The 54,385-nt window shown below is 66.2% G+C and carries 57 protein-coding genes and 1 tRNA gene (2 of these 58 only partly in view); 19 read left to right on the forward strand and 39 right to left on the reverse strand.

The window, feature by feature from the left end; genetic code table 11:
* Window positions 1-1,473: the 3' portion of a glycosyl hydrolase family 28-related protein gene (locus F3H87_RS17730; protein ID WP_149789064.1), read on the forward strand. It extends 813 nt beyond the left edge of the window; the window shows 1,473 of its 2,286 coding nt (coding positions 814-2,286); the start codon falls outside the window, past its left edge; the stop codon is at window positions 1,471-1,473.
* A gap of 207 nt (window positions 1,474-1,680) precedes the next feature.
* Here F3H87_RS17730 and F3H87_RS17735 read toward each other — a convergent pair whose 3' ends face one another.
* Together F3H87_RS17735 and F3H87_RS17740 are read right to left on the reverse strand one after the other, a co-directional pair.
* Window positions 1,681-2,316, reverse strand: a complete 636-nt coding sequence (locus tag F3H87_RS17735) for a hypothetical protein (protein ID WP_149789063.1) — start codon at window positions 2,314-2,316, stop codon at window positions 1,681-1,683.
* A 115-nt stretch (window positions 2,317-2,431) separates the two neighbouring features.
* Window positions 2,432-4,402 (reverse strand): glycosyltransferase family 2 protein, encoded by a 1,971-nt coding sequence (locus F3H87_RS17740; RefSeq protein WP_149789062.1) that lies wholly within the window; start codon window positions 4,400-4,402, stop codon window positions 2,432-2,434.
* Window positions 4,403-4,665: 263 nt separating this feature from the next.
* Between F3H87_RS17740 and F3H87_RS17745 the strand changes: the two genes are divergently transcribed.
* The 3 genes from F3H87_RS17745 to F3H87_RS17755 all read left to right on the forward strand — a co-directional run bounded on the left by F3H87_RS17745 (window position 4,666) and on the right by F3H87_RS17755 (window position 6,122).
* Complete coding sequence (locus tag F3H87_RS17745; RefSeq protein ID WP_149789061.1) at window positions 4,666-4,986, forward strand: antibiotic biosynthesis monooxygenase family protein; 321 nt, start codon at window positions 4,666-4,668, stop codon at window positions 4,984-4,986.
* Between the two features lie 65 nt (window positions 4,987-5,051).
* Window positions 5,052-5,459, forward strand: a complete 408-nt coding sequence (locus F3H87_RS17750; protein ID WP_149789060.1) for a universal stress protein — start codon at window positions 5,052-5,054, stop codon at window positions 5,457-5,459.
* 108 nt (window positions 5,460-5,567) lie between these two features.
* The gene (locus F3H87_RS17755; protein WP_149789156.1) at window positions 5,568-6,122 is read left to right on the forward strand and encodes a L,D-transpeptidase; all 555 of its coding nucleotides are present in this window, start codon (window positions 5,568-5,570) and stop codon (window positions 6,120-6,122) included.
* A 9-nt stretch (window positions 6,123-6,131) separates the two neighbouring features.
* Here F3H87_RS17755 and F3H87_RS17760 read toward each other — a convergent pair whose 3' ends face one another.
* From F3H87_RS17760 to F3H87_RS17775, 4 genes are all read right to left on the reverse strand, one after another.
* Window positions 6,132-6,596 (reverse strand): hypothetical protein, encoded by a 465-nt coding sequence (locus F3H87_RS17760; RefSeq protein WP_149789059.1) that lies wholly within the window; start codon window positions 6,594-6,596, stop codon window positions 6,132-6,134.
* Between the two features lie 155 nt (window positions 6,597-6,751).
* Window positions 6,752-6,955, reverse strand: a complete 204-nt coding sequence (locus F3H87_RS17765) for a YgaP family membrane protein (protein ID WP_149789058.1) — start codon at window positions 6,953-6,955, stop codon at window positions 6,752-6,754.
* 44 nt (window positions 6,956-6,999) lie between these two features.
* The gene (gene trxC, locus F3H87_RS17770) at window positions 7,000-7,431 is read right to left on the reverse strand and encodes a thioredoxin TrxC (RefSeq protein WP_149789057.1); all 432 of its coding nucleotides are present in this window, start codon (window positions 7,429-7,431) and stop codon (window positions 7,000-7,002) included.
* A 95-nt stretch (window positions 7,432-7,526) separates the two neighbouring features.
* Window positions 7,527-8,204, reverse strand: a complete 678-nt coding sequence (locus F3H87_RS17775; protein ID WP_149789056.1) for an arylesterase — start codon at window positions 8,202-8,204, stop codon at window positions 7,527-7,529.
* On the opposite strand from F3H87_RS17775, the gene F3H87_RS17780 reads away from it, so the two are divergent.
* Both F3H87_RS17780 and F3H87_RS17785 read left to right on the forward strand, forming a co-directional pair.
* Window positions 8,203-8,892, forward strand: coding sequence for an ABC transporter ATP-binding protein (locus F3H87_RS17780; protein WP_149789055.1), 690 nt, complete (start codon window positions 8,203-8,205; stop codon window positions 8,890-8,892). The genes F3H87_RS17775 and F3H87_RS17780 overlap by 2 nt on opposite strands.
* A complete protein-coding gene (locus F3H87_RS17785; RefSeq protein WP_149789054.1) occupies window positions 8,889-11,417 on the forward strand; it encodes an ABC transporter permease in 2,529 nt (842 codons plus the stop codon). The genes F3H87_RS17780 and F3H87_RS17785 overlap by 4 nt, the downstream gene beginning before the upstream one ends.
* 40 nt (window positions 11,418-11,457) lie before the next feature.
* Here F3H87_RS17785 and F3H87_RS17790 read toward each other — a convergent pair whose 3' ends face one another.
* From F3H87_RS17790 to gpmI, 5 genes are all read right to left on the reverse strand, one after another.
* Window positions 11,458-12,315, reverse strand: a complete 858-nt coding sequence (locus tag F3H87_RS17790; RefSeq protein ID WP_149789053.1) for a class I SAM-dependent methyltransferase — start codon at window positions 12,313-12,315, stop codon at window positions 11,458-11,460.
* A gap of 61 nt (window positions 12,316-12,376) precedes the next feature.
* Window positions 12,377-12,859, reverse strand: a complete 483-nt coding sequence (locus F3H87_RS17795) for an RNA pyrophosphohydrolase (protein ID WP_149789052.1) — start codon at window positions 12,857-12,859, stop codon at window positions 12,377-12,379.
* A gap of 97 nt (window positions 12,860-12,956) precedes the next feature.
* Window positions 12,957-14,300, reverse strand: a complete 1,344-nt coding sequence (locus F3H87_RS17800; RefSeq protein WP_149789051.1) for a S41 family peptidase — start codon at window positions 14,298-14,300, stop codon at window positions 12,957-12,959.
* A gap of 7 nt (window positions 14,301-14,307) precedes the next feature.
* A complete protein-coding gene (locus tag F3H87_RS17805) occupies window positions 14,308-15,444 on the reverse strand; it encodes a murein hydrolase activator EnvC family protein (RefSeq protein ID WP_149789050.1) in 1,137 nt (378 codons plus the stop codon).
* Window positions 15,441-16,952, reverse strand: coding sequence for a 2,3-bisphosphoglycerate-independent phosphoglycerate mutase (gene gpmI, locus F3H87_RS17810; protein WP_149789049.1), 1,512 nt, complete (start codon window positions 16,950-16,952; stop codon window positions 15,441-15,443). Before gpmI ends, F3H87_RS17805 begins: the two co-directional genes overlap by 4 nt.
* A gap of 201 nt (window positions 16,953-17,153) precedes the next feature.
* Here gpmI and carB point away from each other — a divergent pair, with 201 nt between their 5' ends.
* Window positions 17,154-20,492 (forward strand): carbamoyl-phosphate synthase large subunit, encoded by a 3,339-nt coding sequence (carB, locus tag F3H87_RS17815; RefSeq protein ID WP_149789048.1) that lies wholly within the window; start codon window positions 17,154-17,156, stop codon window positions 20,490-20,492.
* A gap of 395 nt (window positions 20,493-20,887) precedes the next feature.
* Here carB and F3H87_RS17820 read toward each other — a convergent pair whose 3' ends face one another.
* Together F3H87_RS17820 and F3H87_RS17825 are read right to left on the reverse strand one after the other, a co-directional pair.
* Window positions 20,888-21,811, reverse strand: a complete 924-nt coding sequence (locus tag F3H87_RS17820) for a helix-turn-helix transcriptional regulator (protein ID WP_149792007.1) — start codon at window positions 21,809-21,811, stop codon at window positions 20,888-20,890.
* Complete coding sequence (locus tag F3H87_RS17825) at window positions 21,808-22,266, reverse strand: phage regulatory CII family protein (protein ID WP_149789047.1); 459 nt, start codon at window positions 22,264-22,266, stop codon at window positions 21,808-21,810. Before F3H87_RS17825 ends, F3H87_RS17820 begins: the two co-directional genes overlap by 4 nt.
* 391 nt (window positions 22,267-22,657) lie before the next feature.
* Here F3H87_RS17825 and F3H87_RS17830 point away from each other — a divergent pair, with 391 nt between their 5' ends.
* Entirely contained in the window at window positions 22,658-23,248 is a 591-nt protein-coding gene (locus F3H87_RS17830) for a thymidine kinase (RefSeq protein WP_149789046.1), read from the forward strand.
* Window positions 23,249-23,422: 174 nt separating this feature from the next.
* Here the strand turns inward: F3H87_RS17830 and F3H87_RS17835 are convergent.
* From F3H87_RS17835 to F3H87_RS17855, 5 genes are all read right to left on the reverse strand, one after another.
* A tRNA-Arg gene (locus tag F3H87_RS17835) sits at window positions 23,423-23,499 on the reverse strand.
* 108 nt (window positions 23,500-23,607) lie between these two features.
* Window positions 23,608-23,811 carry a hypothetical protein gene (locus tag F3H87_RS17840; RefSeq protein WP_149789045.1) on the reverse strand — a complete coding sequence of 68 codons (204 nt, stop codon included), beginning with the start codon at window positions 23,809-23,811 and terminating at the stop codon, window positions 23,608-23,610.
* A gap of 111 nt (window positions 23,812-23,922) precedes the next feature.
* Window positions 23,923-25,308, reverse strand: a complete 1,386-nt coding sequence (locus F3H87_RS17845) for a sensor histidine kinase (RefSeq protein WP_149789044.1) — start codon at window positions 25,306-25,308, stop codon at window positions 23,923-23,925.
* 21 nt (window positions 25,309-25,329) lie between these two features.
* Complete coding sequence (locus F3H87_RS17850) at window positions 25,330-26,748, reverse strand: dihydrolipoyl dehydrogenase family protein (RefSeq protein ID WP_149789043.1); 1,419 nt, start codon at window positions 26,746-26,748, stop codon at window positions 25,330-25,332.
* A 3-nt stretch (window positions 26,749-26,751) separates the two neighbouring features.
* Window positions 26,752-27,492 (reverse strand): TVP38/TMEM64 family protein, encoded by a 741-nt coding sequence (locus F3H87_RS17855; RefSeq protein WP_149789042.1) that lies wholly within the window; start codon window positions 27,490-27,492, stop codon window positions 26,752-26,754.
* 273 nt (window positions 27,493-27,765) lie between these two features.
* On the opposite strand from F3H87_RS17855, the gene rpmH reads away from it, so the two are divergent.
* The 8 genes from rpmH to yihA all read left to right on the forward strand — a co-directional run bounded on the left by rpmH (window position 27,766) and on the right by yihA (window position 34,463).
* Entirely contained in the window at window positions 27,766-27,900 is a 135-nt protein-coding gene (rpmH, locus tag F3H87_RS17860; protein ID WP_005980833.1) for a 50S ribosomal protein L34, read from the forward strand.
* Between the two features lie 23 nt (window positions 27,901-27,923).
* A complete protein-coding gene (gene rnpA / locus F3H87_RS17865; RefSeq protein ID WP_149789041.1) occupies window positions 27,924-28,340 on the forward strand; it encodes a ribonuclease P protein component in 417 nt (138 codons plus the stop codon).
* A 3-nt stretch (window positions 28,341-28,343) separates the two neighbouring features.
* Window positions 28,344-28,583 (forward strand): membrane protein insertion efficiency factor YidD, encoded by a 240-nt coding sequence (gene yidD / locus F3H87_RS17870; protein ID WP_149789040.1) that lies wholly within the window; start codon window positions 28,344-28,346, stop codon window positions 28,581-28,583.
* 50 nt (window positions 28,584-28,633) lie between these two features.
* The gene (gene ttcA / locus F3H87_RS17875; RefSeq protein ID WP_149789039.1) at window positions 28,634-29,503 is read left to right on the forward strand and encodes a tRNA 2-thiocytidine(32) synthetase TtcA; all 870 of its coding nucleotides are present in this window, start codon (window positions 28,634-28,636) and stop codon (window positions 29,501-29,503) included.
* Between the two features lie 57 nt (window positions 29,504-29,560).
* On the forward strand, window positions 29,561-31,078 hold the full coding sequence (locus tag F3H87_RS17880; protein ID WP_149789038.1) for a putative bifunctional diguanylate cyclase/phosphodiesterase: 1,518 nt from the start codon (window positions 29,561-29,563) through the stop codon (window positions 31,076-31,078).
* Between the two features lie 114 nt (window positions 31,079-31,192).
* A complete protein-coding gene (gene yidC, locus F3H87_RS17885) occupies window positions 31,193-33,073 on the forward strand; it encodes a membrane protein insertase YidC (RefSeq protein ID WP_149789037.1) in 1,881 nt (626 codons plus the stop codon).
* Entirely contained in the window at window positions 33,070-33,813 is a 744-nt protein-coding gene (locus F3H87_RS17890) for an MOSC domain-containing protein (protein WP_149789036.1), read from the forward strand. The genes yidC and F3H87_RS17890 overlap by 4 nt, the downstream gene beginning before the upstream one ends.
* The gene (gene yihA / locus F3H87_RS17895; RefSeq protein ID WP_149789035.1) at window positions 33,813-34,463 is read left to right on the forward strand and encodes a ribosome biogenesis GTP-binding protein YihA/YsxC; all 651 of its coding nucleotides are present in this window, start codon (window positions 33,813-33,815) and stop codon (window positions 34,461-34,463) included. The genes F3H87_RS17890 and yihA overlap by 1 nt, the downstream gene beginning before the upstream one ends.
* Window positions 34,464-34,478: 15 nt before the next feature.
* On the opposite strand, the gene F3H87_RS17900 is transcribed toward yihA, so the two are convergent.
* Window positions 34,479-35,213 (reverse strand): SDR family NAD(P)-dependent oxidoreductase, encoded by a 735-nt coding sequence (locus F3H87_RS17900; protein ID WP_149789034.1) that lies wholly within the window; start codon window positions 35,211-35,213, stop codon window positions 34,479-34,481.
* Window positions 35,214-35,331: 118 nt separating this feature from the next.
* Between F3H87_RS17900 and argB the strand changes: the two genes are divergently transcribed.
* The 3 genes from argB to F3H87_RS17915 are packed head-to-tail and all read left to right on the forward strand — an operon-like array spanning window position 35,332 to window position 37,338.
* Window positions 35,332-36,216, forward strand: a complete 885-nt coding sequence (gene argB / locus F3H87_RS17905) for an acetylglutamate kinase (RefSeq protein ID WP_149789033.1) — start codon at window positions 35,332-35,334, stop codon at window positions 36,214-36,216.
* Window positions 36,213-36,848: a ferredoxin gene (locus F3H87_RS17910; RefSeq protein ID WP_149789032.1), complete on the forward strand. Its 636-nt coding sequence runs from the start codon at window positions 36,213-36,215 to the stop codon at window positions 36,846-36,848. The genes argB and F3H87_RS17910 overlap by 4 nt, the downstream gene beginning before the upstream one ends.
* A gap of 4 nt (window positions 36,849-36,852) precedes the next feature.
* The gene (locus F3H87_RS17915) at window positions 36,853-37,338 is read left to right on the forward strand and encodes a SixA phosphatase family protein (RefSeq protein WP_223228117.1); all 486 of its coding nucleotides are present in this window, start codon (window positions 36,853-36,855) and stop codon (window positions 37,336-37,338) included.
* A gap of 18 nt (window positions 37,339-37,356) precedes the next feature.
* Here F3H87_RS17915 and F3H87_RS17920 read toward each other — a convergent pair whose 3' ends face one another.
* The 20 genes from F3H87_RS17920 to rpmD form a co-directional block, all read right to left on the reverse strand.
* Window positions 37,357-37,701: a DUF7282 domain-containing protein gene (locus tag F3H87_RS17920; protein ID WP_394852173.1), complete on the reverse strand. Its 345-nt coding sequence runs from the start codon at window positions 37,699-37,701 to the stop codon at window positions 37,357-37,359.
* Window positions 37,702-38,014: 313 nt separating this feature from the next.
* Window positions 38,015-38,782, reverse strand: a complete 768-nt coding sequence (locus F3H87_RS17925) for an amino acid ABC transporter ATP-binding protein (protein WP_149789030.1) — start codon at window positions 38,780-38,782, stop codon at window positions 38,015-38,017.
* Window positions 38,783-38,797: 15 nt separating this feature from the next.
* Entirely contained in the window at window positions 38,798-40,093 is a 1,296-nt protein-coding gene (locus F3H87_RS17930) for an amino acid ABC transporter permease (protein WP_149789029.1), read from the reverse strand.
* 1 nt (window position 40,094) lies between these two features.
* On the reverse strand, window positions 40,095-41,309 hold the full coding sequence (locus tag F3H87_RS17935; protein ID WP_149789028.1) for an amino acid ABC transporter permease: 1,215 nt from the start codon (window positions 41,307-41,309) through the stop codon (window positions 40,095-40,097).
* Between the two features lie 143 nt (window positions 41,310-41,452).
* Window positions 41,453-42,469, reverse strand: coding sequence for an amino acid ABC transporter substrate-binding protein (locus F3H87_RS17940; RefSeq protein ID WP_149789027.1), 1,017 nt, complete (start codon window positions 42,467-42,469; stop codon window positions 41,453-41,455).
* Window positions 42,470-42,678: 209 nt separating this feature from the next.
* Window positions 42,679-43,389 carry an ATP12 family chaperone protein gene (locus F3H87_RS17945; RefSeq protein ID WP_149789026.1) on the reverse strand — a complete coding sequence of 237 codons (711 nt, stop codon included), beginning with the start codon at window positions 43,387-43,389 and terminating at the stop codon, window positions 42,679-42,681.
* Window positions 43,386-44,069, reverse strand: a complete 684-nt coding sequence (locus F3H87_RS17950; RefSeq protein WP_149789025.1) for an HAD-IA family hydrolase — start codon at window positions 44,067-44,069, stop codon at window positions 43,386-43,388. The genes F3H87_RS17945 and F3H87_RS17950 overlap by 4 nt, the downstream gene beginning before the upstream one ends.
* Window positions 44,066-45,112, reverse strand: coding sequence for an RluA family pseudouridine synthase (locus F3H87_RS17955; protein ID WP_149789024.1), 1,047 nt, complete (start codon window positions 45,110-45,112; stop codon window positions 44,066-44,068). The genes F3H87_RS17950 and F3H87_RS17955 overlap by 4 nt, the downstream gene beginning before the upstream one ends.
* Window positions 45,109-45,486: a fluoride efflux transporter CrcB gene (gene crcB / locus F3H87_RS17960; RefSeq protein ID WP_149789023.1), complete on the reverse strand. Its 378-nt coding sequence runs from the start codon at window positions 45,484-45,486 to the stop codon at window positions 45,109-45,111. Before crcB ends, F3H87_RS17955 begins: the two co-directional genes overlap by 4 nt.
* Before the next feature lie 47 nt (window positions 45,487-45,533).
* Entirely contained in the window at window positions 45,534-46,850 is a 1,317-nt protein-coding gene (locus F3H87_RS17965; protein ID WP_149789022.1) for a replication-associated recombination protein A, read from the reverse strand.
* Between the two features lie 3 nt (window positions 46,851-46,853).
* Entirely contained in the window at window positions 46,854-48,233 is a 1,380-nt protein-coding gene (locus F3H87_RS17970; RefSeq protein WP_149789021.1) for a trypsin-like peptidase domain-containing protein, read from the reverse strand.
* A 137-nt stretch (window positions 48,234-48,370) separates the two neighbouring features.
* Window positions 48,371-48,793, reverse strand: a complete 423-nt coding sequence (rplQ, locus tag F3H87_RS17975; protein ID WP_149789020.1) for a 50S ribosomal protein L17 — start codon at window positions 48,791-48,793, stop codon at window positions 48,371-48,373.
* Window positions 48,794-48,923: 130 nt separating this feature from the next.
* Window positions 48,924-49,940 carry a DNA-directed RNA polymerase subunit alpha gene (locus F3H87_RS17980; protein WP_149789019.1) on the reverse strand — a complete coding sequence of 339 codons (1,017 nt, stop codon included), beginning with the start codon at window positions 49,938-49,940 and terminating at the stop codon, window positions 48,924-48,926.
* A 112-nt stretch (window positions 49,941-50,052) separates the two neighbouring features.
* On the reverse strand, window positions 50,053-50,445 hold the full coding sequence (gene rpsK, locus F3H87_RS17985; RefSeq protein WP_149789018.1) for a 30S ribosomal protein S11: 393 nt from the start codon (window positions 50,443-50,445) through the stop codon (window positions 50,053-50,055).
* Window positions 50,446-50,460: 15 nt separating this feature from the next.
* The gene (gene rpsM, locus F3H87_RS17990) at window positions 50,461-50,829 is read right to left on the reverse strand and encodes a 30S ribosomal protein S13 (RefSeq protein ID WP_149789017.1); all 369 of its coding nucleotides are present in this window, start codon (window positions 50,827-50,829) and stop codon (window positions 50,461-50,463) included.
* 191 nt (window positions 50,830-51,020) lie between these two features.
* Window positions 51,021-51,353, reverse strand: coding sequence for a DUF6693 family protein (locus F3H87_RS17995; protein WP_149789016.1), 333 nt, complete (start codon window positions 51,351-51,353; stop codon window positions 51,021-51,023).
* A 142-nt stretch (window positions 51,354-51,495) separates the two neighbouring features.
* Entirely contained in the window at window positions 51,496-52,140 is a 645-nt protein-coding gene (locus F3H87_RS18000) for an adenylate kinase (protein ID WP_149789015.1), read from the reverse strand.
* The gene (gene secY / locus F3H87_RS18005) at window positions 52,137-53,498 is read right to left on the reverse strand and encodes a preprotein translocase subunit SecY (protein WP_149789014.1); all 1,362 of its coding nucleotides are present in this window, start codon (window positions 53,496-53,498) and stop codon (window positions 52,137-52,139) included. The genes F3H87_RS18000 and secY overlap by 4 nt, the downstream gene beginning before the upstream one ends.
* Window positions 53,499-53,606: 108 nt before the next feature.
* A complete protein-coding gene (gene rplO / locus F3H87_RS18010) occupies window positions 53,607-54,077 on the reverse strand; it encodes a 50S ribosomal protein L15 (protein WP_149789013.1) in 471 nt (156 codons plus the stop codon).
* A 203-nt stretch (window positions 54,078-54,280) separates the two neighbouring features.
* Window positions 54,281-54,385 carry the 3' portion of a 50S ribosomal protein L30 gene (rpmD, locus tag F3H87_RS18015; RefSeq protein ID WP_090029596.1) on the reverse strand. It continues 84 nt past the right edge of the window, so 105 of the gene's 189 nt are visible here — the last part of the coding sequence; its start codon lies beyond the right edge, outside the window — the gene reads right to left on this strand; its stop codon occupies window positions 54,281-54,283.

Genomic DNA, 54,385 nt, shown 5'->3' on the forward strand with positions numbered 1-54,385 from the left:
GTGCTGGCGTTCAGAAAGGCGTTTCAGGCGCTGCTGAACAATTCCGACCACGAAAGCCTGGACATGGGCGGGCGGCGGATCAGCGTGCACGGGCCGATCGACATGCAGGCGGCGGTGGCGAACCGCAGCGAATACGCCCAGCGCCGCCATATCCGCAACGGCCAGTTCTATGTCGAGCCGTCGCCGGACTGGGACACGCAGGTGATGACGAGCCAGGCCAGCTATTCGCCCGCCAACCCGCTGGAGCTGACCAACGTGGTCAACGTGGCCAACATCCCCGTGGGCGCGCTGGTCGAGGGCGGCGGCGTCGGGCGCGAGGTTTATGTGCGCGAAAAGAACATCGCCCAACAGCGCATCACCCTGTCGATGCCGCTTTACGATGCGGCGGGCACGCAGGCTTTTACCTTCCGCCGGTTCAAATACGTTCTGGATTTCAGCGGGTTCGAGAAACTGTCGAAATTCTCGATGTCGGATATCGAGTTCCAGTGCCGGGGCCGGGCCAGCGGCATCCTGCTGGCGCCCGCCGGGCTGATCTTTCAGGTGCGGGACTGTTTCTTTACCTCGCCGCTGGACCGCGCGATCACCAGCCCCGGGCTGGGATGCCAGGGGATGCTGGTGGACCGCTGCCAGTTCCTGTCGAACGAGACCGGGATGCGGGCGCAGGACCGCGTGTCGGTCGCGCTGAACGCCAATGCCAACGACGTCAAGCTGCGCGACAACCGCATCACCCAGTTCCGGCATTTCGCGGTGCTGGGCGGCACCAGCAGCATCATCCTCGGCAACCACTGGTTCCAGGGCGACGACGAGCCCGAGGGCGTGCGCACCGCCGGGCTGGTGCTGACCTCCACCCATAACCGCGCCACGATCACCGGGAACTATATCGACAACTGTTCGATCGAATGGTCGAACGAGCATGACCCCGACCCGGGCTTTGCCAGTGAATTCTCGTTCTCGGGGCTGAATGTCTCGGACAACATATTCCAGGCCATCGGGGTGGCGCCGTGGTTCCGGTTCTTCGTGGTCAAGCCGCATGGCGCGGGGCATTTCATCAGCGGGCTGAACATCTCGGGCAACGTCTTTCGCGCGATCCGGGGCGATATCGACCGGGTCGAGCATGTGGACACCTCCTTTGCCGATCTGGACTATACGCGGATGCGCAACATCACGGTGGCTGGCAACATGTTCAACTCGGTCGTGCAGGGGATCGTGAACCCGGCGGTCATCCTGCACGAACAGAACACGCTGGCCGAAACCTGGGCGGTGGATTGCGCGGGGCCCCTGCCCTTTGGCGGCCATGCGCAGACTGTCGAGGCGCTGGTGCCGCGTTCGAAAATAAAGAACGCCGCGAATGTCAGTCGCCACGAACTGCCTTACGTGAGCACCGAACAGGGCCCGGCGCGCGACCGGGTGACGCTGAGCTTTCCGCAGGCGGTGAGCGGGGTCTATGGCGTGAGCGTGCGGATGGACAACTGACGGGGGGCGCGCCGGGGTGTTGCGGCGACCCGTTGAAACCGCAACCCTGAGTCGGCATTTCCGGTGGAGCGTAACAGAAGGGCATCGCGCGGCCGCGGTCGGGCGATGCCCGGGCCGCTGCGCGGCCGGTCCGGGCGGGGTGCGTCGCTCAACTGGCAGCTTCGTCCGCCGACCCGGCATTCGGGATGACAGCCCCCGCACCGGGGCTCAGAACTCAAGCCAGACTGCCGCCTTCAGGCCGGTTTCGCGGTCGTCGCGCAAGCTCTGGCTGAGGCCAAGCTCCAGGCGCATCCGGTCCGACAGGGTGAAGGTCATCGAAGGGACCAGCCGCAGGAACGGTTCGTCGCCATATTGCAGCCCGCCCTGCAATTGCAGCAGCAGCTTGCGGTGTTCGTTGACGGACAGGCCCAGCGTCAGGTCGGCCTTGCCGTCGACGGCCAGCGTATCGACATGGATCTCGGCCACGGTATCGAGCGCGATCCACCCCGCGCGGCCGGCCCAGTCGAACCCCTTGCCGTAGCTCAGCCCGGGGCGCAGCACGTCATGGCCGGCGATCCGGCCCGCGCCAATCTCGACCGCGAAGCGGTGCCCCCAGCCCGGCGACCAGAGCGGCGCGCGCACGAACGCCACCGACTTGTCCTGCCCCGACACGCCGCGCCCGACATCGACCCCCAGCGTCAGCCTGTCGGTCATGCCCCATTCGCCGTAGATGCCGGAATAGGCGCCGCTGGGCAGCACGTAGCTGTAGCCGACGGCAAAGACGTTGCCCTTGCCGCGCGGCCACGCCCCGGCCAGAAGAGGCGGGGCGAGAGCCAGCCATAACATGATTGCCAGACGCAGCATCGCCCGCCTTCCCTTGCCGCGCGCCAGCGTGGTTCACGAAGGTAAACAGGCGGTTAACCATGCCGGGCAAAGGCACATCCGGCCGTGACGGCGGGTTTCATCGCAGCGGTGCCGGTCAGGCCCCGCCCAGCGCCAGCCAGCGCGCGGCAAGGATAACGATCACGTTCAGCAGGACCGAGACCCTGGCGATACGCTTGTATTTCCTGACCCGCCTGAGATCGCGCGGCATGGCTCCGCCGGCTGCGGCGCCAACGGCACCGGACCTTGCCCAGCCCCCCATGCGCAGCATGGTCCCGCGGTAGATCCCGAACACGGATTGCACCGCGGAGCCCCCGGGATTTTCCAGGATGCGCCTTGTCAGGACGGTGGCATAATCGTCCAGGCGGGCCTTGTCGGTCCTTGATCGCAGTTTCGTCGCGGCCGTCAGCAGATCGACCCCGTCTTCGTCGCATGCCCCGGGCGTGCCCAGCACTGACTGGTGATAGGCCCGTGCCGCCTGCCGCTTTACCGCCTTCTGGGTCTCGTTCCGGGTGGCCGATATCTGGCCGTCATGAACCGCGTAAGAGACCGCGGCGGTTGGGAAAAAGCAGCCTTTCACCTCGGTGCGCCGGCAATTGCGAAACAACCATTCGCAATCTATCCCGCCTTTCAGATCCTCGTCGAACGGGTCCGTCATCGCGGATTTGCGAAAGCTGAAGGCCGGAAACGGCATCGGCATCCCCAGCAGGGCGCGCGCTGTCAGAGAGGTCGGGGCGATCGCAAAGGGGGTCTGTTCGCGGATCGGTTCGTTCAGGTCGAAAATGCCGAACCCCGCCACCTGCAACGCGGGGTCCGCCGCGTATGCGCGCAGGGTCCAGTCGACGCGCTGCGGAACCGGGATGTCGTCGACATCGGCGATCAGGACGATATCGGTATCCACCTGCGCCAGCGCCCGGTTCAGCGCCGCACCGCGCCCCAGGCGGTTCGTGCGGATCAGGGTAAAGCCCTCGACCCCGTCGAACGCCTTTTGCGCCAGGTCGGCCGAACCGTCGTCGGAGCCGTCATCCAGAAAGACGATACGAAAGTTCGGGTTGGTCTGCCGTTTCCACGCAGCGGCATACTGGCCGATGAACCCGGCGCCATTGTAACAGGTGGTCAGCACCGTGGCCGCCGTATCGCCGGCCGTGTCGCGGGGCAGCGCCGCAAGGGAGCGCCGCACCGCAAGCCGGTGCCGCGCGATCGGGGTGGCCTGATAGGCGTAAAACGCCTTCTTGACGGGCGCGAGATTCGGATTGACCTGCGCCAGATAGGCGTCGTTCTTCTTCATCCGCGCCATTTTCTCGGCGCGCTTGTCCCCGGACGCGGCAAAATCGTGCAGGAGAATGGCATCGGGATCGTAGAGAAAGGCATCCGGCCCGTAAAAGGGATAAAGGCGCGCGGTCAGGTCCACCCCTTCATGGCCATAGAGCAGCGGATCGAACCATTCCAGTTTCAGCGCGTCGGTCCGCCAGAGCGTCATGCCCTCGATGTTCATCATGCTCTGGACCCGGAAATCCCCCAGGTCGTAATGCGGGGGCATGTTCAGGAAATCGCCCCTGCTGATCACCCGGCCGCGCACCGCGACCGCGTCATGCCCCTGCGCCGTGGCCAGCAGCGCGCGGATATTGTCCGGCCCGGTAAAGCCGTCATCGTCGACGAAGATCATATACTCCGATCCGCAGCCATGGATCGCCGCGTTCCGGCCCAGCGAGGCGCCCAGGTTGGCCCCGGTGACGATCCGGCGCGTGGCCGCCGGTATCTCGCACTGGTCGAACAGATCCTCCCCGGCGTTCGAGACCAGGCAGAAGGAAAACGCCTCGTCCCGCGACAAGGCGCCGATGGAGGCCAGCAGCAGGGCGGTATCGGCCGATCGCCGGTAGGCGACGATGCAGACGGTGACGCGGCGCGGGGCGTAATCCGGCGTGTCGGTGACCGAGAGGAAGGAAAACTCCAGCGCCTCGAGGCGTGCGATTTCCTGCCTGGCGGCCCCGGCATTCCCGTCAGCGAAAAACCGCTCTGCCGCCGCCTTGTGGGCCAGCGCCGCCCGGAGGTCCGATTCTGCTGTCATCGCTGTCCCTTTCCGGCGAAGGCCAGTGTCAAAAGGCGGTTTTGGCACGCGGGGCCTTTGTTCCGGGGATATCCGGCACTCCGGCGGCCCGCCGGTTGCCGGCAAGGTGTCCTTAACTCTGCCGGGGGGCAACCCCTTTTCCACGGCAGGTTGCGCGCGCCGCCCCCCCCGGCCGGAAAACCGCGCCGCGCATCTGCCGTTTGGAGCGGCCGCGGCTTCCGTGCTAGGCTTTGCCGGAAGTGATGCGCAAAGGAGGCAGCGCCATGCCCACGATCTCGACCGCGACGCCGTGCCAGACCGTTCTGACGACCTTCGAGATGACGCCCGGCACCTGCCAGGACCTGCTGGACGAGCTGACCGAAGCCTATGATCAGTTCATCTCGAAACAGCCCGGTTTCATCGCGGCGGGGTTGCATGTGAACGACGCGCAGACCCGCATCGCCAATTACTCGCAATGGGAAAGGCGCGAGGATTTCCAGGCCATGCTGCGCAGCGACGAGATGCGCCGCCGCAACCGCCGCATCGCCGAATTGTGCACCCGGTTCGAGCCGGTGATGTACGAGGTCGCGGCAACCTTCGGCTGACCTGCATCAAGGTGCGGCCCGGCAAAACCCGACACAGTGGAATCGACCTGAAGAGGAGAGACAGCATGTACAGCAATATTCTTGTGCCGATTTCGTTCGACGAGGACCGCAATGCCAAAGGCGCCATCGAGGTGGCGCAGATGCTTGGCTCGGAAGGTGCGAAGATCACGCTGCTGCACGTGATGGAGGAGATTCCGGGCTACGCGATTTCCTACATGCCGACCGATTACATCGCCGAAAGCCGCAAGGCGGTGCAATCCGAGCTCGAGGCGCAGGCCGCCGCCCTGCCCAACGCGCAGGGCGTGGTGGTCGAGGGCCATTCCGGGCGCACGATCCTGGACTGGGCCGAGGATCACGGGGTCGATTGTATCGTCGTCGCCTCGCACCGGCCGGGGATGCAGGATCTGCTGCTGGGATCGACCGCACACCAGGTGGTGCGGCACGCCACGTGCGCGGTGCATGTGCTGCGTTGACATCAAGGTCACAGCATGGCGAGGATCGGCGCGCGCCCGCTTGATCGCGGGCGGCGGGTTGTGCAGTCTGTCAGCCGTCAGATCGTTCAAGACAGGGGCATGATTACGATGTTCAGCCGCCGTTCATTCATCGGCGCCGCCGGCGCGGCGCTTGCCACGCCAGGCGTGGCGCGGGCCTTTCAGCTCGACAGGAAATTCCAGCCGCAGACGGTGACGATTGCCGGGACATACGCGCCGGGGCAGATCCTGATCCTGCCGCGGGCGCATTTCCTGTATTACGTGACCGAACCGCGCCAGGCGCTGCGCTATGGCGTGGGTGTCGGCAAGGCGGGGCTGGAGTTCACCGGCACCGCGACGATCGACGTCAAGAAGAAATGGCCCACCTGGCGGCCCACCGACGAGATGATCGAGCGCGAGCCGAACACCTATGCCAGGTTCAGGGATAACGATTACGTCCAGCCGGGCGGCCCGGAAAACCCGCTGGGCGCGCGGGCGCTCTATCTGTTCCAGAACGGGCGCGACACCTATTTCCGTATCCATGGCACCACCCAGCCCGCGTCCATCGGGCGGTCGGTGTCGAATGGCTGCATCCGCATGATCAATGACCACGTCATCGACCTGTATCAGCGCGTGCCGGTCGGGACGGTTGTGACCGTCCTGTAAAGCGGCGGCTCAGGCCACCGCGACGTAGCCCGGTTGCGGCCGTTGCCCGCAGGCCTGCGACACGGCGCGGGCAAAGACCTGCGCGCTGAGCGGCAGCCGGACCGTCACCGGCCCGTCGTTCCAGAGCGCCGCGCCCCGGCCCAGCGCCGGCGCGTCCGATCCGGCGATGATCGCGGGCAGCCCCTCGGCCGCGGCGCGCAGCCAGTCGCAGGAGCGCCGCGCGATCGGCAGCCCGCCGATATCGTCGGCGACCAGCACCGCCAGCGACCAGCCATCGGCGTCGATCGACAGCTCTTTCAGCCCGTCATACAGGTTTTCCTCGACCCGGAAACGCAGGTTCAGGTGCCGCAGCTGCGCGGTAACCTGGCGGGCACGCCCGTCGCGCTTGCCGATCACAAGCACGGGTTTGCGCGACAGGCGAGCTTCCACCCGACCGATCGCAGCCATGATCGCTGTCTCACGAATATGGCCCATGTTCACCTCCTTTGATGGGGCAGCAACATGCTGTCACCCGGTCAGAGTGGGGAAACGGGCCGGAAAAACGATCCCCGCCTCGGGATTGGAGGCGGGGGCAGATGGCGCGCGCCCCATCTGTCGGGATAGGGCGCCACGCCGAAAGTAGCGCCGAATTATTCGAATGCGCAGCCGCTTTTCACGCCCAGCTTGCGAAAAACGATTGCCGCCGGGCAGAATCCGGTAAAGGCCGACTGGAGCAGGTTGGCACCGATGAACACGGTGAACCACATCCACAGCGGCGAGACGAAGGCCGTCAGCGCCACGGAAATCAGGATCATCACGCCGGCAAAGGCCATCACGGAACGGTCGAGGGTCATTGTTGCAGTCCTTTTCAGTTGTATTGGGTCACGGGCGGGCGGCGTCAGATCGCGCCGCGCACCCAGGTCACGATGGAGGCGGCGGGCATCGCGCCCGACTGGCGCGCGCGTTCGCGCCCGCCGGCAAAGGCCGCCATGGTCGGAATGCCGCGGATGCCATAGGCGGCACCGGCGGCCTGGTGCTGTTCGGTGTTGAGTTTCACCAGCCGCGCCTGCCCGTTCAGTTCCGCGGCGGCCCTGGAAAACTCGGGCGCCATCATCCGGCACGGGCCGCACCAAGGCGCCCAGAAATCCACCACCAGCGGCAGCTCGTCGTTGCGCGCAGCCTTTTGCAGCGTGGGCAGGTCGACCTCGATCGCCTTGCCGGGCATGAGCTTCGCGCCGCAGGTGCCGCATTTGGCGCCCGCGCCCAGATGCTCTTCGGGGACGCGGTTGAGTTGGCCGCATTCCAGACATGTCAGTTTTTTCGAGCCCATCTCCAAGCCCTCCATTCATATTCGAAAATAAATATATGTTAGGGAGGTGCCTTTGTGAAGGGGGCGCAGGCGCATAGTTTGCCGCAGGGAAAACCCTAGTCGGGGATGCGTTCGATCAGGTCGAGGACATGAGGGCCCAGACCGTCGACGATCCGTTTCACCCCTTCGGCATTGGGATGAATCCCGTCGGGCTGGAAAACGCCGCGCATCTGCGCGGGGTCGATATCCTCACCCAGCCCGGCGAAAAAGCTGTCAACCAGCAAGGTGTCGTATTTCGCGGCCATGTCGGGCCAGATCGCCTGGAAATCGCGCTGGTAGTCGGGGCCGTAATTGCCCGGCGCCTGCATCCCCACCAGCAGGACGGCGACACCGGACTTTTGCGCCTCGGACAATATGCCGTCGATATTGGCACGGGTCACTGCCGGGTCGATGCCGCGCAGCAGATCGTTGCCACCCAGCGCCACGATCATCGCGTCCACATCCGGCGTCAGCGTCCAGGCCACGCGGGACAGGCCCCCCGCCGTGGTATCGCCCGACACGCCCGCATTGATGACGCGAAACGCATCGACTCCGTTGGCGGACAGCCAGTCGCGCAGTTGCGGCACGAAACCTTCGTGCTCCATCAGGCCATAGCCCTGCGTCAGGCTGTCGCCCAGCGCCACGATGACCGGGCCGCTGGTGTCGGCAACGGCGGGTGCGGCGATCAGCAGCTTGCCGATCAGGGCCGCAACCCCATATGCCAAGGACAGGTTCAGAAACAGGCGCTTTTTCATGTCAGACCCCGTGATTTCCCTCAAAGATGTGTCCTTGTCCCTCGATGGCAATGCCGGGCGCGTCGATATCCTTCATGGCATCACGCTGGATGTCCAGCGTGGGCAGACGCTGGGGCTGGTCGGGCCGTCGGGGTCGGGCAAATCCTCGCTGCTGATGCTGATGGGCGGGCTGGAACGCGCCACCGCCGGCACCGTGACCGTGCTGGGGCAGGAACTGACGGGGATGAGCGAGGACGCGCTGGCCCGGTTCCGGCGCGGGCACCTGGGCGTGGTGTTCCAGTCGTTCCACCTGATCCCGACGCTGACCGCGCTGGAAAACGTGGCGACCCCGCTGGAACTGGCGGGCGCGCCCGACGCGATGGACCGCGCGATGGACGAGCTGCGCGCCATGGGGCTGGAGGACCGCGCGGGCCATTACCCGTCGCAGATGTCGGGCGGCGAGCAGCAGCGCGTGGCGCTGGCCCGTGCCGCCGCGCCCCGGCCCGAGATCCTGCTGGCGGACGAGCCGACCGGCAACCTGGACGGGGCCAATGGCGCGGCGATCATGGACATGCTGTTCGGGTTGCGCGACCGGCACGGCGCGACGCTGGTGCTGGTCACCCACGCGCCCGACCTTGCGGCGCGCTGCGACCGGGTGGTGCATCTGCGCGACGGGCGGGTGGACACGCTGGCGGAGGCCGCGCAATGAGCCTTGGCATCGCGGCCCGGTTCGCCCGGCGCGAATTGCGCGGGGGGATCAGGGGGTTCTGGATCTTCCTGGCCTGCCTTGCGCTGGGGGTGGCGGCGATCACCGCCGTGGGATCGGTGCGCGCCGCGATCGAGGCGGGGCTGGCACGCGAGGGCGCGGCGCTGCTGGGCGGCGATGCCGAGATGGAGTTTACCTATCGCTTTGCCACCGATGACGAACGCGCCTGGATGGACGAGACCGCGCTGGCGGTGTCCGAGGTGACCGATTTCCGCTCGATGGCGGTGGTCACGCGCGACGGCGCGACCGAACGCGGGTTGACGCAGGTGAAATCGGTCGACGGGGCCTATCCGCTGATCGGGGCGGTAGAGCTGGAGCCCGACATGCCGCTGGGCCGCGCGCTGGCCGGGCAGGACGGGCTGCCCGGCGCGGCGATGGACCCGCTGCTGGCCGACCGGCTGGGGTTGGCGATGGGCGACCGCTTTCGGCTCGGCACGCAGGATTTCGTGCTGATGGCCCGTATCGGGCGCGAGCCGGACGATGCCGGCGCCGGTTTCGCGCTGGGGCCGCGCACGCTGGTGGCCACCGGGGCGCTGGCGGGATCGGGGCTGTTGCAGCCCGGCACGCTTTACTCCACGAAATACCGGCTGGACCTGCTCGAGGGCGCGAACCTGCCGGCGCTGGAAGCCGAGGCAAAGGCGCGGTTCGCCGAAACCGGCCTGCGCTGGCGCGATGCGCGCAACGGCGCGCCGGGGGTGGCCGAATTCGTCGACCGGATCGGCGCATTCCTGATCCTCGTCGGGCTGTCGGGCCTTGCCGTGGGCGGCGTCGGCGTGTCGGCGGCGGTGCGGGCCTACCTGGCACGCAAGACATCCGTGATCGCCACGCTGCGCACGCTGGGGGCCGAGCGCGGGATGATCTTTCAGACCTATTTCCTGCAGATCGGCGCGCTGTCGCTGCTGGGGATCGCGGCGGGGCTGGTGCTGGGCGCGCTGGCGCCGCTGGCGCTGGCCCCGGTGCTGCTGGCGCAATTGCCGGTGCCGGCGGTGTTCACCCTCTATCCCGCGCCGCTGGGCGAGGCGGCGGTCTATGGCGCGCTGACCGCGCTGATCTTTACCCTCTGGCCGCTGGCCCGGACCGAGGATATCCGCGCCGCCACCCTGTTCCGCGACGGCGGGCAATCGGGCCGCGCCCTGCCCCGCCCGGTCTGGGTGGGGCTGACCCTGCTGCTGGCCGCCGCGCTGATCGGGGTGGCGGCGCTGTTTTCCGGCACCTGGCGGCTGACGCTGTGGACCGCCGGGGGGCTGGTCTTTGCGCTGGCGCTGCTGGCGCTGGCGGCCTGGGCCATCCGCATCGCCGCCCGCCGCGCGCGCGGGGCGGCGGGCCAGCGCCCCGCCCTGCGCTGGGCGCTGGGGGCGATTTCCGGGCGCGGGGCCGAGGCGGCCTCGGTCGTGCTGTCGCTGGGGCTGGGCCTGTCGGTGCTGGCCGCGGTGGGCCAGATCGACGGCAACCTGCGCGGCGCCATCGCCCGCGACCTGCCCCGGCAGGCGCCGTCCTATTTCTTTCTCGACATCCAGCGCGACCAGATGCCCGGCTTTCTCGACCGGATCGAGGGCGATCCGACGGTCAGCCGCAGCGAGAACGCGCCGATGCTGCGCGGGATCATCACCCGGATCAACGACCGCCCTGCCTCCGAGGTCGCGGGCGAACACTGGGTGATCCAGGGCGATCGCGGCGTGACCTATGCCGCGACGCAGCCCAAGGGCACCAAGGTGACCGCCGGCGCGTGGTGGCCCGAGGATTACACCGGCCCGCCGCAGATCAGCTTTTCAGCCGAAGAGGCCGCCGAGATGGGCCTGCGCCTGGGCGACACGATGACCGTCAACATCCTGGGCCGCGACATCACCGGCACGATCACCAGCTTCCGCGAGGTCGATTTCTCGACCGCCGGGATGGGGTTCGTCATGGCGATGAACGAGGCCGCGCTGGCCGGGGCGCCGCACAGCTTTATCGCCACCGTCTATGCCGAACCGCAAGCCGAGGCGGCGATCCTGCGCGACCTCGCCAACGCCTATCCCAACATCACCGCGATCCGCGTGCGCGACGCCATCGACCGCGTGTCCGAGGTGCTGGCCGGGCTTGCCGCCGCGACAAGCTGGGGCGCGGCGGCCACGCTGGTCACCGGTTTCCTCGTGCTGATCGGCGCGGCGGCGGCGGGCGATACCGCGCGCATCTACGAGGCGGCGGTGCTGCGCACGCTGGGCGCCACGCGGTCGCGCATCCTGACCAGCTTTGCGCTGCGCGCGGCGCTGCTGGGCCTTGGCGCAGGGCTGGTGGCGCTGGCGGCGGGCATCGCCGGCGGCTGGGCGGTCAGCCATTACGTGCTGGAAACCGGTTTCACGGTAATCTGGCCCTCGGCCATCGCCATCGTGCTGGGCGGCATCCTGGCGACGCTGCTGTCGGGGCTGGCCTTTGCCTGGCGCCCGCTGGCGATGCGCCCGGCGGCCGTGTTGCGCGCGCGGGAATGACGGGCGCGCAGGAGTATTTGGGGAACAGTGAAGCGGCAGGTCACGCCCGCCGCCGCAGCGCCATCATCAGGTAGACGTTGTTCGCGGCGAATGTTGCGCGGTTGCGGCTTTGCTCGTTCAGGCGCTGGTGCAGCCGCGCGCGCTTGCGCGCGCTCAGAACGAGGCGCAGCGCGCGGGACAGGCCCCGGTGCAGCCAGGGGCGCCTGGCCTGCAATTCCCCGTCCACGCGGGTCAGCCCGTAGCCCAGCACGTTGTATAGCCCCTGCTCGATCTCGACCGACGGCGCGGTCTGGCCGGTGATGTCCTCTTCGCTCAGCACCTCGAGCGGCAGGGCGGCAAGGGTCGCGCGGAACCGGGTGACCGGGTGCCCCCCGCCTACGGTGGCGCGGATGGCATCGCGTTTGAACCCCTTGCGGCGGAAACAGTCGGCCAGCACGATCCGGCCGCCCCCGGCCAGCAGGCCGAGGCATTTCGACAGGCCAAGGTCGAGCGGGATATACTGAAAGCTTTCCGAGAACAGGCAGATGTCGAACGGCCCCTGCCCGGTGAACGCCTGGAAGGTGCATTCATGCACCCGCGCGCCCGGCGCGTTGGCACGGCAGCGTTCGGCCAGGAAGGGGCTGGGCACCACGATCTCGACCTCGTGCCCCAGCGCCAGCAGTTTCCTGGCGGTCTCGCCCGCCCCGCCGCCGATGTCGAGGATGCGCGCCGGGCGGTCCGGCAGCAGGGCAAACAGCCGGTCGGTATACGCCTCCTGCGCCGCGCGCAGGTTGGCGGCGGTGACCTCCAGCCCCTGCCAGTAGCCGTAATGCAGATTCTCGGCCCCCGTCAGCCATTTGACGAAGGCCAGACCGATATCGAGGCCGATCGCCCGTGTATCCAGATGTTTCCGTCCCATGCCGGGCGGGTTAGCCCAGCGGAGCGGGTTTGGAAAGCGTCAAAACACCCGGTCCGCGCGGTCAGAGCCTGTCGCGGAAACAGGCCAGCACCTGTTCGTAGACGCCGCGCTTGAACGGCACGATCTGGTCCACCACCTCGTTGGCGGGCAGCCAGCGCCATTCGGAGAATTCGGGATGATCGGTGTCGATATCCACCTGGTCGTCGCGCCCGTGAAACCGCAGAAGCACCCATTTCTGGCGCTGCCCCCGGAACCGGCCCTTCCAGATCCGCGGCACGATCTCGTGCGGCAGGTCGTAGGTCACCCAATCGTCGGTTTCGGCCTCGACCGTCACGAGGTCGGCGGTCACGCCGGTCTCTTCCCACAATTCGCGCAGGGCGGCGTCGCGCGGGGTTTCGCCCTCGTCGATGCCGCCCTGGGGCATCTGCCAGGCCGGGGTTTCGCTGTCGATGCGCTGGCCGACGAACAGCTCGCCCGCCGCGTTGGCCAGCATCACGCCCACGCAGGGGCGATAGGGCAGCCGGTCGATATCCTCGGGGCTCATGCGCGCCTCTTCATCGTTCCTGAAATACTCCCGCCGGAGGCCCGCACCGGGGCCCGGCCCCGGTGCGGCGCGCACGCATCAGCCCGCGCGCCGGTGCCTATTCCGCCGCTTCCGGGGCCAGCGCGCTCAGCCCGCGAAGGATATCGACCGCATAGGCCAGCTGGTAATCCTCCTCGCGCAGTTGCGCGGCCTTGTCGGCCTTGGCCCGGTCTTCCTCGATCTGGCGCACCTCGTCCTCGGACAGCGAATCGTTGTCCAGCCGCCCGCGCAGGTCGGCCTCGGAGCGCGACCGGGGCCGCGTCTGTTCCTCTTCCTCCGCGGCATTGGGCGCGCGGCGCGGCTGCTGCACCACGATATCGGGCGACACGCCAAGGTTCTGGATCGACCGGCCCGAGGGCGTGTAATAGCGCGCGGTGGTCAGGCGCATCGCGCCGTCGCCCCGGAGCGGCATCACCGTCTGGACCGAGCCCTTGCCGAAGCTCTTGGTGCCGACCACGATGGCGCGGCGGTGATCCTGCAGCGCGCCGGCCACGATTTCCGAGGCCGAGGCCGAGCCGCCGTTGATCAGCACCACGATCGGCCGGCCGTTGGCCAGGTCGCCGGGGGTGGCGTTGTAGCGGTCGCCATCGGCCGGGTCGCGGCCGCGGGTCGACACGATCTCGCCCTTTTCGAGGAAGGCGTCGCTGACGCGGATCGCCTGGGTCAGCAGCCCGCCGGGGTTGTTGCGCAGGTCAAGGACGATGCCGCTGATCTTGTCGAGACCGCCCAGTTCTTCGACCGTCTTGTTCAGCCCCTCCTCGAGATTGGCAAAGGTCTGGTCGTTGAAGGTGGTGACGCGCAGCACCACGGCGTCGCCCTCGACGCGCGAGCGCACGGCCTGCAGCTTGATCGTGTCGCGCACCAGCGACACGTCGAACGGTTCGGCCTCGCCCTCGCGCACGATGGTGATGATGATCTCGCTGCCGACCGGGCCGCGCATCTTGTCCACCGCCTCGTCCAGGGTCAGGCCCAGCACGCTTTCGCCATCGACATGGGTGATGAAATCGCCGGCCTCGATCCCGGCCTCGTCGGCGGGGGTGCCATCCATCGGCGAGACGACCTTGACGAAGCCCTCTTCCTGCGTGACCTCGATGCCCAGCCCGCCGAACTCACCGCGGGTCTGCACGCGCATGTCGGCGGCATCGTCGGGCGACAGGTAGCTGGAATGCGGATCGAGCGAGGTAAGCATTCCGTTGATCGCCGCCTCGATCAGGTCTTTCTCGTCGACCTCTTCGACATATTGCGCGCGGATGCGTTCGAAAATGTCGCCGAAAAGATCAAGCTGCTCGTAGACGGTGGCCTGCTTGCCCGCCTCCTGCGCGACCAGCGGGCCCGCGACCTGCGTGGTGGCGATCATCCCGGCCAGTGTGCCACCCAGCGCGGCCATGACAAATTTCTTCATACCTCGGTCATCCTTCCTGCATTGCGAACCATGCCGACGGATCGACCGGCTGGTTGTCTTGCCTGACTTCTATATAGAGCGTTTCGGGCCGCGTGTTTCCAGCCCCCTCGCCCGATTGTGTGATCACCGCGCCAATTTCCGCGTCTTCGCCGCCCATCAGCCCCACCGGGCTGCCGGCAGGCAGCACCTCGCCGGTGTCGCCATAGACCACGTCGAGCCCGGCCAGAACGAAAAGCGTGCCGGCCTGCGGTTCGAGAATCATCACGTTGCCGTAATCCAGCAGCGGCCCGCGATAGCGGATCGTCGCCGCCGCCGGTGTCGTCACCAGCGCCCGCGGCCGGGTCGCCAGCAAGATGCCGGGCCGGGCGATCCCGGCGGCGTCGGCCTCGCCCGCGCGGCGCAGCAGCTGCCCCTGCACCGGCAGCGGCAGCGTGCCCTTGCGGTGGTCGATATCGGGCAGGCTGCCGGTGCTTTCGCCCTGCGCGATCTGGCTCAGCCCGCTTGCGAACCCTTCCAGCGTTTCGGTCGAGGCGATCAGGATCGCGGTTTTCACCGGGTCCTCGGTAAAGCGGCGCGGCAGCGGCTGGCGGTCGGCCACCGCCTGGCTGAGCGCGGTGCGCGCGTCCTGCACGCCGTTCAGCCCCTCGCGCAACGTGTCGGCGGCGGTTTCCTGCAGCGCGCGCAGGGTGCGCATCTCGTCCAGCCTGGTGCGCAGCTCCTCGGCCCTGGCGTTCAGCGCGGGCGCCACATCCGCCAGGATCATGCCCGAGCGCGCGGTGCCCGTCGGCCCGCCGGGATGCAGGAACAGAACCGGCGTGGGCGAGCGGCCCATCGCCTGCAGCACGCCCAGCAGGCGGGCGATCTCGTCCTCGCGCGCCTGAAGCTCGGTCCGCAGACTTTGTTCCCGGATCGCCGCGCGGCGCAGCCCGTCGCGCATCGCCTCAAGCCCGTCCTCGTAGGCACGCAGGGTTTCTGTCAGCGCCTTGACCCGGTTGCGCGCACTGTCGGCCTTGTCGAGTTGCTGCGCGGCCTCGTCCAGACGCTGCGCCGCGGCGCGCGCGGCCTCGGCCGGGTCGGGCGCGGTCTGCGCCGCGGCCGGGCCGCCCAGCGCGACCAGGCAGGCAAGGGCTGTGGCGCGGATCATGCGATCAGGCTTTCCCCCGTCATCTCGGGCGGCCGGTCCAGCCCCATCAGCTGCAGCAGCGTGGGCGCAAGATCGGCCAGCCGGCCGGGGTTCAGCGCGGCGCCTTCCGGGCCGCCGACCATGATCACCGGCACCGGGTTGGTGGTATGCGCGGTATGCGGCCCGCCGGTTTCAGGGTCGCGCATCACCTCGCAATTACCGTGATCGGCCGTGACGATCATCGCCCCCCCTGCCTTTTCAAGCGCCGCCAGCACCCGGCCCAGCCCCCGATCCACCGCCTCGCAGGCGGCGATCGCGGCCTTCAGGTCGCCGGTATGGCCGACCATGTCAGGATTGGCGTAATTTGTCACGATCAGGTCATAACCGTCCCCGATCGCCTGCACGAAATGGTCGGTCACCTCGGGGGCGCTCATCTCGGGCTGGAGGTCGTATGTCGCCACCCTGGGGCTGGCGGCCATGTAGCGGTCTTCGCCCGGCTCGGGCGTTTCCTTGCCGCCATTCAGGAAAAAGGTGACATGGGGATATTTCTCGGTCTCGGCCAGGTGGAACTGGCGCTTGCCCTGTTTCGCCACCCATTCGGCCAGCGTGTTGCGGATGTCGCGCGGCGGGAACATCGTGTCCATCCAGGCATTGTGCGCCTCGGAATATTCCACCATGCCCAGCACCATCGCCCAATCCGGCCGTCCCGGCACGTCGAAGGCATCGAACCCCGGCTCGGCCACCGCACGCAGGATTTCGCGCGCCCGGTCGGCCCGGAAGTTCAGGCAAAAGAACCCGTCGCTATCGCGCGCGCCGGCGTAGTCGCCAACCACGGTGGCGGTAATGAACTCGTCGGTTTCCGAGCGGTTATAGGCCGCGTCGACCGCGCGCCGCGCACTGGAGGCGTGCAGGCCCTGCCCGCGCACCATCGCGGCATAGGCCTCTTCCACGCGGTCCCAGCGGTTGTCGCGGTCCATCGCGAAATAGCGCCCCGTGACGGTGCCCACCCGCGCGCCCTGCGGCAGCGCGTCCTGCAGCGCCGCGACATAGGTAAAGGCCGATTTCGGCGCCACGTCGCGCCCGTCGGTGACGGCGTGCAGCACGACGGGCACGCCCGCGCCGGCAATCGCGTCGATGGCGGCAAGGATATGCGCGATGTGCCCGTGCACCCCGCCATCGGACAAAAGCCCCATCAGATGCGCGGTGCCGCCGGTTTCCTTCAGCCGCGCGATGAAGCGTTGCAGCGCCTCGTTGCGCGCGAACGAGCCGTCCTCGATCGCCAGGTCGATCTGGCCCAGATCCATCGCCACCACGCGGCCCGCGCCGATATTGGTGTGGCCGACCTCGGAATTGCCCATCTGCCCGCGCGGCAGGCCCACATCCGGCCCGTGGGTAATCAGAAGGTTATGCGGACAGCTGGCCCAGATCCGGTCGAAATTCGGCGTCTGCGCCTGCGCCACCGCGTTGTCGGCCGGGTCTTCACGATAGCCCCAGCCATCGAGGATGCAAAGAACGACCGGTCTGGACATGCTGCGGGGACTCCTGCGTTTTCCTTGGCTGCCTTCTAGCGCCTCGGGGCGCCGGGGTGAACCGGTTTTCCTGACGCACCGGATCAGGGGTTGCGCCGCGCCCCGCGATGTCTATAACCCACGACAATTTGCGCGGCCCGACTCTGCTTGCTCCGGGCCGCCCGCTGCCCGCGAATACACGCGAATACAGAGGTCCGAGACATGCCCAAAAGAACCGATATCACCTCCATCATGATCATCGGCGCGGGGCCCATCATCATCGGACAGGCCTGCGAGTTCGACTATTCCGGCGCACAGGCCTGCAAGGCGCTGCGCGAAGAGGGATACCGGGTGATCCTGGTGAACTCGAACCCGGCCACGATCATGACCGATCCGGGGCTGGCCGACGCCACCTATATCGAGCCGATCACGCCCGAGGTCGTGGCCAAGATCATCGAAAAGGAACGCCCCGACGCGCTCTTGCCGACGATGGGCGGGCAGACCGGGCTGAACACATCGCTGGCGCTGGCCGACATGGGCGTGCTGGAGAAATTCGGCGTCGAGCTGATCGGCGCCAACCGCGAGGCCATCGAGATGGCCGAGGACCGCAAGCTGTTCCGCGAGGCGATGGACCGGCTGGGCATCGAGAACCCCCGCGCCACCATCGTCACCGCCCCGAAGGACGCCAGGGGCCATTTCGACCTCGAGGCCGGCGTCGCCAAGGCGCTTGAGGCGCTGGAGGATATCGGCCTGCCCGCGATCATCCGCCCGGCCTTCACACTGGGCGGCACCGGCGGCGGCGTGGCCTATAACCGCGACGATTACATCCACTATTGCCGCACCGGCATGGATGCCAGCCCGGTGGGCCAGATCCTTGTCGACGAAAGCCTGCTGGGCTGGAAGGAATACGAGATGGAGGTCGTCCGCGACAAGGCGGACAACGCGATCATCGTCTGCTCCATCGAAAACGTCGACCCGATGGGCGTGCACACGGGCGATTCCATCACCGTGGCCCCGGCGCTGACGCTGACCGACAAGGAATACCAGATCATGCGCAACGGCTCTATCGCCGTGCTGCGCGAGATCGGCGTGGAAACCGGCGGGTCGAACGTGCAATGGGCGATCAACCCCGAGGACGGCCGCATGGTGGTGATCGAAATGAACCCCCGCGTCAGCCGCTCGTCGGCGCTGGCGTCCAAGGCGACGGGGTTCCCGATTGCCAAGATCGCGGCCAAGCTGGCGGTGGGCTACACGCTGGACGAGCTGGATAACGACATCACCAAGGTGACGCCCGCCAGTTTCGAGCCGACGATCGATTACGTCGTCACCAAGATCCCGAAATTCGCCTTCGAGAAATTCCCCGGCTCCAAACCGCACCTGACCACCGCGATGAAATCCGTGGGCGAGGCGATGGCCATCGGCCGCACCATCCACGAATCGCTGCAAAAGGCGCTGGCTTCGATGGAATCGGGGCTGACCGGTTTCGACGAGGTGGAAATCGAAGGTGCGCCGGACAAGGCCGCGGTGATCAAGGCGATCAGCGAACAGACGCCCGACCGGATGCGCACCATCGCGCAGGCCATGCGCCACGGGCTGAGCGACGACGAGATCCACGGCGTCACCATGTTCGACCCCTGGTTCCTGGCCCGCATCCGCGAGATCGTCGAGACCGAGGACAGGATCAGGAAGGACGGCCTGCCCGTCACCGAGGACGGGTTGCGCCGGCTGAAGATGATGGGCTTTACCGATGCGCGGCTGGCGGCACTGACCGGCCGGACCGAAGGCAACGTGCGCCGCGCGCGCCAGAACCTTGGCGTGACGGCCGTGTTCAAGCGCATCGACACCTGCGCCGCCGAGTTCGAGGCGCAGACGCCCTATATGTATTCCACATACGAGGCGCCCGCGATGGGCGACGTGGAATGCGAATCGCGCCCCAGCGACCGCAAGAAGGTGGTGATCCTGGGCGGCGGCCCGAACCGGATCGGCCAGGGGATCGAGTTCGACTATTGCTGCTGCCACGCCTGCTTCGCACTGACCGACGCGGGTTACGAAACCATCATGGTCAACTGCAACCCGGAAACGGTGTCCACCGATTACGACACCTCGGACCGGCTGTATTTCGAGCCGCTGACATTCGAACACGTGATGGAAATCCTGCGGGTCGAGCAGGAAAACGGCACGCTGCACGGTGTGATCGTGCAATTCGGCGGGCAGACCCCGCTGAAACTGGCCAATGCGCTGTATGAAGAGGGCATTCCGATCCTCGGCACCACGCCCGACGCCATCGACCTTGCCGAAGACCGCGAGCGGTTCCAGCAGCTTGTGAACAAGCTGGCGCTGAAACAGCCGCGCAACGGCATCGCCAGCACGGATGCGCAGGCGCTGGCGATTGCCGAGGATATCGGCTTTCCGCTGGTGATCCGCCCCTCTTACGTGCTGGGCGGTCGCGCGATGGAGATCGTGCGCGACATGGCGCACCTGGAACGCTACATCGCCGAGGCGGTGGTGGTCTCGGGCGACAGCCCGGTGCTGCTCGACAGTTACCTGTCGGGCGCCATCGAATGCGATGTCGATGCGCTGAGCGACGGCAAGACCGTGCATGTGGCCGGCATCATGCAGCATATCGAAGAGGCCGGCGTGCATTCCGGCGACAGCGCCTGTTCGCTGCCGCCCTATTCGCTGCCCGCCGGCATCATCGACGAGATCAAGCGCCAGACGCAGGCACTGGCGCTGGAGCTGGGCGTCGTGGGCCTGATGAACGTGCAGTTCGCAGTCAAGGACGGCGATATCTACCTGATCGAGGTGAACCCGCGCGCCAGCCGCACGGTGCCCTTCGTCGCCAAGGCCACGGATTCGGCCATCGCCTCGATCGCCGCGCGGCTGATGGCGGGCGAGCCGATGGAGAATTTCCCGCTGCGCGGCCCCTACCCCAAGGATGCCAAACCCGGCACGCTGCCGATGGCCGATCCGATGACGCTGGCCGATCCCGACATGCCGTGGTTCTCGGTCAAGGAGGCGGTGCTGCCCTTTGCCCGCTTCCCCGGTGTCGACACGATCCTGGGCCCGGAAATGCGTTCCACCGGCGAGGTGATGGGCTGGGATGTCTCTTTCCCGCTGGCCTTTCTCAAGGCGCAGCTTGGCGCGGGGTCCGACCTGCCGCGCGAGGGCAAGGTGTTCGTCTCGATCAAGGATGCCGACAAGACCGGGGCGATGGCCGATGCCGCGCGCAGCCTTGTCGGGCTGGGCCTGACGCTGATCGCCACCCGCGGCACGGCGAAATGGCTGGAAGAGGCCGGCGTGGCCTGCGAGACGGTCAACAAGGTCTACGAGGGCCGGCCGAACATCGTCGACATGCTGAAGGACGGGCAGATCGCGCTGGTGTTCAACACCACCGAGGGCGCGCAGGCGGTCGAGGACAGCCGCGAAATCCGCTCGGTCGCGCTTTATGACAAGATCCCCTATTTCACCACCGCCGCCGGGGCCATAGCCGCCGTCGAGGCGATGGAGGCCCGCACCAGGGGCGATTTCGGGGTCATGGCGTTGCAGGGCGCACAGGGCTGAGCGCAGCCTGCCCGCGGGCAGGCCGGACACTGGGGCGAATCGCCGCAGGCAGGCATGCCCGCACACGCCAAAGCAAGCCGGATGGGCACCTGTCATTTCTGACAGGTAAGGGCACACCTCCTGTCAGAAATGACAGGGCGTGCATCCGCCGCCGACGATTTTCCCCCAAGACAGCGGCAGGCCCGTTTTCTAGACTGATGACGGGGGAAAAGCTGGCTCTGTCGTCCCCGATACCGCAGGGCCGCTTTGGGTGAGAGAGCACAAGCAACCCCGTAATATTGCTGGCCGATCTGACGCACCGCTTGCGCGGTCCCCGTGTCATTGCGGTGTCGGCCGTTTCGATGTGGAAGCCATTTTAAGCAGGACCAGAGGGTCGGCCATGCCGGCCCTCTTTATTATTCCGAGGCCATCGCCCGGCGGCCCGGCACCGGCACCGGCGCCTCGCGCCGCGATCTTTCGCCCTTGCCGTCCATCTGCACCAGCACCTCGACCCCGTCGGCATCGGCCGCGTTGTGGCCCAGCGGATCGGCGACCAGCCCCAGGCTCATCGCCAGCGCGGCCAGGCCGCTGCGATTCTCGATCCCGGTCTTCTCGGTCAGGCTGTGCATCCGCTGGCGCACCGCCGAGACCGACACGCCGAGCCGGCCGGCGATCGCCTTGTCCTTCAGCCCCTGCCCCAGCAGTTCCAGCAGCTCGCGCTGCTTGTCGGAAATCGCGTTGCGGTCGGGGAACTCGGCGGCGAAATGCATCACGTATCGCTGGTGCGCCGCCATAGCCGCGACATGCAGCGTCCAGCCATGGGCGCGCAGGATGGTCAGCATGTCGCGCCGTGCATGGTTCCCCGAAAAGGTGATCAGCCCGGCCTGTGGCGGCGCATGGATGCGCAGCGGCACGGAAAACCCCGCACGCAGGCCCTTTTCGGCCGCAAGCTCCAGCATCTGCAGGCGGATCGGGGGCACGGGGTGGAAATCGTCGATGAATTCCAGCCCCGTCACGATCGGCGTCAGGTGATGCAGCGCATGGCTGCGGAAATACGACCATTTCTGCACCGCCGGGTCCTGGCTCATGTCGTTGAGCCATTCGGCATCATACGAGGTGCGCACGAACAGCGTCTTCTTCCAGTCGCGGAAACTGCTGGCCGAGATGAAATCAATGAACGGCAGATCCAGCGTGCGCCCCAGTTGCACGAGCCGCCGCCACACCTGGACCGAGCGGGTCGTATCCTCGAGATCGCGCAGGAACTCATGCAGAACGGCCGGGGTCTGCTTTTCGGCCTCGATCAGCGGCCGGTGCGGTGTTGCGGCCGTGGGTCGGGTCACACCGTTTCTTCCTCCAGGTGCAGTTTCATGTCCAGAAGCACCTGCTGCAGCGACAGCGTTTCCTTCAGCAGCCGCTTGGCCTCGTTGGCCGTGATCACCCCGTCCTCGATGGATTGCTGGTATTCCGCCATCAGCAGGGCGAACCGCTGGCTCAGCGCGATGACATCGGAATTGACCCCGCCGCCGCCGGGCCGGTTGGGGCGACGCTCGTCCATGGCCAGGGTGATCCCCTTCAGCTCGGCCAGCGCGCTGGTGACATGCGGATAGCCCGCCGCCTCTTCCAGAGCCGCGACCGCGTCCACCGGCATGAACCGTTCGGCATGTTCGGGGTGGTCGGAATAATACCGCCCCAGCGTGGCCTTCGACTTTCCGGTCAGGACGCAGGCCTGTTCGATCCCCACATCCTTGACCAGGGCTTCGGTGTGTTTCTTCAGATAACTGCTGACTGCGTTCATAACCTGCCTTTCGCACCCCATGGGGAAACCTGTTCAGGTTTTCCCATTAATCGCTTTGCCACCATTTGTCATGCATCAAGAACTCCCGTTTTTTTCGGGATTTTGCGAGTGGCCGGCACTCCCTGCGCCGGCTGAGGGTGGGGCGCGCTGCGCGTCTGCTGGGAGGGGCAGCAGAGCCGGTTCCGACCGGCAGCCGCGTTGCGGGCCCTGTTTTCGCCGGATCGCACGGGGGCACCTCGGGTTCCCATGCGGACAGGCCCGGCGAAAACGGCCGATACCGACCGGGCCATGCGCGCCGGTCGGCCATCACTCACGTCGACCGCCCCACCCCTTTCGCCCCCCTTGCCGGGCGGTCTTGCCAAGGGCGGGGCCGGCGGATTATGCCGCCCGCATGGCCAAGCTCTATTTCCACTACTCCACCATGAATGCCGGCAAGTCGACGGTGCTGTTGCAGGCCGCGCATAACTATCGTGAGCGGGGGATGGAGACCTATCTGCTGACCGCGCAGCTGGATACCCGCGCGGGCGAGGGCCGGATCGCCAGCCGCATCGGCATCGGCAGCGCCGCCGACACCTTCGCGCCGGGCGAGGACCTGTTCGGCAAGATCGCAAAGCGGCTGGCGGCCGGTCCGGTGGCCTGCGTCTTCATCGACGAGTCGCAATTCCTGGAGGACGCGCAGGTCTGGCAACTGGCGCGCGCGGTCGACGACCTGGGCGTACCGGTGATGGCCTACGGGCTGCGCGTGGATTTCCGCGGCCGGCTTTTCCCGGGCTCGGCCACGTTGCTGGCGCTGGCCGATGAAATGCGCGAGGTGCGCACGATCTGCCACTGCGGCAAGAAGGCGACGATGGTGGTGCGCAAGGACGCCTCGGGCGCGGTGCTGCGCGACGGCGCACAGGTGCAGATCGGCGGGAACGAGACCTATGTCAGCCTGTGCCGCCGCCACTGGCGCAAGGCCGTGGGCGACCCGGATATGGGCTGAGCGGGACCAGGCTGTCGTCCGGGCAGTTCGCAGCAGAAGGGCACCGCTCGGCAGATGCCGGACAAGGCGTTTCCCCACCGGCCACGGGCAAACCGGGCCAGTGTGCGACCTCAGCCAAAGGGCAACCTGCAAAGCGAAAGGGCAAAGGCCCAGACTGTCGACTTTAGGGGAAAGTGGCGGACTGGGGAGGATTCGAACCCCCGACCCCTTGATTCGTAGTCAAGTACTCTATCCAACTGAGCTACCAGTCCGTGGAGGCGGGATTTAGCCCCCCCGGCGGGGGTTTGCAAGGGCGAATTCAGGATTTTTTGCCGCCGCCCGGTAAAACCGGCACCGGCCCCGGAAATACCCCGCGCAGCTTACATCAGGTCGCTCAGGCGGCGCTGCAGCATCCCCTTGAAGGACTCCACCGCGCTCCCGATGTCCCGATCGGGCAGGTAGGCCGAAATCTCGCCGAGCGACGCCAGGTTCACACCGTCGCGCAGCATCATGCCGGAAATGCCCAGCGACATGATGACGAAGAATGCGATCAAACCGCGGCCCAGGGCTTGCACCAGGATCATCGTGGCCTCCTAACCTTGTCCGGCAACATGTATTGCCGCGCAGCGGGGCCAGGTCTGGGCGCAAATGTGGCACGAAAATGGCGCCTTGCCGCCTGCGCCGGGGCGCGCGGCTCAGCCCGCCTCGCCCATCGGCAGCGAGATACGGAACATCGTGCCGTCGGGGCCGGTGCGTTCCAGCGTCAGCATGCCGCCATGGCCGCGGATCAGTTCGGCGGCGATGGCAAGGCCCAGCCCCGCACCGCCCTTGCGCGCGCCGCCCTGGAACGGGGTGAACAGGTTTTCCTGCGCCTTTTTAGGCAGGCCGGGGCCGGTATCGGCCACCTCGATTATCCAGGCGCCATCGCCCTCATGCGCGGCGACGCTGATCTCGCCGCCCTTGCCCGACTGCGCCAGCGCCTGCCGCGCGTTGCGCACGAGGTTGGACAGCACGCGGTAAAGCTGCTCGGCATCGGCGCGCACGACCATGCCGGTGGGCACATCCTCGGACATCGAGATATCCATCTCGTCGCCGATGGCCAGCCGCTCGCTGTCCAGCACATCCTCGACAATACCGGCCAGCGCCAGCCGCGTCAGCTTGGGCGGGGGCTCCTCGGCCCGGCCAAAGGCCAGGGTGGATTCGGTCAGGTTCACCGCGCGGGTGATCGAGTTCACCAGCTTCGGCGCCATGCGGCGCACGCCGGGGTCTTCGCTCATCTCGATACGGTCGACGAAAAGCTGCGCCGAGGTCAGGATATTGCGCAGGTCGTGGCTGATCTTGGCCACCGCCGCGCCAAGCTGGGCCAGCCGCTCCTTCTGCTTCAGCGCGCCGGTCAGCTCGGTCTCCATCCTGGCAAGCGCCTCCTCTGCCTCGCGCAGCTCGATCACGCGGGCGGTGGGGGTAAGGATGCGGCGCGCGTCCTCGGGGTTGGCGGCATAGCTTTGCATGGCCTTCACCACGCCCTTGATCGGCTTCACCAGAAGCTCGCGCACGGCAAAGAACAGCAGCGTCGCGGTAAAGATCGAGATCACCGCCGACAGGATAAGGATGCGCAGGCCATAGTCGATCATCGCCGTGCGCAGGCCGCCGGTTTCCATCGTCACCTCGATCAGCAGCCCGGCCTCGCGCACGGGGTTGCCGATCACCCGGATCACCCGCGGCTCGGGGTCCCACAGCCGCGCCATCGCGTCGCCGATCAGCGCCATCGCGGGCGGGTCGCGCAGATCGAAGGTGGCGTGGATCGGCTGCGGCACCGGCGATTGCAGGATCAGCTGCCGCGCCTCGTTGCGGCGCAGCACGACGTTATAGACCTCGGCGTTGCGCAGCAGTTCCTCTTCCAGGTCGGGCGAGATCATGTCGTCGGCCAGCAGCGCAAGCGAGGCGATCTGCGCCCGTTCCAGCCGGCTGAGCAGGTAATCCTCGCGGAAACGCGCGATCGAGGGGACGAAGATCAGGATCTCGGCCAGCATCACGAAGACGATGGTCAGGATCAGGAATCGTCCAGACAGGGTGCGCAGCATCGAAACCTCAAACCAATCGCGTCAGGGCAGCCAGCGTTGCACCGCCCGCACCACGCGCTTGACCCAAGGATTATCAAAGAGCCGGGGCGAGAAATAGGCCCCTGCGGCACGCTTGTTGATTTCCGCGATGGTGGGGTATGGCGCGACCATGCCGGCCACCGCCGACATTTTCAGGCCGTTGGCAATGGCCAGCGACCAAAGGGCGATCAATTCGCCTGCCTGGTGGCCAACAATGGTTGCGCCGACGGGGCGGCCCCCGACCACCATCACCTTGATCGCGCCGGTCATCTGCCCGGTGGCGATGGCCCTGTCGTTGTGGCGGTAATCGAAGCGCGCAACCTCCAGCCGGTCGCCATGCTGCGCGCGCGCCTGCGCCTCGGTCGGGCCGACCTGCGCCAGCTCGGGGCTGGTATAGGTGGCCCAGGGGATATGCGCGGTTTTCACCTTCGTGGGCAGCCCGAACAGCACCTCGCGGATGATCAGCCCGGCATGATAGCCCGCGACATGGGTGAACTGCATCCCGCCCGCCACGTCACCGATGGCATAGACCTTGCGGTTGGTGCTGCGCAGGCGGTCATCCACCCTGATGCCGGTTTTCGTGGTCTCGATCCCCGCCGCACCTAAGTTCAGCCGGTCGATATTCGGCTTGCGCCCCACCGCGACCAGCAGGTGCGTTCCCGTGAAAACGCGCCCGTCCTTTACCGCAACCTCGATCGCGCCCGCCTGCCCGCGAATGTCGGCGGCCGGTGCGTCCTCTTCGATGGCGATGCCCTCGGCGCGCAGGCGGTCCAGCACGATGGCGGCCATTTCGGGATCGTCCTTGCCCAGCGCCTTTGCGCCTTCGATCACCGTCACCGCGCAGCCGAGGCGGCGGTGCGCCTGCGCCATCTCCATCCCGATGGGTCCGCCGCCGACGATCAGCAGATGATCGGGCCGGTCGCGCAGGTCGAAAATGGTTTCGTTGGTATAATGCGGCACGGTGTCCAGCCCCGGAATCGGCGGCACCAGCGGGGACGAGCCGGTGGCGATCACGATGCGGCGGGCGGTGATCTCGTGATCTCCGGCCTGCACCGTCTGCGGGCCGGTGAAGGCGCCGTATTCGCGGATCACCCGCACGCCCAGCCCCTCGAACCGCTCGACGCTGTCCATCGGTTTGATCGTGTCGATCACGGCGGCCACGTGATCCCTGGCGGCGGCGAAATCCACATCCGGCACCACCGGCGTCACCCCCATCGCACCGCCGGCCTGCATCGCGTGGGCAGCCTGCCCCGCCGCCAGCAGCGCCTTGGACGGCACGCAGCCGTAATTCAGGCAGTCGCCACCCATCCGGTGCCCTTCCAGCAGCACCACGGCGGCGCCCATCTGCACCGCCCCCGCCGCCACACTCAGCCCGCCGGACCCGGCCCCGATGACCAGCAGATCGGTCCTGATCTTTTCCATGTCTCAGATGCCTTTCCTGCCGCGCACGGCCTTCAGAACGATGGGCAGCGCCGCCAGCGCGCACAGGCCGAGGATCGGGCCCAGCACAAAGGGTTCAAAGAGGATACCCAGATCGGGCGTTTCGCCGCGTGCGAACACGTCGCCCAGCCCCGCCCCCACCGAGGTATAGACCACGCCGCCGGGAATGATCCCGAAAAAGGTGGACACGGCAAAGCGGAACAGGCCGACCCCCACCAGCGCGGGCAGGATGTTGGCGACAAAGAACGGCACCGCGGGAACAAGGCGGATCAGGAACAGCATCGACCACTGGTTTTCGTCGATCCCGTCCTTGATGCGCTTTATCGTGCCGGTGCCGGTCTCCATCCGCGCGGCAAGCCGTTCGCCCAGCCCCAACCTTGCGGCCAGGAAGATGGCGATGGCGCCGATCGTGGCCGCGGTCACATTCAGCGCCGCGCCGATCCACGTCCCGAACAGGAACCCGCCGGTCAGCGTGGCCAGCGTCGCGCCCGGCAGCGAAAAGGCCACGATCAGCACGTAGACCGCCATGAAACCCAGGGCGGTGACAAGATAGTTGACGTCACGAAACGCCAGCAGCGCCTCGCGGTTGTCGCGCAGGGTTTCGAAATTCAGCACGTCGCGCAGGGTAATCGCCCCGATGACCGCCACCGACAGGATCACGATCAGCGGCAGGTTGCGTTTCAGCGCGGATTTCCGCGCCGGGGTCGGACTGGCGTTCTCGGTCATTGCGGGCCCATCTGTTGTGCATCCAAGATGCGGCGGATGGGACGTATTTGACAGCCCCCTCACGGGCGGTTGATCGGCGGTGACGCGAAACCGCGCGATTTGACCGGCAAACCGCGCGGTTGTAACATTCCCCGTCCGCGGGGGGCGAATTTTTGTTTCAAACCCGCGCATCCCGGTTTGACTTATCCGGGCGCCGCCCCTATAGACCGGGCTTCAGATCACTGGCCCCGCGCGAATCCGCGCGGCGGGGTCGCTTATTCGGAGATGGCAGCGATGAAACGCACCTACCAACCCTCGAACCTGGTTCGCAAACGCCGCCACGGCTTTCGCGCGCGCATGGCCACCAAGGCCGGCCGCAAGATCCTGAACGCGCGCCGCGCCCGTGGCCGCAAGAGCCTGAGCGCCTGATCCAACGCGATCAGACCGGAACGATGACGCCGCCGGAGGCCCCGAGGGACGCGGAAACGCCCCGAGGGAACATGCCCCCGGCGGCGTCCGTTTGCCCGCAGAAAAGCGGGCTGTTCATCATCAGGACCCGCGCCGATTTCCTGCGCGCCGCCCGCGCACAAAAGCAGGGCGCCGGTTCGATGATGGTGCAGGCGCGCGACCGGCGTGATGGCGGTGACGCGATCCGCGTCGGCTTTACCTGTTCGAAAAAGGTCGGCAACGCGGTGGCGCGCAACCGCGCCAAGCGCCGCCTGCGCGAGGCCGCCCGCGCGGTGCTGCCCGAACATGGCCGCCCTGGCTGGGACTATGTGCTGATCGGCCGCGCCCATGAAACCGCCGCCCGCCCCTTTGAGGCGCTGAAAGGCGACCTTATCTTTGCCCTGCGCAAACTGCATGGTTGAGAGATGAGCCCGCTTGCCCGCATCGTCGCCCTGCCCGTCCGGGCCTACAGGCTGCTGTGGTCGCCCTGGGTGGGGCATAACTGCCGGTATCAGCCGACCTGCAGCGCCTACGCGCTGGAGGCGCTGGAAAAGCACGGTGCGCTGAAAGGCACATGGCTGGCCCTGCGCCGCATCGGGCGCTGCCATCCCTGGGGCAGCGACGGCTACGATCCGGTGCCACCCTGCAAACACGACAAGGGCTGAGCGCGCGAGAATCCTTGCCCTGCGCGCCGTCCTCCTCTAATCCCGCCGACATGCTGGACGAGGCCGACGATATCCACCCGCTGTTCCACGGTGCCCCCAAAAGCACCGAGTTCAAGAAGCTGCGCAAACGCATCGTGCAATACACGCGCGAGGCGGTGGACCAATACGGCATGATCGAACCGGGCGCGCGCTGGCTGGTCTGCCTGTCGGGCGGCAAGGACAGCTATACCCTGCTGGCCGTGCTGCACGAGCTGAAATGGCGCGGGCTGCTGCCGGTCGACCTGCTGGCCTGCAACCTCGACCAGGGGCAGCCGGGATTTCCCGCGACGGTACTGCCGGAATTCCTGGAACGGATGGGCGTGCCGCACCGGATCGAATACCAGGACACCTATTCCATCGTCGTCGACAAGGTGCCGCAGGGCCGGACCTTTTGCGCGCTGTGTTCGCGGCTGCGGCGCGGCAACCTCTATCGCATCGCCCGCGAAGAAGGCTGTTCGGCGGTGGTGCTGGGCCATCACCGCGACGACATTCTCGAAACCTTCTTCATGAACCTCTTTCACGGCTCGCGGCTGGCCACAATGCCGCCCAAGCTGCTGAACGAAGAGGGCGACCTGTTCGTCTATCGCCCGCTGGCCCATGTCGCCGAGGAGGATTGCGAGAAATTCGCCCGCGCGATGAATTACCCGATCATCCCCTGCGACCTGTGCGGCAGCCAGGACGGGCTGCAGCGCCAGCAGGTCAAGCAGCTGATCGACCAGTGGGAAAGGAACCATCCCGGCCGCCGGCAAAAGATGTTCCGCGCGCTGATGAATATCCGCCCCTCGCACATGCTTGACCCGTCGCTGTTCGATTTCGCGGGGCTTGTGCGCGATTTGGATAAAAATGAAACGGAATCGGACGCGATTCCCGCTTTGCGTTAAAGTCACGTTCAGGGTGCGCCCGTAGCCTGCAACCAGTTTGCAGAAGGGACACCGCCCATGACCAGCCCGATCCGGCGCCTGACGGCCTTGCGCAACCTTGCCCGCAGCGCGCTGTCGGGGCCGCCGGCGCTGGCCTTCATGCCGGCGGCGATCCTCGCGGCCTTCTGGTTCGGGGGCGAGGGGTGGCTTTTGACGCTGGCGCTGGCCCTGCCGGCGGTCTTTGCCGCGCTGGGGCTGTTCGACGGGCAGCCCGGCGCCATTGCGCCGCCGCCACCCAGCACGCCGGAGGCGGCAGAACGCGCGTTGCACCAGGCCACGCGCACGGGGCGGCGCACCGCCTGCCTGCTGGTGGAAATCGACGAGTTCGAAACGCAGCGGAACCGGCTGGGCAGCGCCGGGGCCGCCCAAGTGCTGACCCGGATGCGCCAGCGCCTGCAGGGCGCCACCCGCGACGGCGACCATATCGCGCCGCTGGAACCGGGGCGGTTCGCCGTGGTGCTGGCGCCGATGCGGCATCTCGACCTTGAAACGGCGATCCAGCTGGCGGGCCGGTTGCAGGCCCGGATGGAAGAGCCGGTCTCGGTCGATGCGCAGGCGATCTATCTGTCCTGCTCGGTGGGCTTCGTGCTGGACAGCCAGTTGCGTGCCGGCACCGCACAGGAGATGCTGGGGGCCGCCACCCGCGCGCTGGACGTGGCGCGCGCGCACGGCCCCTCGGCCATCCGCGCCTATGCCCCCGATATGGCGCAGGGGCCGGAAACGCCCGACCTGCTGGCCGACGAACTGGCGCAGGCGCTGGAAAACGGACAGATCGCGCCCTGGTTCCAGCCGCAGATCTCCACCGATACCGGGCAGGTTTCGGGGGTCGAGGCGCTGGCGCGCTGGCATCACCCGCAACGCGGCCTGATCCCGCCGGCCGAGTTCCTGCCGGCGCTGGAACGCTCGGGCCAGCTGGAGCGGCTGGGCGAGGTGATCCTCTATCACGCGCTGGCCGCCCTGCGCGGCTGGGACGACAACGGGATCGAGGTGCCGCTGGTGGCGGTGAACTTTGCCGGGGACGAGCTGCGCAACCCCCGGCTGGTCGACAAGATCCGGTGGGAACTGGACCGATTCGACCTGCCCCCCGAACGGCTGTGCATCGAGGTGCTGGAAACCGTCGTCGCCGCGTCGCCCGATGACATGATCGCGCGCAACATCAACGGGCTGGCCGCGCTGGGATGCACCATCGACCTGGACGATTTCGGCACCGGCCATGCCTCGATCAGCTCGATCCGGCGGTTTTCGGTCAACCGGCTGAAGATCGACCGCTCTTTCGTGCGCAAGGTGGACCGCGACGCCGAGCAGCAGCGCATGGTGGCCGCGATTCTGACGATGGCCGAACGGCTTGGCCTCGACGTACTGGCCGAAGGCGTGGAAAGCGCCGGCGAACACGCCATGCTGGCCCAGCTTGGCTGCAGCCATGTGCAGGGCTTCGGCATCGCGCGGCCGATGCCGCCGGACCGCATCGCCGAGTGGCTGCGCAGCCACGGCGCCCGGCTGGCCGAACCGCCCCGTATCGGGCGCGGTTCCGGCTGAGACACGGGCACGGAAAGCCGCGCCGATTGGGCGCGATTTCCCACATCCCCCTTGACCTTTGGGGTTCTACTCTGTTGAACCCCCCTGACACGATCAGGACAGGTACAACCCGACATGGACGATCAGAACAAGAACCTCATTCTGGCCACCGCGCTGAGCTTCGCGGTCATCATGGTCTGGTTCCTCCTGTTTCCACCGCCCGAGCAGCCGGTGGAAGACCCCAATGCCCCCGCGGTTGCGCAAAGCACCGAGGACGCCGGCGGCAATACCGTCGCCACGACGCCGCAGGCCGCCACAGGCGATCCCGCCACGGCCGGCCCGCAGGCCACGGCCGACACCGCGACCCCGGGCACCGATGCCCCGCGCCTGGCGATCGAAACCGGCACGGTCTCGGGCTCGATCTCGCTGCTTGGCGGGCGGATCGACCAGCTGGCGCTGAAGAACTACCGCCAGTCGCTCGAACCGGGCTCGGATATCGTGTCGATGCTGCAGCCGGTCGGCGGCGACGGCGCCTATTACGCGCTTTACGGCTGGGCGCCCGGCACGGGGCTGAGCGCCGAGATGGTGCCGGGGCCCAACACGCTCTGGCAGGCGACCGGCGGCCAGACGCTGACCCCCGGCACGCCGGTGACGATGCGCTGGGACAACGGCGAGGGCCTGACCTTTATCCGCGAAATCGCGATCGACGAGAATTACATGTTCACCGTCACCCAGACGGTCGAGAACACCGGCGAGGCGCCCGCGACGCTGGCCCCCTACGGCATCCTGGCCCGCCATGGCGAGCCGCAGGGGCTGAAAAACTTTTTCATCCTGCACGAAGGCATGATCGCCATGGCCGATGGCGAGCTGACGGAAACCGGGTATGACGACCTGGACCCGGCGACCGATTACCGGGATATCCCGGTCGAACAATCGGGATGGATCGGGTTCACCGACCATTACTGGATGTCGACGCTGGTGCCCGCCGCCGGCACGCCGGTGCGGTTCAGCGCCTTCCACGACACCGGGCGCGATATCTACCAGACCACCATGCGCCAGGCCACGCAGACCCTGGCCCCCGGCGCCAGCGTGAGCGTCAGCTCGCAGCTTTTCGCGGGGCCGAAGAAATGGGAAACCATCCGCAACTACGAGGCGGGCGAGGATCTGGACAGTTTCACCGACTCGCTGATGTACGGGCTGGGCATGAAATCCGCCCTGCCCGGCGGGATCGAGGGGTTCCTGGATTCGATCGACTGGGGCTGGTTCTTTTTCCTGACCAAGCCGATCTTTTTCCTGCTGCACGAGCTTCACGCCGTCATCGGCAACATGGGCTGGGCCATCATCGCGCTGACCCTGATCATCAAGGCGCTGGTGTTCCCGCTGGCCTATAAATCCTATGCCAGCATGGCGAAGATGAAGGAACTCCAGCCCAAGATGGAGGAGCTGAAAGAGCGCGCCGGCGACGACCGGCAAAAGCTCCAGCAGGAGATGATGGCGCTCTACAAGAAGGAAAAGGTGAACCCGGCCTCGGGCTGTCTGCCGATCCTGATCCAGATCCCGATCTTCTTCTCGCTCTACAAGGTGATCTTTGTCACGCTCGAACTGCGCCACGCGCCCTTCATCGGCTGGATCCGCGACCTGAGCGCGCCCGACCCGTCGACGCTGTTCAACCTGTTCGGGCTGCTGCCCTGGGACGCGCCCGATCCGCAATCGGTCCTTTCGCTGGTCTTCATCGGGGTGCTGCCGATCCTGCTGGGCATCACCATGTGGCTGCAGCAGAAGCTGAACCCGGCGCCCACCGACCCCACGCAAAAGATGATCTTTGCCTGGATGCCCTGGGTGTTCATGTTCATGCTGGGCGGCTTTGCCTCGGGGCTGGTGATCTACTGGATCGCGAACAACACGATCACCTTTACCCAGCAATACCTGATCATGCGGTCGCACGGCTATAAACCGGACGTGTTCGGCAATATCCGCTCCAGCTTCCGTCGCGGCGCGCCCGGTCAGGACAAATGACGGCGCGCGTGACCGCGCTCTGGCGCTATCCGGTCAAGGGGATCGGGGCCGAGCCGCTGGAGGCCGTCACGCTGGCGCCCGACCGGCCCCTGCCCGGCGACCGGGCCTGGGCGGTGCATCACGCCGCCGCGCCCGCGGATACAGGTGGCTGGCGCCCCTGCCGCGAATTCCTGCGCGGGGCAAGCGGGCCGCAGCTTATGGCGGTCACCGCCACCACCGGCGCGAACGGTGCGATCACGCTGCGCCATCCGTCGCAGGGCGCGCTGACCGTCGATCCCGCGCTGGCGCCGCAGGCCCTGCTGGACTGGGTCGCGCCGATCTGGCCCGCGGAACGCCCCGCCCCCGCCCGCGTGGTGCGCGCGCCCGATGCGGGCATGTCCGACGTGGCCTTCCCCTCGGTATCGGTGCTGAACGCGGCGTCGCTGCGGGCGCTGTCCGAACGGCTGGGCCGCAACCTGGACCCGCGGCGGTTTCGCGGCAATATCTGGCTCGACGGGCTGGCCCCGTGGGACGAGTTCGACCTTGTCGGGCGCGAAATCGCCATCGGCGACGCCCGCCTGCGGATCGAGGCCCGGATCACCCGCTGCCGCGCGACCGAGGCCAACCCCGAAACCGGCGAGCGTGACGCCGCGACGCTGCAAACGCTCAAATCCGGCTGGGGGCATCAGGATTTCGGCGTCTATGCCCGCGTCGTCACCGGGGGCGACATTGCCCTCGGCACAAGCGCAGAGGTGATGTGATGCAACTGCCCTTTCCCCTGGCCGAAATCGACGACCCCGACGCGATCGAGGCGGGGCGCAAGCTGTTCGCCGCGCCGTCGGATTTCCTGAAAGGCGTGGTCGCCATGGACGGGTTGCCCCCGGCCGACCGGATCGAGCTGTGCTTTGCCGGGCGGTCGAACGTGGGCAAGTCGTCGCTGATCAACGCGCTGACCGGTCGCAAGGGGCTGGCGCGCGCGTCGAACACCCCCGGCCGCACGCAGGAGATCAACTTTTTCACCATCGGCGAGGCGCATTACCTGGTCGACCTGCCCGGCTATGGCTATGCCAACGCGCCGCTCAAGGTGGTCGAGAAATGGCAAAGGCTGCTCAGGCAATACCTGTCGGGCCGGCAAAGCCTGCGCCGTGCCTTCGTGCTGATCGACGCACGCCACGGTATCAAGGCGGTGGACGAAGAGATCATGACGCTGCTGGACAGCGCGGCGGTGACCTTTCAGGCGGTGCTGACCAAGACCGACAAGGTCAAGGGAAAAGACCGCGAAAAGGTGCTGGCGCAGGTGCGCGAAAAACTGTCGGCGCATCCCGCCGCCTATCCCGAAATCGTGCTGACCTCGTCGGAAAAGGGCGATGGCATCGCCACGTTGCGCGCAATCATCGCCGAGCTGGAATAGACGCCCCGCCCCGGCTCAGACGTGCTGGCCGCCGTTGATCTCGATCTCGGTCCCCGAGATGTAGGAGCTTTCCGAGGAGCAGAGGAAGAACACCGTGGCGGCCACCTCTTCGGGCTGGCCGAGGCGGCGCAGCGGCAGGTTTTCCACCAGCTTCTCGGTGCCGGGGCTGAGGATCGCGGTTTCGATCTCGCCCGGTGCGATGGCGTTCACGCGCACCCCCATCGGGCCGAAATCATGGGCCATTTCCCGCGTCAGCGCCTTGAGCGCGGCCTTGGACGTGGCATAGGCGGCACCGGCAAAGGGGTGCACCTCGTTCCCGGCGATCGAGGTGACGTTGACCACCGCGCCCTTAGCGGCGGCCAGCTCCTCTTTCAGCGCGCGCGCCAGCACCACCGAGGAAAAGAAATTGACGTGAAACACCTGCCCCCATGTCCTGAGATCGGTGGTGATCGTGTTCAGCCGCTCGCCATCCGGCCCCTTGGGCGAGATACCGGCGTTGTTCACCAGCGCGTCCAGCCGTCCGTCCAGCTTGCTGCGGATCAGCTCCACCTTCTCGATCACGTCCGAGGGGTTGGCCAGGTCGATCTGCACATGGTTTTCCGCGCCGCCGCCCCAGGGGCATTCCTCGGGGAAGGGTTGGCGCGAACAGGTGATGACGCGCCAGCCCTCGCGGTTGAAGCGGCGCACCGTGGCATGGCCGATACCACGGCTTGCGCCCGTCAGCAGTAATGTCTTTTGCCGCTCGCTCATGACTGATTGCTCCGTTGCCTCTGGCCCGTAACCCTAGCACTGCGCCGGGCACTTGCAACGCGCACTTGGCACGGGCCGCGCCAAAGGCTAACACAGGCTGCCAAGAGGGACGCAAGGGATGAGAAAACAGACGATGAACCGCGACTGGATCGCCACCGCGCGCACGCTGTCCGAGGCGCTGCCCTATCTTCAACGCTATACCGGCGCCATCGTGGTGGTGAAATTCGGCGGCAATGCCATGGGCGACGACAGCGCCATGGACGAATTCGCCCGCGATATCGTGCTGATGCGGCAGGTGGGGCTGAACCCCGTCGTGGTGCATGGCGGCGGCCCGATGATCAACGACATGCTGGCCCGGCTGGGGATCGCGTCGGAATTCGTGCGCGGCAAGCGCGTGACCGACAAGGCAACGGTCGAGGTGGTCGAGATGGTGCTGACCGGCCTTGTCAACAAGCGCATCGTGCAGGCGATCAACCAGCAGGGCGGCCGCGGCGTGGGGCTGAGCGGCAAGGACGCCAACCTGATGGTCTGCGAACCCGACGATCCCGAACTGGGTTTCGTCGGGCGGCCGGTGCAGATGAACCCGCAGGTCCTGCACGATCTGTTCGCGGCCGGGATCATCCCCGTCGTGGCGCCGCTGGGCACGGGGCTGGGCGAGAACGAGACCTTCAACGTCAACGGCGACACCGCGGCGGGCGCGATTGCCGGCGCGCTCAGGGCCGACCGCCTGCTGCTGCTGACCGATGTGCCGGGCGTCAAGAACGCCGCCGGCGAGATCGTGACCGAACTGACCCCCGAGGACGTGACCACCATGACCGAGGAGGGCGTGATCGCCGGTGGCATGATCCCCAAGACACAGACCGCGCTGGCTGCGATTGCCGAGGGCGTGCGCGGCGTCGTCATCATCGACGGGCGCGTGCCCAATGCCTGCCTGCTGGAGCTGTTCACCGAGCATGGCTCGGGCTCGCTCATCAAGCCGCGCAACCTGCCGCCGCGACGGTGACGACACTTGCGCGGATCGAGGCGGCGCTGGCCCCGCACGGGCTGATCCAGATGGGCGGCGTGGCGCTGGACGCGCCCGCGCGCAGCCTGATCCTGGTGGGCGCAGGGCCCGGTTTCTGGCCGGTCTTCCGCGACAGCCCCGAATATGCCGATGGCAGGCCCGACCCGGTGGATCGCTGGTCGGTGCGGGTGCTGGGCGGGCTTGCGCAAGGGTTCGGTGCCGAGAGTGCCTATCCGTTCGGCGGCCCGCCCTATCAGCCGTTCCTGCGTTGGGCCGCCGAGAGCGGGCAAAGCCACCCCAGCCCGGTGGGGATGCTGGTGCATGCGCGCGCGGGCATGATGATCTCGTTCCGGGGCGCGCTGATCCTGCCGGGGCGGATCGGGCTGCCCGCCCCCGCACCATCCCCCTGCCCCGAATGCGCGCGGCCCTGCACCACCGCCTGCCCGGTCGGCGCGCTGCGCGAGGGCGCGCCCTATGACGTGGCCGCCTGCAAGGCCCATATTGCCAGCCCCGAAGGCGCGGAATGCCTGCAGAACGGCTGCCTCGTGCGTCGTGCCTGCCCGGTGTCACAAAGTTTTGGCCGCGATCCGGCACAGTCGGCCCTGCACATGGCCGCCTTTCTGAAGGGATGAACGAATGCGCCTGATCCTGATGCGCCACGCCAAATCAGACTGGTCCAGCGGCGTCACGCGCGACCACGACCGCCCGCTGAACGCGCGCGGCCTGCGCGCGGCCCGCGCGATGGGCGACTGGCTGCGCGCGCAGGGCTATCTGCCCGATAGGGTGCTGTGCTCGACAGCGACACGGACGCGCGAAACGCTGGATGGCTTGCGGATCGACGCACCGGTTTCGTTCGAAACGGGGCTGTATCACGCATCGCCCGACACCATGCTGCGTATCCTGCACGAGGCCAACGGGCAGAACGTTCTGATGATCGGGCATAATCCGGGCATTGCGGAACTGGCCGAGGCCCTTGTTGCCACGCCGCCCGACCATCCGCGTTTCTTCGACTATCCCACCGGCGCGACACTGGTGGTCGATTTCCAGGCCGCTGACTGGTCGGCGGTGGCCGCCGGTCGCGGTGCGTCGGTGGATTTCGTGGTGCCGCGCGACCTGGAATAGCCCGCGCGGCGGTTGACGTTATTGTGCGGTGACCACGGTCATGACCAGGTTGCCGTCGATACGGATCGGCCCGTCTTCCTTGGCGCCGAGCGTGTATTCGAAAATGCCGGTCTGCATCCCGCCATCTTCGGAATGAACCATCAGCATCAGCATGTCGCCCGCAGCGACCTCTTCGGTCAGGATCGCGGCGACATCGGCGTTTTCACCGGCGCGCAGCGGCGCATGACCAACCACGGGGCCCGGTTTCATGTCGGCATCGGTGCGGTGAACGACAAGCCAGCCGTTCTTTTCGGCGATGACGGACTCGGCGGATACGACACCATTGGCGACCGTCTGATCCATTGCCTTTACGGCGGGGGTCATACCGTGGTTGCCGGCAATCGCGATGCTGCCCAATGCCGTGATGGCGGTAGCTGCAAGAATGAAACGCATGGAAATGTCTCCCTGTTTTCCTGTGTTTGCGCCCGAACCTCTGCCGGGCTCACAAGCAGTCACGCAGCGACGGGGAAAAAGTTTCACGGCACGCGAATTTTTTTGCAAACAAGGCTGGGATGCAGGTGGCAATCGTCCCGCTGCGCAGCGCCAGACGAAACGCGCCGCCGGCTGCAGGTTCTGCAAGCCGGGCGGCGCGCGTGGTTTTGGCGTGCGACGGGGCCGGTGGCCCCTGTCGATGCAATCAGTGGCCGAGGATCTGGCTGAGGAACAGCTTGGTCCGCTCGCTTTGCGGGTTGTTGAAGAACTCTTCGGGCTCGTTCTGTTCGACGATCTGGCCCTGATCCATGAAGATAACGCGGTTCGCCACCTGCCGGGCAAAGCCCATCTCGTGCGTGACGCAGAGCATGGTCATCCCCTCCTCGGCCAGTTCCACCATCGTATCCAGAACCTCCTTGATCATCTCGGGGTCGAGCGCCGATGTCGGTTCGTCGAACAACATGATGCGCGGGCGCATGCACAGCGACCGGGCAATCGCCACGCGCTGCTGCTGGCCGCCCGACAACTGGCCGGGATACTTGTCGGCCTGTTCGGGGATCTTCACCTTTTCAAGGAAATGCATCGCCGTTGCCTCGGCTTCCTTCTTGGGGATCTTGCGCACCCAGATCGGCGCCAGCGTGCAGTTTTCAAGGATCGTCAGATGCGGGAACAGGTTGAAGTGTTGGAACACCATCCCGACTTCGGAACGGATCTTGTCGATATTCTTGAGGTCCGAGGACAGTAGCGTGCCATCCACCACGATCCGGCCCTTCTGGTGTTCCTCCAGCGCGTTGATGCAACGGATCAGCGTGGATTTGCCAGACCCCGAAGGCCCGGCGATCACGATGCGTTCGCCACGGTTCACGGTCAGGTTGATGTCGCGCAGCACGTGGAACGAGCCGAACCACTTGTTCATGTTCTCGATGGTGATCGCCACCTCGTCCGAGATTTGCATTTGTGCCTGTTCAGCCATGGGACAGACCTTTCCTTAACGATGATCGCGCTGCAGCTGACGCTCCAGCCATTGCGAATATTGCGAGATGCCGTAGCAGACGACAAAGAAGCTCAGGACAGCGAAGCCCCAAAGCTCCCAATAGACGCCGTTCCATTCGGTCGATGCCAGGATCGGCCCGCGGATCATGCCCACCAGGTCGAACATCGAGATGACCGAAACCAGCGTCGTGTCCTTGAACAGCCCCACGGCCACGTTGACGATGCCGGGGATCGAGATCTTCAGCGCCTGCGGCAGGATGACCAGCCGCATCGACTGCGCGTAATCCAGCCCGAGGCTGTCGGCGGCCTCGTACTGCCCGCGCGGCAGCGCCGCCAGCCCGCCCCGGATCACCTCGGCGATATAGGCCGAGGCGAAGGCGGTGATCATGATGATCACGCGGATGATCAGGTCGAGATTGGTTTCCGGCGGAAAGAAATAGGACAGCACCACGTTGGCCACGAACAGCAGCGTGATCAGCGGCACACCGCGAATGAACTCGATGAACAGCACGCAGATCCACTTGATGATCGGCATGTGGCTCTGGCGGCCCAGCGCCAGCAGGATGCCGATGGGCAGCGACAGCGACACGCAGACCGTCCCCAGGATCATGTTCAGCATGAAGCCGCCCATGTCGCGCGACGGCACCGGCCTGAGCGCCAGAACATCCGAGGCCGCGGCGGACAGGAAGCCGCCCAGCCACCAGATCACCACCGCACTGACCAGCCCGGCCAGCGACGCCGTGGCAAAGCCCGACGCCTCGGTCCGGCGAAAGACCAGCAGGCCTGCGATGATCCCGGCCAGCGCGATCACCGGCGCCAGGATGGTGCCGCCCCAGATCAGCCAGAAGGCCACGAACGGATAGATCGCGCTGAATACCAGCAGCCGGCGCGGCAGGTGCGCGAACAGCACCGGGGCCGCGGCCACGATCAGCAGGACAAACGCCAGAAGCGGCCGCCAGTATTGATCCGACGGGTATTTGAACCCGAACAGCAACTGGTTCCACCGCTCGGTCAGCACCGAGAAACAGCCCCCCGTGGTGCCCTGCAATATTTCGCGGCACTCCGCCAGCGACGAGGCCGTCCAGACCCCGTTGAGGAACCACGGCAGCGACCCCGCCACGATCTTGTAGATGAAATAGATCGCCAGCAGCGTCAGGATCGCGTTGACGGGGCCGGGAAACAGGTTTTCCCGCAGCCATTTGATGACACCGGCCTCGGATACGGGCGGCGCCTGTTCGGGCAGCATCGTATCGCGGACATAGGCGACGGATTGTGCGTGCGTATCGCTCATGTCACCTCTCCTTCAGCTTCACGGCGTTGTTGTAGGCGTTCATGACCGCCGAGATCGCCAGGCTGATCGTCAGGTAGAACAGCATCAGCAGCAGCACGCATTCGATGGCCCGGCCGGTCTGGTTCAGCGTGATGCCACCCAGCGTGCCGGTCAGGTCCATATAGCCCACGGCGATGGCAAGCGAGCTGTTCTTGGTCAGGTTCAGGTATTGCGAGATCAGCGGCGGGATGATGACCCGCAGCGCCTGCGGCAGGATCACAAGGTTCATGATCCGGCGCGGGCGCAGGCCCAGGCTGGCCGCGGCCTCGGTCTGGCCCTTGGAAATCGCAAGGATACCCGCGCGCACGTTTTCCGCGATGAAGGCGGCGGTATAGATCGACAGCGCGAACCACAGCGAGATCAGCGAATTTCGGGCGAATATCCCGCCCTGGAAGTTGAAGCCCCTGAGCTCGGGATATTCCATCGTGACCGGCCGGCCCATCACGAAGAACGCCAGCACCGCCGGAACGATGAAAAGCGCCAGCGACGGCCAGAACACCGGCAGCAGCCGGCCCTCGTCGAAAAGCGCCTTCCTGGCGTGGCGACGCCAGGCGAAGATACCGGCGACCGAGGCCACGAACACCGCGATCACCACGCCCGATCCTGGCCCGAAGACCGGCATGGGGAAATAGAAGCCCCGCCCGGTAAAGGCGAACATGCCCCACAGCATCGACGCCTCGGCATCCTCGCCCCGGAAATCGCGCGGCTGCGGCAGCACGGCGACGAAAATCGCCATGATGATCAGAATCCAGATCAGCACCGGCACGTTGCGGAAGATTTCCACGTAGACCGCCATCAGCTTGCGGATCAGCCAGTTCGGGCTGAGGCGCAGAACCCCAACGACCACCCCGATCACGGTTGCCATGATACAGCCCAGCAACGCCACCAGGAGCGTGTTCAGCACGCCCACCATCGCGGCGCGCAGGTGGGTGGACTGGCTGTTGTAGTCGATCAGGCTCTGGTTGATGTCATAGCCCGCGGGCTCGCCCAGGAAACCATAGCTGAAACTCAGCCCGGCCGCCTGCAGGTTGGCCGCGAGGTTGCTCAGAAGATAGGCCACTGCCCCGAAAAGGGCGATCAGCGCGATGATCTGGAATGTGTAGGATCGGTAACGGGTGTCGTTGATCAGCTGCGAAAGCTGGAACGTCCCGGCCGGCGGATCGGAATACGTCGCCATGTCTGTTTTCCCTGTCATGTCCGCCTTGGTCCTGCCTGCGCAATTGCTGCGTCTTGTTTCGGGGGCGGCAGGAGCGGAACTTATGGTTATTCAGGATAGATAGAGAAAGGGCGCGGTCTGCCCGCGCCCTTTCATGTGTCAGATCACCGGAACGGCGGGCTGTACAGCAGGCCGCCATCGGTCCATTGCGCGTTCAGGCCGCGCGCCAGGCCGATCGGGGTGTTCTCGCCGATGTTCTTTTCGAACACCTCGCCATAGTTGCCCACGGCCTTGATCGCGCGGGCCGCCCAGTCGGCATCGAGGCCCAGCATCTCGCCCAGGGTGCCCTCGGTGCCCAGCAGGCGGTTGACCTCGGGGTTGTTGGTGCCTTGTGCCAGCTCGTCGACATTGGCCGAGGTCACGCCCAGCTCTTCGGCCGCGATCAGCGCGTTGAGCGTCCAGCGCACGACATCGACCCACTCGCTGTCGCCGTGACGGACCAGCGGGCCCAGCGGCTCTTTCGAGATGATCTCGGGCAGGATGATGTGCTCGCCCGGGTTCTCGAACGCGGCGCGGGTCGCGGCCAGGCCCGATGCGTCGGTCGTATAGACGTCACAGGCGCCTTCCAGGTACAGCGGCTGCGCCTCTGCGTTGGTTTCGATCGGAACCGGCTCGTAGCTGATGTTGTTGGAACGGAAGAAATCCGCCAGGTTCAGCTCGGTCGTGGTGCCGGTCTGGATGCAGACGGTTGCGCCGTCAAGCTCCTTGGCCGAGCTGACGCCCAGCGCCTTGGGCACCATGAAGCCCTGACCGTCGTAGTAGTTGACGCCGGTGAATTCGAACTTGAGGTCGACATCGCGCGTGAACGTCCAGGTGGTGTTCCGCGACAGCACGTCGATCTCGCCCGATGCAAGGGCGGTGAACCGGGTCTTGCCGGTGGTCGACACGAATTCGACGGCGCTGGGATCCCCAAGAACAGCAGCCGCGATCGCGCGGCAGACACTTACATCGAACCCATCCCAGTTGCCGTTGGCATCGGGGGCGGCAAAGCCCACCAGCCCGGTGTTCACACCGCAATTCAGCTTGCCGCGCGCCTTTACGTCATCCAGTGTCGCGGCTGCCGCTGCTCCGGCCGTCAGACCAGCAACCGTCAGCGCGCCAAGAAATACGGATTTTTTCATGTTTACCTCTTCCTGATTTTCCGCCCGTTTTTTTACAAAGCGGTTTGCACGCCCCCGTTTTCCGGGGCCGCACGCGAAACTGTAGAGGAGGTTTCCCCCCTGTCAGCGCCATAACTTTGGAAGGATTCATCACCAAAGGTCAAGTAAACTATCCCGATAAATGATGAATCCGGCCTGCTGACTTCAGGGCAATCGGGCGCCCCGCCCGATCAGGCGGCACATTGATCGAAGAACCGTTTGGCGTGCAGAAACGCCGCGCGCTTGCGGTCGGCGTGCTCTGCCGCTTCCTCGTCGGCACCCCATTGTTCGATCTGCCACGCCTCGTCGATACGCGAGATGTCCCACGCCTCCGACACCTCCAGACGGTCGCGCGCGGTGGCGAACCCCAGGATCAGCGAGCCCGACAGGCTGACCAGATCGTGCAGCGCGGTCAGGCGGAACGCATCCAGCCCGTGCACCGCGTCGCGCAGCCGGGCCATGGCTGCGTCGGGCTGCGCCACGTGCATGACCCCTTGTGCCACCACCAGCCGGGCGCCCAGATCGGTGGCCGCCCAGTCCAGCAGCGGGTCCCACGCCGCCGCCTGCCGCGCGACCAGCTCGGCCGGCCCCTCGGCGCGATAGCACAGCAGGTCGCTGTCGCCGTATTCGGCGATCATGGCGGCCACCTCGGCATGTTGCACGCGCACCTTGTCGATCGCGGCATTGGCCGAGCGGGTAAAGGGCATGGTGTTCGGGTCGATCACGCCCTCCTGCGCGTCCCATTCGGCGGCGATGGCCTCGGCCATCGCGCGGGCGGGCACCACCAGCGGCGCCTTGGCGGGGGTGCGCACGGGCCGGTCATCCAGGTGCACGGCAAAACCGCCGTCCTGCGCGGTCACGCCCGCCTCTTTCCAGAACCGTTTGGCCTTCCATTCGCTCACGCCACGCTCTCCCACAGCTCGTCGAGGCAGAGGGGCAGCGCATCGAAGCTGTCGATCACCCGGACCGCCTGCCCCTGCAAATCCCGTGCCGGGTGATAGCCCCAGGAAACCCCGATGCCACGCGCCCCGGCGGCGCGGGCCATCTCCATGTCGAACACGGTATCGCCGACAACCACGGTATGCGCCGGGTCGATCCCGGTTTCCGCCATCGCCGCCAGCACCATCGACGGGTGCGGTTTCGACGGGTGATGATCGGCCACCTGCTCGGTCACGAAACGCCCGCGCAGCCCGTGGCTGTCGAACAGCGCATCCAGACCGCGCCGCGATTTTCCGGTGGCGACGCCCAGCAGGTATTCGTCGCGGCCGCCCAGTGCCTCCAGCACCGCCAGCGCACCGGGATAGAGCGGCGAGGACGCCGCGCCCTTGGCCGCGCGCAAACCGACATAGCTGTCCTTGTAGGCCGTCACCATCATGTCGTGATCACGCACGCCCAGCCCCGGCGCCAGCCGCGTCATCGCCACCTCGAGCGACAGCCCGACGATGCCCAGCACCGCGTCCCGCGCGGGCACCGGATGGCCCACCGCGTCGAAGGCCGCGGTCATCGAGGCCACGATATCGCCCTGGCTGTCCACCAGCGTTCCGTCCACGTCGAACAGGATCAGGCGCAGCGGGCCGCTCATCTGAGCGCCTCAAACGGGTCTTCGGCGGCGATATCCTCGGCCCAGCCCAGGGTGTCCCAGCTATGTTTCATATGCTCGGGCAAGGGGGCGGTCACGGTGATTTCCTTGCGGGTGACGGGATGTTCGAACCGCATCATGCGGGCGTGCAGGTGCAGCTTTTTGGAGATGATCCCGCCAAGCTGCGCGCCCCAGCCGTCGCCCAGGTTTTCCTGCCCCGAACCGCCGTATTTGCCGTCGCCGACGATCGGGTGACCGATTTCGGCCATATGCGCGCGCAACTGGTGGGTGCGGCCGGTGATCGGCTCCAGCGCCACCCAGGACGCACGGCTGGCCACGCGATACAGCGTGGCATAAAGCGTATGCGCCCGTTTCGCGCCGGGCGTCTTGTCCATGTCGCGGGGATGGACGCACAGCATCTTTTCGCCCTCGCCCTGCGCGCCGTGCCCGCGGGCCTTGACCAGCCCATAGCGGATTTCGCCCAGATAGGGCGTGGGCACGCCTGCCACCAGCGCCCAGTAGATCTTGCGCGTTTCCTTGTGCCGCATCGCCGCGGTCAGCGCCTGCGCCGCCGCGCGGGTGCGGGCCAGCAACAGCACGCCCGATGTGTCCTTGTCCAGCCGGTGCACGAGGCGCGGCTTTTCCTCAAACCCGAAGCACAGCGCCTCGGCCAGCCCGTCCACATGCTTCGTCTGCTTGCTGCCGCCCTGCGTAGGCAGGCCCGGCGGCTTGTTCAGCGCGATGATGTGATCGTCCATGTAGATCACGCAGTCGCGGATCATCCGGGCATCGGCGTCCGAGACGCGGGTTTTCGCCTGCGGCGCCGGTTGCGTGCCCGGATCGGGCAAGGGCGGGATGCGCACCTGCTGGCCCGCCTGAACGCGGGTATTGGCCTTGACCCGGCCACCGTCCACCCGCAACTCGCCCTTGCGGCACATCTTTTCGACCATGCCTTGCGTGACCTGCGGAAACAGGCGCTTGATCCAGCGGTCCAGCCGCTGATCGGCATCGCCTTCGGCGATGGTGACGGTCTGCACCCCGGTCATTGAAACACCCCGCGCGTCATAAGCATCGCCAGCACGATTGCACCCAGCGACAGGATCACCGATGCGGCGATGTAAAACCCCGCCTGCATGGTCTGGCCGCGCTCGATCAGGGTAATGGTATCCAGCGAAAAGGCCGAAAAGGTGGTGAACCCGCCCAGAACCCCGGTCATCAGCAGCGGCGCCAGCCGCGTCGCGTCCTTGTGCGCCAGCACCACGACCAGAACCCCCATCAGGAACGAGCCCACGATATTCACCGCCAGCGTGCCCCAGGGAAATCCCGGCCCGATCAGGCGCATGGTTGCGACCCCGGTCAGATACCGGGCCGAGGCGCCGAGCGCGCCCCCGAGTGCAACCTGCCATAACGTGTGGATCATGCGCGTCTCCCTGTGCGCTGCCCGCGCGAAAGTCAAGCCCGCAAGGGTCAGCCACCGCGTTTGGCGCGCAGGTTGACGAACCAGTCCAGCCGCTTTTTCAACTCGCGCTCGAACCCGCGTTCGACCGGCTGGTAGAACACCGGGCGCTTCATATCCTCGGGAAAATAGTTCTGCCCGGAAAACCCGTCCTCGGCATCGTGGTCATAGGCATAGCCGGCACCGTATCCTTCGTCCTTCATCAACCGGGTGGGCGCGTTCAGGATATGCTTGGGCGGCGGTGCGCTGCCGGATTTCTTGGCCTGCGCGCGCGCCGCCTTGTAGGCGACGTAACCCGCGTTCGATTTCGGCGCCAGCGCCAGGTAGATCACCGCCTGCGCCAGCGCCAGCTCGCCCTCGGGGCTGCCCAGCCGTTCATAGGTTTCCCAGGCGTGCAGGCACACCGTCTGCGCCTGCGGATCGGCCAGCCCGATATCCTCGACCGCCATGCGGGTAACGCGGCGGGCCAGGAAACGCGGGTCTTCGCCCCCCTCCAGCATCCGCCCGAACCAGTAGAGCGCGGCATCCGGGTCCGAGCCGCGCACCGATTTGTGCAGCGCCGAGATCAGGTTGTAATGCTCGTCCCCCGACTTGTCGTATTTCGCCGCGCGCCGCATCAGGCGGGTGGTCAGCTGGTCGGTGTTCAGCTTGCCGTCGACCTTCCATGCCGCCACCTGCTCGATCAGGTTCAGCAGCGCCCGGCCATCGCCATCGGCCATTTCCAGCAACGCCTCGCGCGCGGGGCCGTCCAGCGGCAGGGCCTTGTCCAGCTCACGCTCGGCCCGTTGCGCCAGCAGTTCGAGGTCGGACAGTTCCAGCCGCTTCAGCACCAGAACCTGTGCCCGCGACAAAAGCGCGGCATTCAGTTCGAAACTGGGGTTCTCGGTCGTGGCGCCGACCAGCAGGATGGTGCCATCCTCCATATGCGGCAGGAACCCGTCCTGCTGGGCCTTGTTGAAGCGGTGGATCTCGTCGACGAACAGCAGCGTGCCCTGACCGTTCGCATGGCGGTGGCGGGCGGCCTCGAACACCTTTTTCAGGTCGGCGACGCCGGTGAAGATCGCGCTGATCTGGACGAAATGCAGGTCGGTTTCGCGCGCCAGCAACCGCGCGATGGTGGTCTTGCCCACCCCCGGCGGCCCCCAGAAGACGATCGAGGACAGCGCCCCCGAGGACAGCATGACGCCCAGCGGCGCCTCGGGGCCAAGCACCTGGTCCTGCCCGATCACCTCGTCCAGCGATTGCGGGCGCAGCCGGTCGGCCAGCGGGCGGGGGCCCTTCGCCCCGCCGCCGCCCGCATCGGGCACGGTATCGAACAGATCGCCCATGCGTCAGAGCCGCGCGCGCATGACGATGCGTTGCAGCCCGCGCTGCACATCCAGCGAAAGCGCGCGCATATCGGCCGAAAGCGCGCGGTCTGCATCCGCCGTGCTGGCGATCTCGTCGCCGTTCACGGCGCGGATGATGTCGCCCGGACGCAACCCGATGCGCGCGCCATAGGGCCCCGGTTCATCGACCAGCACGCCATCGGCGCCCAGCGGCAGGCCGTATTCGGCGATCACCGCGGGGTTGAGGTTGCTGACCACCAGCCCCGGCAGCACCGTCCCCTCGCCAAGCGCGCGCTGGTCGCGCGGCGGATCGTCGGGCGCGGCGATCATGGCGACCGTCACTGTCTCTTCCTGCCCGTCGCGCAGGCGGGTAACCTGCGCCTTGCCGCCCAGCCCGGCGACGGCCATGCGGAACACCATTTCGGGTGCGGAATTCACCGGCTCACCGTCCACCGCCGTGATGATGTCGCCGGGCGCGAAACCGGCGGTGAGAAACGGGCTGGCCGGGTGCAGGGCCGAGATCACGATGCCCTCGGGGACGGGCAGGCCCAGCGAGGCCGCGATATCGGCATCCACCGGCTGCCCGCTGACACCCGCCCAGGGTTTTTCGAACCGTTCGGCCCCGGCCTGCGCCTGGCGCACGAATTCGGCCACAAGGTTGGCCGGGATGGCAAAGCCGATTCCGTTCGACCCGCCCGAGCGCGTCAGGATCGAGGTATTGACCCCGATCAGCCGGCCCGCCGCGTCGATCAGCGCCCCGCCGGAATTGCCGGGGTTGATGGCCGCGTCGGTCTGGATGAAATAGCCGCGCGCATTGCCCCGCGCGCCCCCCGAGCGGGCAAGCCCCGACACGATGCCGCTGCTGACGGTCTGGCCCACGCCGAACGGGTTGCCGATGGCCAGCACCAGTTCGCCCACCTCGACGCTGTCGCTGTCGCGCAGGGGCAGCACCGGCAGATCCTGCGCGTTCTCGACCTGCAGGACGGCCAGGTCGGCCTCTTCATCGCCAAGGATCACCCGCGCGCTGTATTCGCGGCGGTCGGCCAGAACCACGCGGATATCGGTCGCCTGCCCCACCACGTGAAAATTCGACACCACCAGCCCGTCAGCCGACAGGATCACCCCCGACCCGAGCGAGTTCTGCACCCGTGGCCGTGTCTGGCCGAAATCGCGGAACAGGTCACGAAAGAACGGATCGCTCTGAAACGGGCTGACGCGCGATTCCACCACGCGCCGGGCATAGATGTTCACGACCGCGGGGGTCGCGCGTTTCACCAGCGGTGCGAAGCTGAGCGTGATTTCAGCCGGGGATTGCGGCACGCGCGGGGTTTCCGCCCAGGCGGGCACGGCAAGAACGATCAGGATCAGCAGGCTGCGGAGCATATCGGGCCTTCCTCTGTTCGGATGCTTCCCGATATGTCCGCGCATCGCCCCCATTGCAAGCCATCCGCCCCCGGCACCGCAAAAGAAAAGGCCCCGCCACATGTGGCGGGGCCCGGCCAACGGTCGAAACCGCGGGATCATTCTTCGTCGGCGGCCTCTTCGGCGGCGACGCGGGCCTTGTCGGCGGCACCCTTGGCATCAAGGTCACGATCGACGAATTCGATGATCGCCATCGGTGCCATGTCGCCATAGCGGAAACCGGCCTTGAGGATGCGGACATAGCCGCCCTGGCGGTCCTTGTAGCGCGGGCCCAGAACGTCGAACAGCTTGGCCACGAGGGCGTCCTGCTTGAGACGCGATGCCGCCTGGCGGCGGGCGTGCAGATCACCACGCTTGGCCAGCGTGATCATCTTTTCCACGATCGGGCGCAGTTCCTTGGCCTTAGGCAGGGTCGTCTTGATCTGCTCATGCTCGATCAGCGAGCCGGCCATGTTGGCCCACAGGGCCTTGCGGTGTTCGTGGGTGCGGTTGAGGCGGCGATAGCCTTTTGCGTGACGCATTGTCTTACTCCTTCGGTGCCCTCTACGGGCGGTTTTGCTTTGTCTGGCCGGCGATGCGTGTCACCGGCTCTCCTTGGGGCGTCATGCCCGGTTTTGCGGCTGGCCGGGCATCGCGCCCGGCCTTGCCAAATCAGAACTGGTCTTCGAATTTCTTGGCCAGGTCTTCGATGTTGTCCGGCGGCCAATCCTCGACATCCATGCCCAGGTGCAGGCCCATGCCCGACAGCACTTCCTTGATCTCGTTCAGCGACTTGCGGCCAAAGTTCGGCGTGCGCAGCATTTCTGCCTCGGTCTTCTGGATGAGATCGCCGATATAGACGATGTTGTCGTTCTTCAGGCAGTTGGCCGAACGCACCGACAGTTCCAACTCGTCCACCTTCTTGAGAAGCAGCGGGTTGAATTCCAGCCCGTCGTCCTCGTCCTGGCGGCCAGCGGATTCGGGTTCTTCGAAGTTCACGAAGATCGAAAGCTGGTCCTGCAGGATGCGCGCGGCATAGGCCACCGCGTCCTCGGGCGTGACCGAACCGTCGGTTTCCACCTTCAGCGTCAGCTTGTCGTAATCCAGCACCTGCCCCTCGCGGGTGGGCTGCACGTCATAGCTGACCTTCTTGACCGGGGAATAGATCGCGTCGATGGGCATCAGGCCGATCGGCGCATCCTCGGGCTTGTTCTTGTCTGCGGCGACATAGCCCTTGCCGGTGTTGACCGTCAGTTCCATGTAGACATCCGCGCCCTCGTCGAGGTGGCAGATCACGTGGTCCTTGTTCAGCACCTCGATGCCGGCGCTGTCGCTGATGTCGCCGGCGGTGATGACGCCCGGCCCCTTGGCATTGATCGACAGGCGCTTGGGCCCTTCGACTTCCATGCGCAGGGCGACGCCCTTGAGGTTCAGAACGATGTCGGTCACGTCCTCGCGCACACCGGCGACGGACGAGAATTCATGCAGCACGTTGTCGATCTGCACACTGGTGATGGCCGCGCCCTGAAGGCTCGACAGCAGGATACGGCGCAGCGCGTTGCCCAGCGTCAGGCCAAAGCCGCGTTCCAGCGGTTCGGCGATAACGGTGGCCTGACGGGTCGGATCGTTGCCCGGCTTGACGTCCAGCTGCGTCGGCTTGATCAGCTCTTGCCAGTTCTTGTGGATCATGCGTCCCTCCATTCCTGTTTCGTCCCCATGTCCAAAAGGCCGAAACGCCCGAGGTTGAAATGACGGACTGGGGCCGCGCGTTTCGCACAGCCCCAGCCATTGAAATGCTGGATCAGACCCGGCGACGTTTCGGCGGGCGACAGCCGTTATGGGCAATCGGCGTCACGTCACGGATCGACGTGATGTTGAAGCCGATGGCGGCCAGCGCACGCAGCGCCGATTCACGGCCCGAACCGGGGCCCTGCACTTCGACTTCCAGCGTCTTCATGCCGTGTTCCTGCGCCTTGCGGCCGGCGTCTTCGGCGGCCAGCTGTGCGGCGTAGGGGGTCGACTTGCGCGAGCCCTTGAAGCCCATGGTGCCGGCCGACGACCACGAGATCGCGTTGCCCTGCACGTCCGAGATCAGGATCTTGGTGTTGTTGAAGCTGGAGTTCACATGCGCGACGCCAGCTGCGATGTTCTTGGAGACCTTTTTCTTGCCCCCGCGACGGGTATCACGTGCCATTGCTGCGGACCTCCCTTACTTCTTCTTGCCGGCGATGGGCTTTGCGGGGCCCTTGCGCGTGCGTGCGTTGGTGTGGGTGCGCTGACCGCGCACGGGGAGGTTGCGGCGATGGCGCAGACCGCGGTAGCAGCCCAGGTCCATCAGGCGCTTGACGTTCATCTGCACTTCGCGGCGCAGGTCGCCTTCGACGGTATAGTTGGCGTCGATATGTTCACGAACGGCCAGCACTTCGGCATCGCTCAGTTCGTTTACGCGACGGGCCGCGTCGATGTTGACGGCTTCGCAGATCGCCCGGGCCGATGCCGGGCCGATGCCGTGGATATAGGTGAGTGCGATGGGCACCCGCTTGTTGGTCGGGATGTTTACGCCGGCAATACGTGCCACGTTATCTTTCCTTTCGTTGCGGTTCCGTAGTTCCAGAACCTTTTTTCACAACGGAGGCCCGAGGCTTTGCCATCGGGCCACAGCTGATGTCGAGGTGGTGGGATTCCCGCAAGGGGAATCACCCGCATGTGGCGGGATAGGGCTGAATAGGGGCAAAAGGTGGAAGCGTCAAGACCCCATCCCAAGATCATTCAGACCTCGGTAACTTTCACCGCGTTCAAGAGCCGTTTGATAACGGCAGGCCAATAAATGAGATAGGCGAGGCCCAGCGTTACGATTGTCAGCAGGAACCAAACCAAAGCGTGGCCCAGAATATCGGCAAAGTTCACTTCGACCGAAAGCTTGCCGATTTTGATACCGTCACGGTCTGTCAGGTAGGTTCTGTTGATCGGTGCCTTCAGGAAATAGTAGGGCAACACAAACAATGCCAAACCAAGCGTGACTATGGAAAGCAAAATCCAGATTATGAGTTGGCCGATTGCCTCAGCTACCGAAAACTCGCACTTGAAACCGTTACCGATCATTTATCCGTTTCCTTCCTCGTTGTTGTTCATCGCTCATTAACTCTGAGCGATTCCCGTTTTAGGAGAATTCAACAAGGAAGAACACGCAAAAAGCGCGCCCGAAGGCGCGCATTTCGATACGACATTTACAAGGTCTGCAGGCCTACTGAAGCGCCCTGGCGATTTCCGCCTTCACGGCGTCGATCTCGCCCAGGCCGTCGACCGTGGTCAGGTCGCCCTTGGCATAGTAATAGCCGATCAGCGGGCTGGTCTTCTTGTAGTATTCCATCAGGCGGTTGCGAAGGCTGTCTTCGTTGTCGTCCGCCCGGCGTTTGAACTCGGCCTTCTGGCCGCAATTGGTGCAGACACCGTCCGCCGGGATCGGCTTGGTGATGTCGTTATAGACCTCGCCGCAATTGCCGCAGGTCGAGCGCGCGGTGATGCGGCTGACAAGCGCGTCGTCGTCCACCTTCATCTCGATCACGGCATCCAGCGTCTCGCCGGTTTCCGCCAGCAGGTCGGCCAGCGCATCGGCCTGGGCCAGCGTGCGCGGGAATCCGTCGAAGATGAAGCCGCCCTTCTTGTCGCCCTGCAGTTTCTCGCGGATCAGCCCGATCACGATCTCGTCGGTCACCAGTGCGCCGCGCGCCATCACCTCGGCCACGACCTTGCCCATCTCGGTGCCGCTGTCCTTGGCCTCGCGCAGCATGTCGCCGGTGGACAGCTGGATCATGTCGCGTTCGTCCACCAGGATACGTGCCTGCGTGCCTTTGCCCGCGCCCGGCGGGCCGAGAAGGATGATATTCATCGGCGTGCTGTCCCTTTTTTCCGCTTCTTGCCGCCCTTGCCGCGCAGCTGCGATTTCTCGATCAGCCCCTCATACTGGTGGGCAAGCAGATGGCTTTGCACCTGCTGGATCGTGTCCATCGTCACCGACACCACGATCAGAACCGACGTGCCGCCGAAATAGAACGGGATCGACAGCTGGCTGCGCAGGATTTCCGGCAGCAGGCAGACCGCGGCCAGGTAGGCCGCGCCCAGCACCAGAACGCGGTTCACCACGTATTCAAGGTATTCGGCAGTCTTCTTGCCCGGACGGACGCCGGGAACGAAACCGTTCTGGTTCTTCAGGTTGTCGGCCACCTCGTCGGGTTTGAAGGCGACGTTGAAGGTATAGAAATAGGCGAAGAACACGATCATCAGCGTGAAGAACGCCAGGTAAAGCGGCTGCCCCGGCCCGAAATAGGCCAGGATCGTCGACATGATCGGGTTGGTCTGGTTGCCCGAGAAGGTGCTGATCGTCGTCGGCAGCAGCAGCAGCGAGCTGGCGAAGATCGCGGGGATCACGCCCGACGGGTTGACCTTGACCGGCAGGTGGCTGGACCCGCCGTCATAGACCTTCATACCCACCTGGCGGCGCGGATACTGGATATGGATCTTGCGCAGCGCGCGTTCCATGAACACCACGAAGGCGATCACGACGATCACCATCAGGATCACGCCCACGATCACCGCCGGGCTGAGCGCGCCCGAGCGACCCTGGCTGAGGAACTGCGCCAGCGCGGCGGGCAGTTCGGCGATGATGCCGACGAAGATGATCAGAGAGATGCCGTTGCCGATGCCCCGGGCGGTGATCTGTTCGCCCAGCCACATCAGGAACATGGTGCCGCCCACCAGCGTGATGACGCAGGAGGCGCGGAAGAACAGGCCCGGATCGGTCACCAGGTCGCCGGTTTCAAGGCTGACGGCCAGGCCGTAGGCTTGCAGCGTGGCCAGGAACACCGTGCCGTAGCGGGTGTACTGGTTCATCTTCTTGCGGCCCTGCTCGCCCTCTTTCTTCATCTGCTCCAGCGCGGGCACCATCGAGGCCAGCAGCTGCACGATGATCGAGGCCGAGATATAGGGCATGATGCCAAGGGCAAAGATACCCATCCGCCCAAGCGCACCGCCGGTGAACATCGACAGGATGCCGCCAAGCCCGGCTGCCGCGCCTTCCATGAAGTCGCGCAATGCCTGACCGTCGATCCCCGGCACCGGAATGAAGGTGCCCAGGCGATAGACGATCAGAAGCCCGAGGGTGAAAAGGATGCGGTTGCGAAGATCGGTCGCTTTGCCAAGGGCGGCCCAGCTGGTGTTCGCCGCCATTTGTTCTGCTGCAGATACCATGCGGTCTCTCTCTAGCGCGAACGCCGCCCGACGCGTCTTCCGGCGTCAGGCGGCGTCATTTGGAAAACTGGGACCTATGTAAGCGGCGCGGTGGCCACCCACAACCCGTTATTCGGCTGCCTGCGCGGTTGTGACCGTCAGCGAACCACCGGCCTTTTCGACCGCAGCGATGGCGGATTTCGACGCGCCGGTCACCTCGATCGTCAGCTTGGCGCTGACATCGCCCTTGGCCAGAACGCGGACACCGTCGAGCTTGCGGCGCACCAGGCCGCTTTCGATCAGCGCATCCTCGGTGATCTTGCCGGCATCCAGTTTCTTCTCGTCGACGAACTTCTGGATCAGGCCGAGGTTCACCACGGCGAATTTCTTGCGGTTGGGCTTGTTGAAGCCGCGCTTGGGCAGGCGCTGGTAGAGCGGCATCTGGCCGCCTTCATAGCCCTTGATGGCCACGCCCGAACGGGATTTCTGGCCCTTGATACCACGGCCACCCATCTTGCCCTTGCCCGAGCCCGGGCCACGGCCGACGCGCATCCGTTTCTTGGTGGCGCCTTCGTTGTCGCGCAGTTCGTGAAGTTTCATGTCGCTTCTCCTAAGCCGGAACCGACCCCGAAGCGAACGGGCCGGACGCGGCGTTTCTTGGTTATATGAGTCGTGGCGCAATCGGCCACCGGGGGCGTATAGACGGGACGGTTGTGCATTGCAAGTCCCGCAAAGGCAAACGCCCCGGCCATTCCTGACCGGGGCGCTCAATCTCATGCGCCGGACATTAGCCCGGCACCGGCTCAGCCGCGTTCTTCGACGATCTCGACCAGATGCGGGATCTTGGCGATCATGCCGCGGATTGCCGGGGTATCTTCCAGCTCACGCGTCTTGTGCATCTTGTTGAG

It is taken from the genome of Lutimaribacter pacificus, from assembly GCF_900142185.1.
Taxonomy (GTDB): domain Bacteria; phylum Pseudomonadota; class Alphaproteobacteria; order Rhodobacterales; family Rhodobacteraceae; genus Lutimaribacter; species Lutimaribacter pacificus.

Bases quoted from the DNA above. Each gene is read 5' to 3' on its own strand.
- F3H87_RS17965 (WP_149789022.1), bottom strand. From the start codon at position 46,850: ATGGGCGATCTGTTCGATACCGTGCCCGATGCGGGCGGCGGCGGGGCG.
- F3H87_RS17950 (WP_149789025.1), bottom strand. From the start codon at position 44,069: ATGAGCGGCCCGCTGCGCCTGATCCTGTTCGACGTGGACGGAACGCTG.
- trxC (WP_149789057.1), bottom strand. From the start codon at position 7,431: ATGGGCTCGAAAAAACTGACATGTCTGGAATGCGGCCAACTCAACCGC.
- F3H87_RS17980 (WP_149789019.1), bottom strand. From the start codon at position 49,940: ATGATCCACAAGAACTGGCAAGAGCTGATCAAGCCGACGCAGCTGGAC.
- F3H87_RS17800 (WP_149789051.1), bottom strand. From the start codon at position 14,300: ATGAAGAAATTTGTCATGGCCGCGCTGGGTGGCACACTGGCCGGGATG.
- rpmH (WP_005980833.1), top strand. From the start codon at position 27,766: ATGAAACGCACCTACCAACCCTCGAACCTGGTTCGCAAACGCCGCCAC.
- F3H87_RS17775 (WP_149789056.1), bottom strand. From the start codon at position 8,204: ATGAAAAAGCGCCTGTTTCTGAACCTGTCCTTGGCATATGGGGTTGCG.
- F3H87_RS17735 (WP_149789063.1), bottom strand. From the start codon at position 2,316: ATGCTGCGTCTGGCAATCATGTTATGGCTGGCTCTCGCCCCGCCTCTT.
- F3H87_RS17925 (WP_149789030.1), bottom strand. From the start codon at position 38,782: ATGGCTGAACAGGCACAAATGCAAATCTCGGACGAGGTGGCGATCACC.
- F3H87_RS17995 (WP_149789016.1), bottom strand. From the start codon at position 51,353: ATGATCGGTAACGGTTTCAAGTGCGAGTTTTCGGTAGCTGAGGCAATC.
- F3H87_RS17940 (WP_149789027.1), bottom strand. From the start codon at position 42,469: ATGAAAAAATCCGTATTTCTTGGCGCGCTGACGGTTGCTGGTCTGACG.
- rpsK (WP_149789018.1), bottom strand. From the start codon at position 50,445: ATGGCACGTGATACCCGTCGCGGGGGCAAGAAAAAGGTCTCCAAGAAC.
- F3H87_RS17890 (WP_149789036.1), top strand. From the start codon at position 33,070: ATGACGGCGCGCGTGACCGCGCTCTGGCGCTATCCGGTCAAGGGGATC.
- F3H87_RS17855 (WP_149789042.1), bottom strand. From the start codon at position 27,492: ATGACCGAGAACGCCAGTCCGACCCCGGCGCGGAAATCCGCGCTGAAA.
- gpmI (WP_149789049.1), bottom strand. From the start codon at position 16,952: ATGTCCAGACCGGTCGTTCTTTGCATCCTCGATGGCTGGGGCTATCGT.
- F3H87_RS17740 (WP_149789062.1), bottom strand. From the start codon at position 4,402: ATGACAGCAGAATCGGACCTCCGGGCGGCGCTGGCCCACAAGGCGGCG.
- F3H87_RS17915 (WP_223228117.1), top strand. From the start codon at position 36,853: ATGCGCCTGATCCTGATGCGCCACGCCAAATCAGACTGGTCCAGCGGC.
- yihA (WP_149789035.1), top strand. From the start codon at position 33,813: ATGCAACTGCCCTTTCCCCTGGCCGAAATCGACGACCCCGACGCGATC.
- yidD (WP_149789040.1), top strand. From the start codon at position 28,344: ATGAGCCCGCTTGCCCGCATCGTCGCCCTGCCCGTCCGGGCCTACAGG.
- carB (WP_149789048.1), top strand. From the start codon at position 17,154: ATGCCCAAAAGAACCGATATCACCTCCATCATGATCATCGGCGCGGGG.
- F3H87_RS17765 (WP_149789058.1), bottom strand. From the start codon at position 6,955: ATGACCCTCGACCGTTCCGTGATGGCCTTTGCCGGCGTGATGATCCTG.
- F3H87_RS17790 (WP_149789053.1), bottom strand. From the start codon at position 12,315: ATGGGACGGAAACATCTGGATACACGGGCGATCGGCCTCGATATCGGT.
- F3H87_RS17850 (WP_149789043.1), bottom strand. From the start codon at position 26,748: ATGGAAAAGATCAGGACCGATCTGCTGGTCATCGGGGCCGGGTCCGGC.
- F3H87_RS17955 (WP_149789024.1), bottom strand. From the start codon at position 45,112: ATGACCGGGGTGCAGACCGTCACCATCGCCGAAGGCGATGCCGATCAG.
- F3H87_RS17845 (WP_149789044.1), bottom strand. From the start codon at position 25,308: ATGCTGCGCACCCTGTCTGGACGATTCCTGATCCTGACCATCGTCTTC.
- rplQ (WP_149789020.1), bottom strand. From the start codon at position 48,793: ATGCGTCACGCAAAAGGCTATCGCCGCCTCAACCGCACCCACGAACAC.
- F3H87_RS17780 (WP_149789055.1), top strand. From the start codon at position 8,203: ATGTCAGACCCCGTGATTTCCCTCAAAGATGTGTCCTTGTCCCTCGAT.
- F3H87_RS17840 (WP_149789045.1), bottom strand. From the start codon at position 23,811: ATGATCCTGGTGCAAGCCCTGGGCCGCGGTTTGATCGCATTCTTCGTC.
- secY (WP_149789014.1), bottom strand. From the start codon at position 53,498: ATGGTATCTGCAGCAGAACAAATGGCGGCGAACACCAGCTGGGCCGCC.
- F3H87_RS17755 (WP_149789156.1), top strand. From the start codon at position 5,568: ATGTTCAGCCGCCGTTCATTCATCGGCGCCGCCGGCGCGGCGCTTGCC.
- F3H87_RS17805 (WP_149789050.1), bottom strand. From the start codon at position 15,444: ATGATCCGCGCCACAGCCCTTGCCTGCCTGGTCGCGCTGGGCGGCCCG.
- crcB (WP_149789023.1), bottom strand. From the start codon at position 45,486: ATGATCCACACGTTATGGCAGGTTGCACTCGGGGGCGCGCTCGGCGCC.
- F3H87_RS17830 (WP_149789046.1), top strand. From the start codon at position 22,658: ATGGCCAAGCTCTATTTCCACTACTCCACCATGAATGCCGGCAAGTCG.
- F3H87_RS17750 (WP_149789060.1), top strand. From the start codon at position 5,052: ATGTACAGCAATATTCTTGTGCCGATTTCGTTCGACGAGGACCGCAAT.
- F3H87_RS17825 (WP_149789047.1), bottom strand. From the start codon at position 22,266: ATGAACGCAGTCAGCAGTTATCTGAAGAAACACACCGAAGCCCTGGTC.
- F3H87_RS18000 (WP_149789015.1), bottom strand. From the start codon at position 52,140: ATGAATATCATCCTTCTCGGCCCGCCGGGCGCGGGCAAAGGCACGCAG.
- F3H87_RS17935 (WP_149789028.1), bottom strand. From the start codon at position 41,309: ATGGCGACGTATTCCGATCCGCCGGCCGGGACGTTCCAGCTTTCGCAG.
- F3H87_RS17745 (WP_149789061.1), top strand. From the start codon at position 4,666: ATGCCCACGATCTCGACCGCGACGCCGTGCCAGACCGTTCTGACGACC.
- argB (WP_149789033.1), top strand. From the start codon at position 35,332: ATGAGAAAACAGACGATGAACCGCGACTGGATCGCCACCGCGCGCACG.
- F3H87_RS17900 (WP_149789034.1), bottom strand. From the start codon at position 35,213: ATGAGCGAGCGGCAAAAGACATTACTGCTGACGGGCGCAAGCCGTGGT.
- rplO (WP_149789013.1), bottom strand. From the start codon at position 54,077: ATGAAACTTCACGAACTGCGCGACAACGAAGGCGCCACCAAGAAACGG.
- F3H87_RS17880 (WP_149789038.1), top strand. From the start codon at position 29,561: ATGACCAGCCCGATCCGGCGCCTGACGGCCTTGCGCAACCTTGCCCGC.
- ttcA (WP_149789039.1), top strand. From the start codon at position 28,634: ATGCTGGACGAGGCCGACGATATCCACCCGCTGTTCCACGGTGCCCCC.
- F3H87_RS17795 (WP_149789052.1), bottom strand. From the start codon at position 12,859: ATGAGCCCCGAGGATATCGACCGGCTGCCCTATCGCCCCTGCGTGGGC.
- yidC (WP_149789037.1), top strand. From the start codon at position 31,193: ATGGACGATCAGAACAAGAACCTCATTCTGGCCACCGCGCTGAGCTTC.
- F3H87_RS17970 (WP_149789021.1), bottom strand. From the start codon at position 48,233: ATGCTCCGCAGCCTGCTGATCCTGATCGTTCTTGCCGTGCCCGCCTGG.
- F3H87_RS17760 (WP_149789059.1), bottom strand. From the start codon at position 6,596: ATGGGCCATATTCGTGAGACAGCGATCATGGCTGCGATCGGTCGGGTG.
- F3H87_RS17785 (WP_149789054.1), top strand. From the start codon at position 8,889: ATGAGCCTTGGCATCGCGGCCCGGTTCGCCCGGCGCGAATTGCGCGGG.
- rnpA (WP_149789041.1), top strand. From the start codon at position 27,924: ATGACGCCGCCGGAGGCCCCGAGGGACGCGGAAACGCCCCGAGGGAAC.
- F3H87_RS17930 (WP_149789029.1), bottom strand. From the start codon at position 40,093: ATGAGCGATACGCACGCACAATCCGTCGCCTATGTCCGCGATACGATG.
- F3H87_RS17920 (WP_394852173.1), bottom strand. From the start codon at position 37,701: ATGACCCCCGCCGTAAAGGCAATGGATCAGACGGTCGCCAATGGTGTC.